At 72.0% G+C, this 57,671-nt stretch carries 40 protein-coding genes and 1 pseudogene (1 of these 41 running past the window's edge); 18 read left to right on the top strand and 23 right to left on the bottom strand.

All coding sequences use genetic code 11. From position 1 onward, the window contains the following. Positions 1–281 carry the beginning of an AraC-like ligand-binding domain-containing protein gene (locus tag ABT070_RS37560; RefSeq protein ID WP_351767395.1) on the bottom strand. The gene continues 718 nt to the left of window position 1, outside the view, so the window shows 281 of its 999 coding nt (coding positions 1–281); the start codon lies at positions 279–281; the stop codon falls past the left edge of the window. A gap of 341 nt (positions 282–622) precedes the next feature. Next, positions 623–2,878, bottom strand: a complete 2,256-nt coding sequence (locus tag ABT070_RS37555) for an ATP-binding protein (protein WP_351767394.1) — start codon at positions 2,876–2,878, stop codon at positions 623–625. 368 nt (positions 2,879–3,246) lie between these two features. Here ABT070_RS37555 and ABT070_RS37550 point away from each other — a divergent pair. From ABT070_RS37550 to ABT070_RS37530, 5 genes and pseudogenes are all read left to right on the top strand, one after another. After that, positions 3,247–3,744, top strand: a pseudogene (locus ABT070_RS37550) (hypothetical protein); the annotation flags it as partial. A gap of 60 nt (positions 3,745–3,804) precedes the next feature. Beyond that, on the top strand, positions 3,805–5,181 hold the full coding sequence (locus ABT070_RS37545; protein ID WP_351767434.1) for a hypothetical protein: 1,377 nt from the start codon (positions 3,805–3,807) through the stop codon (positions 5,179–5,181). Between the two features lie 8 nt (positions 5,182–5,189). Continuing rightward, complete coding sequence (locus ABT070_RS37540) at positions 5,190–6,686, top strand: VWA domain-containing protein (RefSeq protein ID WP_351767393.1); 1,497 nt, start codon at positions 5,190–5,192, stop codon at positions 6,684–6,686. Positions 6,687–6,738: 52 nt separating this feature from the next. After that, on the top strand, positions 6,739–7,863 hold the full coding sequence (locus ABT070_RS37535; protein ID WP_351767392.1) for an ATP-binding protein: 1,125 nt from the start codon (positions 6,739–6,741) through the stop codon (positions 7,861–7,863). Continuing rightward, entirely contained in the window at positions 7,860–10,682 is a 2,823-nt protein-coding gene (locus ABT070_RS37530; protein ID WP_351767391.1) for a hypothetical protein, read from the top strand. Before ABT070_RS37535 ends, ABT070_RS37530 begins: the two co-directional genes overlap by 4 nt. Positions 10,683–10,740: 58 nt before the next feature. Here ABT070_RS37530 and ABT070_RS37525 read toward each other — a convergent pair whose 3' ends face one another. Next, complete coding sequence (locus ABT070_RS37525; protein ID WP_351767390.1) at positions 10,741–15,930, bottom strand: family 43 glycosylhydrolase; 5,190 nt, start codon at positions 15,928–15,930, stop codon at positions 10,741–10,743. A 130-nt stretch (positions 15,931–16,060) separates the two neighbouring features. Further along, positions 16,061–17,212: a helix-turn-helix domain-containing protein gene (locus ABT070_RS37520; RefSeq protein ID WP_351767389.1), complete on the bottom strand. Its 1,152-nt coding sequence runs from the start codon at positions 17,210–17,212 to the stop codon at positions 16,061–16,063. A gap of 229 nt (positions 17,213–17,441) precedes the next feature. Between ABT070_RS37520 and ABT070_RS37515 the strand changes: the two genes are divergently transcribed. After that, positions 17,442–19,223 (top strand): FAD-binding dehydrogenase, encoded by a 1,782-nt coding sequence (locus ABT070_RS37515; protein WP_351767388.1) that lies wholly within the window; start codon positions 17,442–17,444, stop codon positions 19,221–19,223. A gap of 130 nt (positions 19,224–19,353) precedes the next feature. Continuing rightward, complete coding sequence (locus ABT070_RS37510; RefSeq protein ID WP_351767387.1) at positions 19,354–22,728, top strand: pyruvate carboxylase; 3,375 nt, start codon at positions 19,354–19,356, stop codon at positions 22,726–22,728. 19 nt (positions 22,729–22,747) lie between these two features. On the opposite strand, the gene ABT070_RS37505 is transcribed toward ABT070_RS37510, so the two are convergent. Then, positions 22,748–23,719 (bottom strand): STM4015 family protein, encoded by a 972-nt coding sequence (locus tag ABT070_RS37505; protein ID WP_351767385.1) that lies wholly within the window; start codon positions 23,717–23,719, stop codon positions 22,748–22,750. A gap of 235 nt (positions 23,720–23,954) precedes the next feature. Between ABT070_RS37505 and ABT070_RS37500 the strand changes: the two genes are divergently transcribed. After that, a complete protein-coding gene (locus tag ABT070_RS37500; protein WP_351767384.1) occupies positions 23,955–25,154 on the top strand; it encodes a M23 family metallopeptidase in 1,200 nt (399 codons plus the stop codon). A 33-nt stretch (positions 25,155–25,187) separates the two neighbouring features. Here ABT070_RS37500 and ABT070_RS37495 read toward each other — a convergent pair whose 3' ends face one another. Next, on the bottom strand, positions 25,188–27,221 hold the full coding sequence (locus ABT070_RS37495) for a trypsin-like serine peptidase (protein WP_351767383.1): 2,034 nt from the start codon (positions 27,219–27,221) through the stop codon (positions 25,188–25,190). Between the two features lies 1 nt (position 27,222). Continuing rightward, positions 27,223–29,076 (bottom strand): peroxidase family protein, encoded by a 1,854-nt coding sequence (locus ABT070_RS37490; protein ID WP_351767382.1) that lies wholly within the window; start codon positions 29,074–29,076, stop codon positions 27,223–27,225. Between the two features lie 397 nt (positions 29,077–29,473). On the opposite strand from ABT070_RS37490, the gene ABT070_RS37485 reads away from it, so the two are divergent. After that, on the top strand, positions 29,474–30,337 hold the full coding sequence (locus ABT070_RS37485; protein ID WP_351767381.1) for a leishmanolysin-related zinc metalloendopeptidase: 864 nt from the start codon (positions 29,474–29,476) through the stop codon (positions 30,335–30,337). 51 nt (positions 30,338–30,388) lie between these two features. On the opposite strand, the gene ABT070_RS37480 is transcribed toward ABT070_RS37485, so the two are convergent. Further along, the gene (locus ABT070_RS37480) at positions 30,389–31,315 is read right to left on the bottom strand and encodes a GNAT family N-acetyltransferase (protein ID WP_351767380.1); all 927 of its coding nucleotides are present in this window, start codon (positions 31,313–31,315) and stop codon (positions 30,389–30,391) included. A gap of 198 nt (positions 31,316–31,513) precedes the next feature. Between ABT070_RS37480 and ABT070_RS37475 the strand changes: the two genes are divergently transcribed. Next, a complete protein-coding gene (locus tag ABT070_RS37475) occupies positions 31,514–32,236 on the top strand; it encodes an FAD binding domain-containing protein (RefSeq protein WP_351767379.1) in 723 nt (240 codons plus the stop codon). Between the two features lie 24 nt (positions 32,237–32,260). Here ABT070_RS37475 and ABT070_RS37470 read toward each other — a convergent pair whose 3' ends face one another. Then, entirely contained in the window at positions 32,261–33,337 is a 1,077-nt protein-coding gene (locus tag ABT070_RS37470) for a DUF6745 domain-containing protein (RefSeq protein WP_351767378.1), read from the bottom strand. 31 nt (positions 33,338–33,368) lie between these two features. Then, positions 33,369–33,695 (bottom strand): DUF8820 family protein, encoded by a 327-nt coding sequence (locus tag ABT070_RS37465; protein ID WP_351767377.1) that lies wholly within the window; start codon positions 33,693–33,695, stop codon positions 33,369–33,371. A gap of 200 nt (positions 33,696–33,895) precedes the next feature. Between ABT070_RS37465 and ABT070_RS37460 the strand changes: the two genes are divergently transcribed. From ABT070_RS37460 to ABT070_RS37440, 5 genes are read left to right on the top strand one after another with little or no spacing between them, the layout of a single operon-like run. Further along, positions 33,896–34,855 carry an STM4015 family protein gene (locus ABT070_RS37460; protein WP_351767376.1) on the top strand — a complete coding sequence of 320 codons (960 nt, stop codon included), beginning with the start codon at positions 33,896–33,898 and terminating at the stop codon, positions 34,853–34,855. Positions 34,856–34,866: 11 nt separating this feature from the next. After that, positions 34,867–36,027, top strand: coding sequence for an STM4014 family protein (locus ABT070_RS37455; RefSeq protein WP_351767433.1), 1,161 nt, complete (start codon positions 34,867–34,869; stop codon positions 36,025–36,027). 7 nt (positions 36,028–36,034) lie between these two features. Next, positions 36,035–36,877, top strand: coding sequence for an STM4013/SEN3800 family hydrolase (locus ABT070_RS37450; protein ID WP_351767432.1), 843 nt, complete (start codon positions 36,035–36,037; stop codon positions 36,875–36,877). Beyond that, positions 36,874–38,232 carry an STM4012 family radical SAM protein gene (locus ABT070_RS37445; RefSeq protein ID WP_351767375.1) on the top strand — a complete coding sequence of 453 codons (1,359 nt, stop codon included), beginning with the start codon at positions 36,874–36,876 and terminating at the stop codon, positions 38,230–38,232. Before ABT070_RS37450 ends, ABT070_RS37445 begins: the two co-directional genes overlap by 4 nt. A 10-nt stretch (positions 38,233–38,242) precedes the next feature. Further along, positions 38,243–39,145 (top strand): STM4011 family radical SAM protein, encoded by a 903-nt coding sequence (locus tag ABT070_RS37440; RefSeq protein WP_351767374.1) that lies wholly within the window; start codon positions 38,243–38,245, stop codon positions 39,143–39,145. Positions 39,146–39,188: 43 nt separating this feature from the next. Here the strand turns inward: ABT070_RS37440 and ABT070_RS37435 are convergent, their stop codons facing one another. From ABT070_RS37435 to ABT070_RS37415, 5 genes are all read right to left on the bottom strand, one after another. Then, entirely contained in the window at positions 39,189–41,216 is a 2,028-nt protein-coding gene (locus tag ABT070_RS37435; protein ID WP_351767373.1) for an RICIN domain-containing protein, read from the bottom strand. A gap of 124 nt (positions 41,217–41,340) precedes the next feature. Continuing rightward, complete coding sequence (locus tag ABT070_RS37430) at positions 41,341–43,386, bottom strand: beta-galactosidase (RefSeq protein WP_351767372.1); 2,046 nt, start codon at positions 43,384–43,386, stop codon at positions 41,341–41,343. Positions 43,387–43,540: 154 nt separating this feature from the next. Then, positions 43,541–44,878 (bottom strand): ABC transporter substrate-binding protein, encoded by a 1,338-nt coding sequence (locus ABT070_RS37425; protein ID WP_351767371.1) that lies wholly within the window; start codon positions 44,876–44,878, stop codon positions 43,541–43,543. A 92-nt stretch (positions 44,879–44,970) separates the two neighbouring features. Continuing rightward, a complete protein-coding gene (locus tag ABT070_RS37420; RefSeq protein ID WP_351767370.1) occupies positions 44,971–45,894 on the bottom strand; it encodes a carbohydrate ABC transporter permease in 924 nt (307 codons plus the stop codon). Positions 45,895–45,898: 4 nt separating this feature from the next. Continuing rightward, entirely contained in the window at positions 45,899–46,825 is a 927-nt protein-coding gene (locus ABT070_RS37415; protein WP_351767369.1) for a carbohydrate ABC transporter permease, read from the bottom strand. A gap of 293 nt (positions 46,826–47,118) precedes the next feature. Here ABT070_RS37415 and ABT070_RS37410 point away from each other — a divergent pair, with 293 nt between their 5' ends. Next, positions 47,119–48,111: a LacI family DNA-binding transcriptional regulator gene (locus tag ABT070_RS37410; protein ID WP_451101209.1), complete on the top strand. Its 993-nt coding sequence runs from the start codon at positions 47,119–47,121 to the stop codon at positions 48,109–48,111. Between the two features lie 84 nt (positions 48,112–48,195). Here the strand turns inward: ABT070_RS37410 and ABT070_RS37405 are convergent, their stop codons facing one another. The 8 genes from ABT070_RS37405 to ABT070_RS37370 form a co-directional block, all read right to left on the bottom strand. Continuing rightward, positions 48,196–48,849, bottom strand: coding sequence for a lysophospholipid acyltransferase family protein (locus ABT070_RS37405; protein WP_351767367.1), 654 nt, complete (start codon positions 48,847–48,849; stop codon positions 48,196–48,198). A 245-nt stretch (positions 48,850–49,094) separates the two neighbouring features. Then, positions 49,095–49,514, bottom strand: coding sequence for a hypothetical protein (locus ABT070_RS37400; protein ID WP_351767366.1), 420 nt, complete (start codon positions 49,512–49,514; stop codon positions 49,095–49,097). Continuing rightward, entirely contained in the window at positions 49,507–51,012 is a 1,506-nt protein-coding gene (locus ABT070_RS37395; RefSeq protein WP_351767365.1) for a S1 RNA-binding domain-containing protein, read from the bottom strand. The genes ABT070_RS37400 and ABT070_RS37395 overlap by 8 nt, the downstream gene beginning before the upstream one ends. Before the next feature lies 1 nt (position 51,013). Continuing rightward, positions 51,014–51,178: a hypothetical protein gene (locus tag ABT070_RS37390; RefSeq protein WP_351767364.1), complete on the bottom strand. Its 165-nt coding sequence runs from the start codon at positions 51,176–51,178 to the stop codon at positions 51,014–51,016. A gap of 184 nt (positions 51,179–51,362) precedes the next feature. Continuing rightward, complete coding sequence (locus ABT070_RS37385) at positions 51,363–51,491, bottom strand: hypothetical protein (protein WP_351767363.1); 129 nt, start codon at positions 51,489–51,491, stop codon at positions 51,363–51,365. A 220-nt stretch (positions 51,492–51,711) separates the two neighbouring features. Then, positions 51,712–51,891, bottom strand: a complete 180-nt coding sequence (locus ABT070_RS37380; protein WP_451101156.1) for a twin-arginine translocase TatA/TatE family subunit — start codon at positions 51,889–51,891, stop codon at positions 51,712–51,714. Positions 51,892–51,909: 18 nt separating this feature from the next. Continuing rightward, positions 51,910–52,485 (bottom strand): TerD family protein, encoded by a 576-nt coding sequence (locus ABT070_RS37375; RefSeq protein WP_351767362.1) that lies wholly within the window; start codon positions 52,483–52,485, stop codon positions 51,910–51,912. A 264-nt stretch (positions 52,486–52,749) separates the two neighbouring features. Then, positions 52,750–53,592: a DUF4436 family protein gene (locus ABT070_RS37370; RefSeq protein ID WP_351767431.1), complete on the bottom strand. Its 843-nt coding sequence runs from the start codon at positions 53,590–53,592 to the stop codon at positions 52,750–52,752. Positions 53,593–54,401: 809 nt separating this feature from the next. Here ABT070_RS37370 and ABT070_RS37365 point away from each other — a divergent pair. Both ABT070_RS37365 and ABT070_RS37360 read left to right on the top strand, forming a co-directional pair. Then, the gene (locus ABT070_RS37365) at positions 54,402–55,898 is read left to right on the top strand and encodes an alpha/beta hydrolase (RefSeq protein ID WP_351767361.1); all 1,497 of its coding nucleotides are present in this window, start codon (positions 54,402–54,404) and stop codon (positions 55,896–55,898) included. A gap of 14 nt (positions 55,899–55,912) precedes the next feature. Next, positions 55,913–57,538, top strand: coding sequence for an alpha/beta fold hydrolase (locus ABT070_RS37360; protein ID WP_351767360.1), 1,626 nt, complete (start codon positions 55,913–55,915; stop codon positions 57,536–57,538). Positions 57,539–57,671 lie beyond the last annotated feature (133 nt).

Genomic DNA, 57,671 nt, shown 5'->3' with positions numbered 1-57,671 from the left:
ATGACACCGACCGCCACACAGGCCATGGCGACGGCCGGGACAGGGGCCACCGCCGGGGCCGCGGCGGTGAGGTGTGCCGGTGTGCGGCTCACGCGCTGCGCGTCGGCCTCGATCGTGGCGATGCGCAGGTAACCCAGCCGCTCGGTGGAGACCCGGCCCTCGAACGGGCCGTCGTGCCGCGCGGTGACGGCCATCGGTACCAGCGCTCCGCCCAGCGCGTCCCGCCAGTGCGCGAGCCGCTCCCCTTCGGGGACCGAAGCAGTCGTCAGCACCAGGGCCACCTGGCTCTCCTCTCCACCTGTGCGAATCCTGCGGAGAGCGGGCGGACGGCGGCCCGTTCTCCCCGCTGTCATCAGCCAACCAGTGGCCCTCGGCGGGCTCCAGGCAGGAAACAGGCAGAAACACGGACCGCACCGGTACGTGCGCCCGCCGTCCGCCGCCCGCCCAGAGATCATTTGTGCGCCGAGAGAACAGCGCGGTGCACTCCGGGACAAGACACGGGGGAGTCCCCGGGAGCAGGATGGGCGGCACGGCGAGGGGCCTCGCCCGTCGACGGCGCGCGCCGCCTCCGCCCCCGTCCCCGTGTCGCGGCGGACCGGGGACGGGGCGCGAGGGCGCGGGTTCAGGGCGCGTCGAGACGGGCGAGGAGCTCGCGGGCCTCGGCGACCGGCCGTGGGTCGGCATGGACGCCGAGGGAGACACAGCGCGCGAAGGCCTCGCGTGCGTCCGCCGTACGTCCGGCGGACAGTAGCGCGTTGCCGAGGTGGACGAGCTGGCGGCTCTCCAGGGCGGTGTTGTCGCCGGCCCGGCAGATCGTGACGGCGACGGTCAGCTGCTCCACGGCTTCCGGCCAGCGCTCCAGCACGCCGAAGCTGCTGCCCAGGCCCGCGTGCAGCCCGATCCGGGTGATGTCGGCGATATGCGGTTCCAGCCGGTCGCTGACCTGCTCCAGGAAGGCGAGCGTGTCCTGGTAGAACGCGTGCGCCTCCTCGGTCAGGCCCTGCTTCGCCAGGACGATGGCACGCCCGTGCCGGGCCTGGAGGCCACCGTGCAGGTCGTCGACGGTCTCGAACAGGCGGGCGGCGCGCTGCATGTGGTCGGCGGCGGGACCGAGGTCGTCGATCTGCTGAAGCGCCCAGCCCTGGTACATGTGGGCCCAGGCCTGCTGGCCCGCGTCACCCGCCCGCTGCGCCGCGGCGAGGGCCTCGGCGGAGCGCAGCAGACTGTCCTGATGGCGGCGCTCGCACACCAGGAGCGCCCAGGCGTGGTAGTTGAGCTGGGTGGCTTCCAGGGTCGGATCGCCCATCGCCTGCGCGCAGCGGGCGGCCGTGCCGAAGACCTCGGGCCAGTGCCCCCAGAAGATCCACTGGTCGGAGAACCAGTGCAGGGCCTCGGCCACCTCCACCACGGTCGCGTGCTCGCCGGCGGTCTCGGCCGCGCGCAGAGCGGCCAGCCAGTTGTCGCCCTCCGCCTGAAGCCACGCGCGGGCCAGGCCCGCGGTCGACAGATCCACCGTTCCCCGCCAGGTGGACGGCGGAGCCCCGTGGCCCGGCTCGAACCAGCGGCCCGCGACGACCGCGGTCTCCAGCAGCCAGCGGAACAGCTCCGTACGTGCCCGGTCCACGTCCTGCGCGCTCTCCTCGGCGTCCAGCCGGGTACGGGCGTACAGCCGCAGCAGGTCGTGCAGACGGTAGCGGTCCCCGTCCGTCCCCAGCAGCCCGGTCTCGACCAGCTCCTCCAGGGTGTCCTCGGCGTCGAACAGCGGCCGGCCGGTGAGCCGGGCGGCGCCGGGTGCCGCCGTGTCCTGGCCGGGAACCAGGGCGAGTCGCCGGAACAGCCGGGCGGCCGCGGGAGTCAGCTGGCGGTAGGACAGGTCGAACGCGGCGGCCACCCGTACGTCCCCGGCGGCCAGCGCGTCCAGTCGGCGCTCCTCGACGGCGAGCCGGTCCGCGAGCCGGCGGACGCTCCAACCGGTGCGGGTGGCCAGCCAGTTGCCCGCCACCCGCAGGGCGAGCGGCAGATGTCCGCAGCGCTCGGCGACCGCACGCAGCGCGGCCGGATCGGCGGCGGCCCGTTCGGCTCCGACCAGGGAGGTCAACAGCTCGTCCGCCGCCGGAGGGTCCAGTTCACCCAGCGGCAGCCGGTGCACGCTGTCCAGCCCGGTCAGCATGCGACGGCTCGTCACCACCACCATGCCCGTCCCCGCGGCCGGCAGCAGCGGCCGCACCTGCCCCTCGTCACGCGCGTTGTCGAGGACCAGCAGGCAGCGCCGTTCGGCCAACAGCTGCCGGTACAGGGCCGAGTGGCCCTGCGGACCGGCCTGGGCGAGATCCCGATCGGCGACCTGAAGGGCCTTCAGCACACGCAGGACCAGTTCGCCGGGACCGGGCGGATCGTCGTCCGTGCCGCGCAGGTCCAGGACCAGCTGCCCGTGCGGAAACCGGTCGGCGAGACCGCGGGCCGCCTGCAGCGCCAACGTCGTCTTGCCGGTGCCCGGCGGCCCGGACACCGCCACCACCACCGGCTGGGCGCCGGCCTCGTGCTCCGCGAGAGCCGCCAGCCGCGCCAGCTCCGCTGCCCGGCCCACGAAGTCGTCGACGCCACGCGGGAACGCCCGCACCCCCACCGGGCGGTAACCCCCGTGGCGCCCGGCCCGCGCGGCCGTCAGGAGCCGCTCCCGCGGCGCCTCGGCCAGGCCCAGACCGTCCGCGAGCGCGGCGACCGTCCGCCGCTGCGGAGCCGCCCGCCGCCCGCGCTCCAGGTCCCCGATGCCCCGCACGCTCACGCCCGACGCCTCCGCCAGGCCCTCGATGGTCTGCGACGCGGCCAGCCGAAACTCCCGCAGCAGCGCCCCGAACACCGCCCGCTCCCCGCTCAACCCCGCCCCTTCGTACCGACCCACACCTCCATGCCCCTGCCGTCGCCCCCGGGCATGATCATCGGAATTCTAGAAGAGCGGGGACGAGGAGGGCCCGCGCCGACCGCCATACGGACGCGGTCCCGCCGTGGTCACACACGGCGTCCTCCTGTCGTCCTCCCGCCTTCCCCTGCCCTCCTCCTGCCCTCCTCCCGTCCCCTTGCCCTCCTCCCGCCCTCCCGTCCTCCTCCCGTCCTCCCGTCCACGCGGACGGTGTTGTCAGTGGTCGCCGGTAAGTTCGTCGTTGTCGCCGCCGATCCGGTGCGACAACCCCCCTGTGCTGCGCCGATTCGGCGTGCGGAGGCCTGTGCCGCAAAGGAGCTGGTGCGTTGTCCGACTGGGAGAATTCGAGTACGGCCCGGGTGGTGCCGCCCGCGAGGCCCCGCAAGCTCGCCAAGGTCCCCTTCGTCGAACTGGCCGACGGACGCCTCCAGGGCGTGGTCTCCAGCGGCTCGGACATCGAGCGGGTGTACGTCTCGTCCGTCGCCGCCGGCACCTACGCCTTCGCGTGCAGCACCAACAACAACCGTCCCTGCGGCGGCGCGCGGGGCTCGTTCTGCAACCACATCCGCGCGCTGATCACCGAGGCCGTGCTCCAGTACGGCGCCGGCCGCGTCGCCCGCTACCTGCGCGTCGAACCCACGGGCGCGGAGCCCGACGCCGCCGCCCTCACCGCCGCGATGACCGGCACCCACCCGCCACAGGCGGACGGCAAGGCGGCCGCCGCACCCGTCTTCAGCCGGTTCCTGCGCCACTTGGCCTACCTGGAGCTCCCGCCGGTCACCGCACCGCTGCCGGAACTCCAGTGGTTCGCGCCGACCCGGGCGACCGACGCCCCGGAGGCCGCCCGGAGCGAGCGCGGTACGGCCGAGGGGGAGCGCGCGGGCCTGCTCACGGCACCCGTCGAGGGACTGGACGAGGCCCTGGCGGCGGTCGACGCGTTCGACCGCACCCTGGTCGCCGGCCTGCTGCGCCCCCGCCCCGAACGGGTGGACGACCTCACCGTCCTCGCCCGCGCCGTCGCAGGCAGCCCACTGGCCGCCCGGGTCGCCGAGGCCGCCGAAAAGGCCGCGACCGGCGCCGCCGGCGAGGACCACTTCGTCACCCTCGCCGCCGCCCGCACCGCCCTGCTCGGCGCCGTCCACGACGCACTCACGGCCGGCGTGGACGAGGTGACCGGCCGCACGCGCGAGGAGCGCACAGCCGAGGCCCCCGCCGCACGACCGGCGGTGAACCTGCTGGCGGCCGCCCGCACCTGGCTCTCGGACCTCGCGCGCACCGGCTGGCAGGGCATCGACCACGAGCTGGCCGGCGGAGCCGCACCCATCGTCTCCGCGATGCTGCCCGACCCCGGGCTGCGCCGCCTCGCCACCCTGGTCGACGGATTCGCCGCCGAACTCGCCGCCTCCTGCCCCGGCGCGGCCCTGGACAGCATCCCCACGCGCCGCTGGGGCGACCTCTGGTCCCGCGCCCTGCTGCTGACCATGCCCGGCGCAACAGACCGGCCCGCCGTCACGGCCGCCACCGGCCGGCTGCTGCCGCTCGGCCTCGACCTGCACGAACACGCCACCGCCGCGCAGGCCCAGGTCCACGCGGTGTTCGAACCCGCCGACGGCACCGCGCCCCGGCTGGTCCGTGCGAGCGTCTCGGTGCCCAAGCCGGACACCGTCGTCGCGGCGGGCGTCTGGCAGCTGCTGCGGCCGCACCTGTCGCTGCTCACGGCCCTCGGCGAAGGCCGTGCCATGGACCTCGACGCCATGCCCCTCACCGACGAGGGCGACCTCATCTGGGACGACGCCCGGGCCCGTGCGGGCGAGCCCGCCGACGCCCTCGCCACCGCACGGGTCGTCCTGCCGACCGCCACCGCCCTGCCCACCGCACCTCTGGACCGCCACCCCGCGCGCATCGCCGAGCCGGTGTTCCTGGAGGGCTACGACCGAGAACAGGAGGGTGACACGCTCACCTTCACCGTGGCCGGACACGCGCTCCCCGTCGACACCGACCGCATCCCGACCGCGAGCCCGCTCACACCCGAGGCCGTCGCGGCCTCCCGCGCCTGTGTCGGCCTGCTGCGCTGGGACGACGGCGGCTTCCGGCTCCAGCCGCTCGCCGTGGAGACCACCGTGCGCAAGAAGGCCGTCGCCCTCCACGCGGGCGCGTGGGCCGGCGGCACCACCGACAAGACCGGCGTCCGGGCCGAGAAGGCCGCCACCGACGCCGTGACCGTCCTGCGCGAGCGAGCGGGAAGGCTGCTCCGGAAATGAGCGAACCCATGCCCGAAGCCACGTCCGAAGCCACGTCCGAAGCCACGACCGAGGCCGTTCCCGACGACAATCGCCGACAGGTCCTCTACTGGCGGCTGCTGGCCCGTCTGTTCGACCCCGAGGAGCAGGCCGGCCTGGAATCGGCGAGCCTCGCCGTCGTCGAGGACATCGGCCTGCCGCCCGCGCTGCTGGACCCGCAGACCTCCGTGGACTCGATCGTCCAGCGCCACCCGGAACTGGCCGCGGAGTTCGACGGGTTGATGGTCCCCGGCACGGGCACGGGCACGGGCACGGGCACGGACACCGGCTCGGACACGGACTCGGATGCCGACACGGACTCGGATGCCGACACGGACACCGACACCGACACGGACACCGACGCCGGGGCGGATGCCGACGGAGACACACGTGACCGTGCGGCGGAGGTGCGGCGCGCGGCTCTCGTGTCCAAGGTGCTGCTGAACGTCTTCTCCACCGGCTCGGGAGCCGTCAGCGCCGGACAGCTGTCCCGCTGGCAGAGCGACACCGGCTGGCTGGAGCGCGCTCTCGGCAGCCGGCCTGGGGAGTTGCGCGGCGGTCGCGGCACGGGAGCCGAGACCGGCGAGCTCGTCCCCGGTCTCGGCCCGGAACTCGGCGGCATCGAAGCGGACCTCGTCCGGCGCATGCATCTGCGCGAGGTGCTGGCCGACCCCGAGCTCGCCGCGCGGCTCACCCCGAGCATGTCGCTGATCGAGCAGTTGCTGCGCGACAAGAGCAACCTCTCGGGGGTCGCTCTCGCCAACGCCAAGTCGCTGATCCGCCGCTTCGTCGACGAGGTCGCCGAGGTGCTGCGCACCCAGGTGGAGAAGGCCACGGTCGGCGCGATCGACCGTTCCGTCCCGCCCAAACGCGTGTACCGCAACCTCGACCTCGACCGCACGATCTGGAAGAACCTCACCAACTACAGCCCCGAAGAGGAACGCCTCTACGTCGACCGTCTCTACTACCGCCACACCGCCCGCAGGACGACACCTCAGCGGCTCGTCGTGGTGGTGGACCAATCGGGCTCGATGGTCGACTCCATGGTCAACTGCACCATCCTGGCGTCGATCTTCGCCGGACTGCCCAAGGTGGACGTGCACCTCATCGCGTACGACACCCGCGCCATCGACCTCACCCCCTGGGTGAACGAGCCGTTCGAGGTGCTGCTGCGGACCAAGCTGGGCGGCGGCAACGACGGCCCCGTAGCCATGGCCATGGCCCGGCCGAAGATCGCCGAGCCCAAGAACACCGTGCTGGTGTGGATCTCGGACTTCTACGAGTTCGACCGCTCCCAGCCGCTGTTCGAGGGCATCGAGGAGGTCCACCGCTCCGGCGTGAAGTTCATCCCCGTCGGCTCGGTGACCAGCTCCGGCCGACAGGAGGTCAACCCCTGGTTCCGGGAGCGGTTCAAGACCCTCGGCACACCGGTGATCTCCGGTCACATCGACAAGCTCGTCCATGAGCTCAAGACGTTCCTCACCTGATCCACCCGTTCCTCGCGCCCCTCGACACACGCATCTCCTGGAAAGGCCCTCGATGACCGACCTGCTGCGCGCCCCCGCCGAGCTCAAGTACGCCGAGGAACTCGACTGGCTGGAGTCGATCGACGACAACCCCAAGCCGTTCTCCTGGCGGCTGTCCCCGAAGATGGTCCGTCTGTTCGTCCTGGGTTCCGAGCGCGCCGACGGGCTCGACCGGGAGATCGCCCCGAAGTGGTTCGGCGACCGCAGCTTCGTCGAGCGCTCCATCGTCACCCTCGCCTCCGACCGGGGCCTGCTGCTCATCGGCGACCCGGGCACCGGGAAGAGCTGGCTGGCCGAGCTGCTGTCCGCGGCGATCTCCCGCAACTCCACGCTGGTCGTGCAGGGGACGGCGGGCACCACCGAGGACCACATCAAGTACTCGTGGAACGTCTCGATGGTCATCGCGAAGGGCCAGTCGCGCGAGTCGATGATCCCCTCGCCGATCATGACCGCGATGGAGGCCGGCTCGATCGGCCGCTTCGAGGAGCTGACCCGCTCCACCAGCGACGTCCAGGACGCGCTGATCTCGATCCTCTCCGAGAAGTACATCTCGGTCCCCGAGCTGGGCAGCGACCAGGACAGCGACAACATCGTGTTCGCCAAGCCCGGCTTCTCGGTCATCGCCACCGCCAACAGCCGGGACCGGGGCGTCAACGACCTCTCCTCGGCCCTGAAGCGCCGCTTCAACTTCGTGCGCATCCCGGTGGTGACGAACAAGAAGAGCGAGGCGGAGATCGTCCGGTTCCGCACCGAGGAACTGCTGCGCCGCCACCGGATCGAGCTGGACGTCCCGCCGACCCTCCTGGACGTGCTGCTGCGGAGCTTCGCCGACCTGCGGGCCTCCTCGGCCGCCGCCGGCAGCGACGACGAGAAGCTGGAGTCCGCCCTGTCCACGGCCGAGCAGATCGGCGTCCTCGAGGACGCCGTCCTGCACAGCAACTTCTTCGGCGAGCGCGCCCTCACCGCCCACACCCTCGCCTCCTCCCTCGTCGGCACCCTGGCCCGGCGCGCGCCGGAGGACCTCGCCATCCTCAACAAGTACCTGCACGGCGTCGTCGAACCGCGCACCAAGGAAGAAGGCGGCTCCTGGCCGGAGTTCCTCGAGGGCGGCCGCGACGCGATCGCGACCCTGTCGTGAGCGGGACCCCCGAGGGGACGTTCACCGCCCTGCGCACCCAGCTCCAGGACGCCGCCGCCACGTTCGCCGACGGCCCCGCGGCCCTGGAGGGCATCCTGCGGGGCATCGTCGACGACGTCGAACGCGCCGTGAGCGAACCCCTGGAGATCTTCCCGGTCTGCCACCACTCCCCGGCCTCGGCCATCGCGATGGCGCGCCGGCTGCGGGAGAAGCAGCCCAAGGTGGTCTACCTCGAGCTGTGCGAGGACATGGCTCCCCTCCTCACCGAGCTGCGCAACTGCCGTCTGCCGGTGGCGGTCCAGTCCTTCGCGAGCGAGATCGAGGGCTTCCCCGCCGACTGGGCGCCGCTCTCGGTGGTCGCCCCGGTCACCGAGGCCTCCGCCGAGTACCAGGCCATCGCCTACGCGCTCGACACCCCGGGCGTCGAACTCGTCCTCGTCGACCGCTCCTCGGACCATGTCTTCCAGTGGGAGACCGGACCCGACGGCGAGAGCGGATCCGACGGGGAGAGCGACGCCGACGCGCCCGAGGCGGCGGAGCAGACCGCCCTGCACGGCGACGCCGTCGGCGTGGAGATCGGCGACCTGCGCCCGCGCTTCGCCGAACTGGAGGAGCACCTCCTGCGCCACGGCCGGGTACGGCACTGGTCGGAGTGGTGGCACCAGTACGTCGAACTGCCCCTGGGCGACAGCGACCACGACACCTACCGCCAGGTGATGCTGCTCATCGGCAGCCTCTTCCGGCGCCTCGCCCCCGGCGATCCCGGCAAGGTACGGGTCGACGAGGACCGCGAGCGGTACATGTGGACCCGGATGCGCGAGCACCTCGCCGCCACCGGCACCGACCCCGCCGACTCCCTCTACGTCTGCGGCGCCTTCCACGCGGCCAGCCGGGTCGCGGAGTTCGGGGTGCACGGCAGCGACACCTTCACCATCAGCCCGCCGAGCGGCACCGAGTGGCGGCACGGCCTGATCCCGTCCAGCCACGGCGCGATCGAGGCGCAGTTCGGCCTGGCCGCGGGCTCGGTGTCCATCGCGGCGACGGAATGGGCGAAGAACCTCAGGCGCACCGGCGTCCGCCCGTTCCGTCTGGAGGGCCAGGCCGGCGCGAGGAAGACCACGAAGACGAAGAAAGCCCTGGCCCCGGCGCCCCCCTCGTCCTCCGCCCCGGCCGCCGACCGGCTCACCGGCTTCCTTCAGCGGCCGCCCGCCCTGGACGCCCTCGACGAGGCCGAACTGCTCGGCTGGTCCGTGGAGATCGTGCGTGCCGCGCGCCGCAGCGGCTACCTCGCCTCCACCGCCGACGCCATCGCCGTCTTCGAGACGTCGATCCTGCTGGCCGGGATGCGCGACCGCGCCAAGCCGACGCCGTACGACTTCCAGGACGCGGCCGTCACCTGTATCGAGAAGGACGCCGTACCGGGCCGGCGGGATGTGGGCCGCCTGGTCGAGATCATGATGGGCGGCGACCGCGTCGGCCAGGTGGGCTACGACGCGCTGCCGCCGCTGGCCCGCGATGTGCACGACCGGCTCGCGCCGCTGGAGCTGAAGCTGCAGCAGCGCGGAGTGCAGCGCGCGCTGCTGGACATCGCCTCGCGGCCGGAACTCGCGCGCTGCTCCGACCTGCTGTGGATGCTGCGCCGGCTGCTGCCCCAGGGCGCGGCCCGGCCGATCATGGGCGAACGCCGCCTCGGCGAACACCCCATCCAGGAGTCCTGGGACCTGGCCCTGGGCACCCACCAGCGCGCCCTCATCGAGCTGGGGTACGAGGGCGTCAGCATCGAGCAGGTCCTCGAACAGCGGCTGCGGCGCGTCGCGTACGCCCCGCAGGCCACCGCGGCGCAGGTCCTGGAGGCCGTCGAGGACGCCACGCTCTATCTGCGCAGCCGCCGTCTCGCCGACGAGCTCGGCACCCGGGCCCTGGAGGTGCTGGCGAGCGAACGCAGCGTCGACGGCGCGCCGGAGGTGCTGCGCCGGGTCCGCCGGCTGCTGGCCCACTACCGCACCGCCGAACCGGTGCTCCCGCCCTGGATCGAGTCCTTCGTCAAGACGGGCTACGCGCACTACTGCACGCTGCTGCCGACGGCGTTCACCGACGACGACGCGACGGTCCGCCAGGTCGCGGCGATGCTGGGCTTCCTGTTCGGCATGGAGGGCCTGGCGCTGTCCCTGGGCTGCGACCGCACCCAGCTCGAACTCGCCCTCGCCCAGTCCCACCCGACCGAGCCGTCCCGCACCGCGCTGCTGTGGGCGGCGCAGACCCACCTGGGCACCCTGCCGAGGGCCGCGCTGCGGGCGCGCTGCGCGGAACTGCTCGGCAACCCGCTGGTGGTGCCCGCCTATCCGCGCTATCTCAGCGGGTTCGTGCACGCCCTGGAACCGGTCCCGGGCCTGGCCGACTTCGTCGTCGAGGCGGTGTCGAACGCGTTCGCCCGGCTCCCCGACGCGGTGCTGCTGCCGTGGCTGCCGACCCTCATCAGCACCTTGCGGGCCGGCGGCGCCGAACACGCCCCGCTGCTGATCCGCGAGGCCGGCCGGCTCTTCCCCGCCCGGCTCACCGAGCTGGACACCTGGGTACCGCCGTGGCGGCTCCCGGAGCAACCGCGGCGCGTGCCGATGGACTCGGCGGCGAGCACCGGCGGCGGCCTGCGGCTCCTCGCCGCTCACCCGGAGACCTGCGACGCGCTGGCGGATTTGCTGGGCTGCGACGGCACGTGGGAGCCGGGCGAGGTCCTGTCGTCCGTGGCGGCCCTGCTCGCACGTCACCCGGAGACCGCGACGGCTCTGGAGGCGCTGACGACGAACGGGCCCCCTGCGTGAGCAGGAGGCCCGTCCCGTCACCCGATCGTCCGGTATTCAGGACCGGACGGCGGATGGGTCACCGGCGGCGGGGGATGCCGACCGTGATGACGCCGTTGACCTTCGCCGGGGCGCCACTGCCGTAGACCACCTCCCCGCCGGACTTCTTCCAGATCTTGATGAGGAAGGTGTCCGGGCTGTCCGTCGTCGTGAGGCGGAAGGCGTAGCCGCTCTTGCCGGCGACCGTGCCGGAGCCCTGGAGTACGGCTGTGGAGCCGGAGACGACGAGCCAGTCGAGGCCGGTGGAGCGGAACTTCAGGCGGGCCGGCCTGAAGTCGAAGGTGACCCCTCCGGCCGGAGCGGCGGCGCCCGGCAGATAGCCGGCCGTGAGCGAGAAGAACGCCTGGCCCGTCAGCTTCGGCCCGACCTTGGCGGTGACGGTGCCCGCGCCCACCACGGGTCCGGCGGCCCGGTCGTACACGATCAGCTCGGGGAGCGTCGTGGTGGCCGGGGCGCCGTCGTCGTCGGTGACGGTGATCACCGGACGGCGGATGCCCGCGGAGGTGTAGGTGTGCTCGGCCCGGCAGCCGGACGAGGTGACCGTGCCGGTGGCCGGCTTGCCGCCGTCCTTCCAGTCGACGACGCAGGTGTGGGTGTCAGCGGCGCCCGGGTCGGTGAACCGGACGGTGACGGCCGTACCGCGGCCGGCCGGCACCGGGCCCGACGGGCCGGTGGCGGACGTGATGGCCGGAGCCGCGTTGGTCACCGTCACCACGGCCGAGTCGGTGCTGCGGCCGCCGGTCAGGGGGACGGTGTAGGTGCCGTTGTCGGTGCAGGTGACCGTGGTGCGGGCGGCGGCGGGGTCCGCGACCGTGCAGGGCGCGCCCTTCTCGACGGTCCACCGTGCGCCGCCCGCCCCGGAGACCGTGGCGTTCAGGGCGATCGCGGCGCCCTCGACGCCCTGGGCGTCCGGACCGGCGTGGACGATGGTGACCGGGTCGATGCCCGTGAGGGTGGGCACGACCTTCTCGATCAGGCCGTCCGCGTCGAACTCCAGCTTGTCGACGGTGGTTTCGCGGTGGGTGCCGTCACCGCCGGGGATGGCGAAGCGGTGGTAGGCGATGTACCAGTCGTCCGTGCCCGGCACCTGGACGACCGAGTGGTGGCCGGGGCCCTTGATGCCGAGGGAGAGGTCCTTCTCCAGGATCACGCCGCGCTTGGTCCACGGGCCGGTGGGCGAGGGGCCGGTGGCGTAGGCGACGCGGTAGTTCTCGTCCCGGGTGTCGTTCTCCGACCACATGAAGTAGTAGGTGCCCTTGCGCTTCACGACGAAGCTGCCCTCGTTGTAGCCGCTCGGGGTGATGTCGGTGATCTTCGAGGCGTCGAAGGAGACCATGTCGTCGGCGAGCGGGACGACATAGGCGTGGCCGTTGCCCCAGTAGAGGTACGACCGGCCGTCGTCGTCCGTGAAGACCGCCGGGTCGATCATCTGGCCGCTGTACTGGCCGGCCTTGAGCAGCGGCTTGCCCAGGGCGTCCGTGAACGGGCCGGTGGGCGAGTCGGAGACGGCGACCCCGATGTTGGCGTCGGCGCAGAAGTAGAAGTAGTACTTGCCGTTCTTCTCGGCGATCGCCGGCGCCCAGGCCCTGCTGTCGGCCCAGCTGACGTCCGGCCCCAGGTCGAGGATGACGCCGTGGTCGGTCCAGTGCACCAGGTCGGTCGACGAGTACGCCTTGAACTGCGTGCCGCTCCAGCCCTCGAAGCCGTCGGTCGTCGGGTACAGGTAGAAGGTGTCGCCGAAGCGGACGATGTTCGGGTCGGCGTTGAGACCCGGCAGCACCGGGCTCCTCATGACCAGCGCCGACACGGTCCAGGTGCGCTTCGTGCCGTCCGAGCCGGTCACCTCGTACGTCACCGGCTTGCTGAAGTCGTGCACGCTGCCCGAGGCGGGGCTGATCGCCGCGCCGTGGGCGAGGGTGAACTCCGGTGCCAGCGCGGTGAGGTCGGTGCCCTCCTTCAGCGGCAGCGTGACCTTGCTGTTCGCGTTGTCCAGGAGGGCGTCGACCTTGAGCGCGGGGTGCGTCGCCCTGGCGATGCCCGCGGTGTTTCCGCTGAGTTCCATGACCTCCGCGGCCGACAGGGCCCGGCCGTAGACGCGGAAGTCGTCGACCTCGCCGGCGAAGTACGGGTCGGCCGCGTACAGGGAACGCCCGATGTAACCGCTGTAGTCCTTGGCGGAGTTGTACAGCTCGGACGGCTTGACGGTGGTCGTCGTGCGGGCCGCCTCGACTCCGTCGACGTAGAGGACCATCGTGCCGGTGGAGCCGTCGAGGGTGACCGTGACGTGCCGCCACTCGCCGGGGGTGAGCTGCGAGCCGGCCGTCAGCTTCGACTCCGCCGACCAACTGGCCTTCGTGATCGCCGAGTACAGGCTGGACCCGCCGTTGGAGGGGGTGGCGAACAGGTACGTGTCGCTGTCGGGGCCGAGCCCGAACAGCCACTGGAAGGACGAGCCGCCCTGCCACTTGGCGTACGTGGACACGGTGACGCTGTCGGCGTCCTTCAGCACGCCGTTCGGGATCCTGACGTAGGGGGAGGTGGCGGAGTCGCCGGACATCTTGAACGAGCCGCCGTCCACGCCGGTCCCGAACGCGGGCGTGCGGACGTAGGTGCCGTGGTTGCCGTGGCCGCTGGAGTCGACGGCGATGTTGCCGGACGTCTCGTCGAAGCCGTAGTGCAGCAGCAGGTCGGCGGGCACGTCGGCGCCCTCCTCGGAGACCGTCACCCGGGCCCGGACGGGAAGCGCGGCGCCGTCGGGCAGGCTTCCGGTCACCGTGAACGTGCCGGCCTGCGCGTACGCCGAGGCCGGGACGTCGTCCCAGGTCACCGCGACCGGGCGGGCGACACCGTCGGCGTACGTGGCGATCACGGTCGCGGGCAGCACCGGGGCCTGACCGGTCCGTGTCTTCACCGACACGTCCTCGACGCTCTCGACCAGCTGGTCCGGCTGGTAGGCGCGCAGCAGCCGGTCGTACTCGGCCTGGGTGACCGGCAGGACGGTGCCGTGCCGGGGCCGGGCCGGCAGGTCGTAGCCGGTGGACGGGGTCCAGACGCCGGAGGCGAGGTCCGTGGTCTCGAACGGGAGGTAGCCGCGGCCGCCGAACTCGTCGAGGAAGGCGTACCACTTCTCCTCGGTGTTGGACTTGAACACCAGCGGTCCCTCGGCCGCGTTCATCGCGCCCTTGCCGATGCCCTCGGCGACCGCGTCCCAGGAGAGGTTCAGCAGCGAGTCGCTCTTCTCCTCGAAGATGAACTTGCTGTTGGGGGTGGAGGAGGTGTTGTTGCGCTCGTCCTTCGACAGCCGGAAGTACGTGCCGTCGTGCTGGATCACCGTGGAGTCGATGACCGAGTAACCGCGGTCGATCCACACCTTGGGCTCGCTGAACGTGTAGAAGTCGCGGGTCGTGGCGTACATCATCCGGTTGTAGGTGTCGCCGGAGTGCGAGGCGTTGTCGTACAGCTTCGACGCCCAGAAGACCACGTACTCGCCGAGGTCGGTGTCGTAGTACGCCTCGGGCGCCCAGGTGTTGCCGGCGCTGTCGGGGGAGACCTTCACCAGACGCTGGTCCGTCCAGTGGACGAGGTCGGTGGACTCCCAGACCATGATGGACTTGCTGCCGGTGCGCTGGGCGGCGTCCCAGTCGCCGTTGCCGTAGATCCGGAGGTCGGTGGCGATCTGGTAGAACTTGTCGCCCTCGGGGGAGCGGATGATGAACGGGTCGCGCAGGCCCTGCTCGCCGAGGGTGGAGGTCAGGACGGGCTGCTCGTCGTTGAGCTCCCGCCACTTCAGCGGGTCGTTGCCCTTGCTGAGCGCGGCGTAGAGCTGCTCTCCGTCGGACGTGCCCTCGCCGGTGAAGTAGCTGAACATGTAGCCCTTGAGGGCTTCCTTCACGGGGAGTTCGGGGACCTTCGCGGTGAACACGCGGGTCGCCTGCGCCGCGCCCTTGGTGACGGTCGCGGTCAGCTCGACGGTGGCGGCGCCGGTGCCGTGCGCGGGGCGGTGGACCACACCGTCGGCCGAGACGACGTCCGCTCGCGCGGAGGCCCAGGTGACGTCGGTGCCGTAGGAACCGGTGGCCGGGAGGCCGAGGTTCCCGCGGACGTCGTCGAGGTTGTGGACCGTGAGGGCGTCGGCGGCCTGCCGGGCGGCGGTCGCGTCGTCGAACGCGGCGAGGACCGTGACATCGAACGACTTGGTGGCCGTGACCGTGCCCTTCCTGAGGGTCGCCGTGAGCGTGGCGTGGCCGTCCGGCTCGCCCGCGGTGGGGCGGGTCACCTTGCCCGCGTCCGACACCAGGGCGGTGTTGTCGCTGGCCCAGCTGATCGTGGCCCCGCCGGCCGTGCCGGTCTTCGGCAGGTCCAGGTCGGCGATGACGGCGCCGGTGTCCCCGAGGCTCAGTGCGGCCTTGTCGTCGGCGACGCCCTGCGTGGCGACGGGGAGGGCGAGGGCCTCCACGTCGGCGGCGGGCAGCGCGTGGTCGTACACCCGGAAGTCGCGGATGTCGCCCTTGAAGAGCTTGTCGCCGGAGTACACGGACTTGCCGAGGTAGTTGGCGGTGGTGATGCCGGAGCCGATGGCGCCGGGGGTGATGGTGACCGAGGTGTTGCGGGCGACCTCGACGCCGTCCTCGTACAGGACACCGGTGGTGCCGGACTGTGTGTAGGTGAGGTGTTTCCACACCGAGCGGGTCAGGTTGTGGGAGTCGGCGGGTTTGGTGGTCTGCTCCGTCGACCAGTTGCCGGTGGCGATCGAGGTGCGCAGCGAGTTGCCGGTGGTGAACAGGTAGCCGTTGCCGTTGCTGCCGCTGGAGTTGCCGAAACCGTAGAGGAAGTACGGGGTGGACTGGGCGGCGTCGATCCGCACGTCCATGGCGACGCTGATCGCGTCCATGCCCTTCAGCACGTCGTTCGGCACCTTGACGTAGGTGTCGGAGCCGTTGAAGGCGAGGCCCTGGCCGGTGGACGACCAGCCGGCGGTGCCGGCCACCGTGCCGTCGCGGCCGTGGCCGGAGGCGTCGGCGACCGTGGTGCCGGACGTGGCGTCGAGCTTGTACCAGAGGGCCAGACCGGCGGGGACGTCGTCGGCCTCGTCGGCCTGGACGGGGGCCGCCGCCCCCACGAGGCCGACGAGCAGGGACACGGCGGTGAGCGCGGCCAATTGTACGGCCCCCCGTCCAGCCCGGTCGCCGAGTCGATGTCTGTGCGTCATGGGGGACCGCCGTTTCAACCGTGTGACGTGATGTTGCGAGAGTGTCAAACGGTGTACACAGCCGCGTCAAGACTTCTCGAACAATGTCCGACAGGTCGAACATGACGGAGAGGCCCGCAAGGGCCTCTGCTCAGCGCCGTGTTGACGACTCCAGCCATGCGGTGAGGGCCCACCACCAATGCAGCGCGGCCAGCGGGCCGTCGCCGTCCGCGAGGGACGTGGAGGTGATCTGCCGCAGTCGGCCGAGCCGGTAGCGGACGGTGTTGGGGTGGGTGAACAGCGCCGCCGCGGTCTGGTCGAGCCGACGCCCGTTGTCCAGGAACGCCAGTGCGGTGAGGGCGAGTTGATGATGGAAGGCGTCCGCCGGGTCCAGCGAGCCGAGCAGCCGGCGGCTCAGCAGGGTACCCAGCGAGGGCTGTTCGGCCAGCGCGATCCGGGCGGCGAAGTCCGTGACGTCGTACAGCCCGTGCAGACCGTGCCGCCGGCCGAGATCCACGGCGCGCACGCACAGCCGGTACAGCGCGGGCAGCTCCGGCAGGGGAGCGGCGGGCGCGACCACGACGAGCGCCTCGGGATCGACCTCGTCGGCCTCCGGCGGCCGCGGGCACAGTCCGGCCGTGCGGCCGTCGAGCGGCACGGTCACCGTGTGCGGCGAGCGCACCGCCCGCGCGGCCGCGGGCGCGGGGACGGCGACCAGGCAGTGGTAGTGCCCGGCGGTGTCCGCCCGGACCCCGGCGCGCGCCAACTCCTCCTCACGCGGCGGGACTTCGCCGAGCAGCGCCTGGTGCAGCAGCCGGGTGCGGACGGCGCCCGACGTGCGCGGCGACTCGTGCTCGGCGGCGCGGTAGCCGTGGATGACCTGCCGTTCCATCGCCGCGCCGTACTCCTGGAGCCGCAGGACGACCGACAGCAGTGCCCGGTCCGAGACCCCCGCCGAACGGCAGCGGTCCACCACGATCTCCGCCGCCCGGGCCAGCGCCGCCTGCACGCCCCGCAGGACGACCGTCATCGGCACGCCCTGCACGGCACGGTCGGCGCCCAGCAGGAGGGCGGCCGTGAAGTCCTGATCGTCGACCGACCCGGTCCGCTCCGGCGCGGTGAACCAGGGGTCGGCCGCGCGGAGCATCGCCGTCACGTGCGACCGGGTCGCCTCCTCGGTCAGCCGGGACAGTTCGGGGGAGCGGCTGCGGGCGGCGCGCACGAGTTCGACGCACACATCGACGTCGGCGGCCATGTCCCGCAGGACCCTGGCGACCGGCTCCGGTCCGTGGACGACGGTCATGGTCCCCCCTTCGCCCGGACGCTGTCGCCGAGCCACAAGCGAGCGGCGCTCACGTTGACGCCCGCGCACTACCGGAGCCGTGTGACGACCTGGTTTCCTGTTGGGCTACCGACGGTAACAGCGCAGCTGTCGCAGGAACACCCCAAAGTCACGCCACCCATGGACCGGCCAGGGCTTTCCCGAGCACGGTCCAGGTACCGCCCCCGCGAAGCCTCCAGGAGGGCCGCTCATGGACACCCCCGAAGCCGATGGAATCACCCGCCGCCACGCCCTGACCGTGGCGGGCGGAGTCCTCGCGGGCGCGACCCTCGCCGCGCAGGCCTTCCCCGCGTACGGCGCCACGCAGGACGCCGACGCGATCGTCGTCGGCCACGGACTCGCCGGACTCGTCGCCACCGCCGAACTCGTCGCGGCCGGACGCAAGGTGCTCCTCCTCGACCAGGAACCCGAGGCGAGCATCGGCGGCCAGGCGTTCTGGTCCTTCGGCGGACTGTTCTTCGTCAACTCCGACGAACAGCGCCTGATGGGCGTCAAGGACACCTACGACCTCGCCTGGCAGGACTGGCAGGGCACGGCCGGCTTCGACCGGGGCGTCGACGACCCCAAGGGCCAGGACCACTGGGCATACCAGTGGGCCAAGGCGTACGTCGAGTTCGCGTCCGGCGAGAAGCGGTCCTGGCTCTCCGGGCTCGGCGTCCAGTGGTTCCCGATCGTCGGCTGGGCGGAGCGCGGCGGCGGTCTCGCCACCGGACACGGCAATTCCGTACCCCGCTTCCACGTCACCTGGGGCACCGGGCCGGCGGTCGTCGAGCCGTTCGAGAAGAAGGTGCGGGCCGGGGTCGCCGACAACAAGGTGACCTTCAAGTTCCGGCACCGCGTGGACGAGATCGTCACCACCGGGGGAGTCGTCACCGGCGTCCGCGGGGCCGTCCTGGAGCCCAGCAGCGTGGCCCGCGGCAAGCCCAGCTCCCGCACGGTCGTCGGCGACTTCGAGCTGCGCGCCCCGGTCGTCGTCGTCACCTCGGGCGGCATCGGCGCCAACCACGACCTGGTCCGGCAGAACTGGCCCGCCCGGCTGGGGACCCCGCCGAAGTACATGGCCACGGGCGTTCCCGCGCACGTCGACGGCCGCATGCTGGGCATCACCGAGAAGGCCGGCGGGCGCATCGTCAACCCCGACCGCATGTGGCACTACACCGAGGGCCTGCGCAACTACGACCCGATCTGGCCCGGCCACGGCATCCGCATCCTCCCCGGCCCGTCCTCGATGTGGTTCGACGCGACGGGCAAGCGGTTCAACACGCCCGACATCCCCGGCTACGACACCCTGCACACCCTCAAGACCATCACCGACTCGGGCTACGACTACTCCTGGTTCGTCACGACCCAGAAGATCATCGCCAAGGAGTTCGCGCTCTCCGGTTCCGAACAGAACCCCGACCTCACCAACAAGAACGTCTGGCAGCTGCTGTCCCGGATCTGGCAGACCCCGGAGCCGATCGAGAAGTTCAAGAACAAGGGCGAGGACTTCGTCGTCGCCACCACGCTCACCGACCTCGTCGCCGGCATGAACAAGCTGACCGGCACCTCGCTCATCGACCTCGCCGACCTCAAGCGGCAGATCGAGGCCCGGGACCGGGAGATCGACAACGCGTACACCAAGGACGTCCAGGTCATGGGCATCCGCAACGCCCTCAACTACACCGGCGACTCACTCAGCCGGACGGCCGCCATCCACCGGATCCTCGACTCGAGCGCGGGCCCGCTGATCGCCGTACGCCTCAACGTCCTCACCCGCAAGACCCTCGGCGGTCTCCAGACCGACCTCTCCGGCCGGGTCCTGAACGCGGCCGGGAACCCCGTGCCCGGTCTGTACGCGGCCGGAGAGGTCGCCGGCTTCGGCGGCGGCGGAATCCACGGCTACCGCTCCCTGGAGGGCACGTTCCTCGGCGGCTGCCTGTTCTCCGGACGCCAGGCGGGACGGGCCGCCGCGGCGGCGACGGCGACCTGACCGGGCATCGAATGTAGTGGGGCACGGTCCGATCGAGCGAGACATGGGCCGAGTGGCCCGACTCACATGGCCAACCCGGTCACGCACCGACACGATGGTCCTCGTCACCGCCAGGCTGAAGGGGTCCCGGATGTTCCGCAAGGTGCTGGTCGCCAACCGTGGCGAGATCGCGATCCGTGCGTTTCGCGCCGGCTATGAGCTGGGCGCGCGCACGGTCGCGGTCTTCCCCTACGAGGACCGCAACTCACTCCACCGGCAGAAGGCCGACGAGGCCTACGAGATCGGCGAGCAGGGGCACCCGGTGCGCGCCTACCTCTCCGTCGAGGAGATCGTCGGCGCCGCGCGCCGGGCGGGCGCCGACGCCGTCTACCCGGGCTACGGGTTCCTCTCCGAGAACCCCGAACTCGCGCGTGCCTGCGAGGAGGCGGGCATCACGTTCGTCGGCCCCGACGCGCGCATCCTCGAACTGACGGGGAACAAGGCGAGCGCGGTGGCGGCGGCCCGCGCGGCCGGCGTGCCCGTCCTCGGCTCGTCCGAGCCCTCCAACGACATCGACGAACTGGTCCGGGCCGCCGAGGAGATCGGCTTCCCCCTGTTCGTCAAGGCGGTCGCCGGCGGCGGCGGACGGGGCATGCGCCGCGTCGAGGACCCGGCCGTGCTGCGCGAGTCCATCGAGGCGGCGTCCCGCGAGGCCGCGTCCGCGTTCGGCGACCCGACCGTCTTCCTGGAGAAGGCCGTCGTCGACCCGCGCCACATCGAGGTGCAGATCCTCGCCGACGGCGAGGGCGACGTCATCCACCTCTTCGAGCGCGACTGTTCGGTCCAGCGCCGTCACCAGAAGGTGATCGAGCTGGCTCCCGCGCCCAACCTCGACCCCGGGCTGCGCGACCGGATCTGCGCCGACGCCGTGCGCTTCGCCCGCGAGATCGGCTACCGCAACGCCGGTACCGTCGAGTTCCTCCTCGACCCCGCGGGCAACCACGTCTTCATCGAGATGAACCCGCGCATCCAGGTCGAGCACACGGTGACCGAGGAGGTCACCGACGTCGACCTCGTCCAGGCCCAGCTGCGCATCGCCGCCGGCGAGACCCTGGCCGACCTCGGCCTGTCCCAGGACACGGTCACCCTGCACGGCGCCGCCCTCCAGTGCCGGATCACCACCGAGGACCCCGCCAACGGCTTCCGCCCCGACACCGGCCGCATCAGCGCCTACCGCTCGCCCGGCGGGTCCGGCATCCGTCTCGACGGCGGTACCACCCACGCCGGTACGGAGATCAGCGCGCACTTCGACTCGATGCTGGTCAAACTGACCTGCCGGGGCCGGGACTTCGAGACCGCGATCAAGCGGGCCCGGCGTGCCGTGGCCGAGTTCCGCATCCGGGGCGTGTCCACCAACATCCCGTTCCTCCAGGCCGTCCTGGACGACCCGGACTTCCAGGGCGGGCGCGTCACGACGTCGTTCATCGAACAGCGCCCGCACCTGCTCACCGCGCGCTCCTCGGCCGACCGCGGCACCAAGCTGCTGACCTACCTCGCCGACGTCACGGTGAACAAGCCGCACGGTGAGCGGCCCGAGCTGGTCGACCCGGTCACCAAGCTGCCGCCGGTGCCCGACACCGAGCCGCCCGCGGGCTCCCGTCAGCGCCTGGTCCACCTCGGGCCCGAGGGCTTCGCCCGACAGCTGCGCGAGTCGCCGACCATCGGCGTCACCGACACCACCTTCCGCGACGCCCACCAGTCGCTGCTGGCCACCCGCGTCCGCACCAAGGACCTCCTCGCCTCGGCCCCGCTGGTCGCCCGGACCCTGCCCGAGCTGCTGTCCCTGGAGTGCTGGGGCGGCGCCACCTACGACGTCGCCCTGCGCTTCCTCGCCGAGGACCCGTGGGAGCGGCTGGCCGCCCTGCGCGAGGCCGTCCCCAACATCTGCCTCCAGATGCTGCTGCGCGGCCGCAACACCGTCGGCTACACGCCCTACCCGACCGAGGTGACCGACGCCTTCGTCCAGGAGGCCGCCGCCACCGGCATCGACATCTTCCGCATCTTCGACGCGCTCAACGACGTCGGCCAGATGCGGCCCGCCATCGACGCCGTACGGGAGACGGGGACGGCCGTCGCCGAGGTCGCCCTCTGCTACACCTCCGACCTGTCCGACCCGAACGAGCGGCTCTACACCCTCGACTACTACCTCCGGCTGGCCGAGCAGATCGTCGACGCGGGCGCCCATGTGCTGGCCGTCAAGGACATGGCGGGCCTGCTGCGGGCCCCGGCCGCCGCGAAGCTCGTGTCGGCGCTGCGCCGCGAGTTCGACCTGCCGGTGCACCTGCACACCCACGACACCGCGGGCGGCCAGCTCGCCACCTACCTGGCGGCGATCCAGGCCGGCGCGGACGCCGTCGACGGCGCCGTGGCCTCCATGGCGGGCACGACCTCGCAGCCCTCGCTGTCGGCGATCGTCGCCGCGACCGACCACTCCGAGCGGCCCACCGGCCTCGACCTCCAGGCCGTCGGCGACCTGGAGCCTTACTGGGAGGGCGTCCGCAGGATCTACGCCCCCTTCGAGGCGGGCCTGGCCTCCCCGACCGGACGCGTCTACCACCACGAGATCCCCGGCGGACAGCTCTCCAACCTGCGCACCCAGGCCGTCGCGCTCGGCCTCGGGGACCGCTTCGAGGACATCGAGGCGATGTACGCCGCCGCCGACCGCATCCTCGGCCATCTGGTGAAGGTCACCCCGTCCTCCAAGGTGGTCGGCGACCTCGCCCTGCACCTGGTCGGCGCCGGAGTGTCCCCGCACGACTTCGAGGCGTCGCCCGACCGCTACGACATCCCCGACTCCGTCATCGGCTTCCTGCGCGGCGAACTCGGCACCCCGCCCGGCGGCTGGCCCGAGCCGTTCCGCAGCAAGGCGCTGCAGGGCCGCGGGCAGGCCAAGCCCGTCCAGGACCTGACCACCGAGGACCGCGAGGGCCTGGAGAAGTCCCGCCGCAGCACCCTCAACCGGCTGCTCTTCCCCGGCCCGACCCGCGACTTCGAGACGCACCGCCAGGCCTACGGCGACACCAGCGTGCTCGACAGCAAGGACTTCTTCTACGGTCTGCGGCCGAGCAAGGAGTACGCCGTCGACCTCGAGCCGGGCGTCCGGCTCCTGATCGAGCTCCAGGCCGTCGGTGAGGCCGACGAGCGCGGTCTGCGCACCGTGATGTCGTCCCTGAACGGCCAACTGCGGCCCATCCAGGTGCGGGACAACGCGGCGGCCTCCGACGTACCGGTGACCGAGAAGGCCGACCGCGCCAACCCCGGGCATGTCGCCGCGCCGTTCGCGGGCGTGGTCACGCTTGCGGTCGCCGAGGGCGACGAGGTGGAGGCCGGCGCGACGATCGCCACCATCGAGGCCATGAAGATGGAGGCCACGATCACGGCTCCGAAGGCGGGCACGGTGTCGCGGCTGGCCATCAACCGGATCCAGCAGGTGGAGGGCGGCGACCTGCTGGTCGAGGTGGGCTGAGGTCACGGGCCGCGGACGGTCACTCGCCCGCGGCCACGTACCGGTCGTCCGGGCCGTCCGCGTCCTCCCGGCCCGACAGGTCCACCTTCACGCCGTAGGGCTCCAGAGACCGCCGTATCCGCTCCGCCATCGCGTCGGACAGATAGTGGTGGTGCAGGTCCAGCTCCTGGAGATGCACCAGCGGCTGACCGCTCAGCAGTGCAGCGGCACCCGTGTCGGACAGGGTGCCGCGGCCCAGGTGCAGGGCGGTCAGCCGGGCCACCACGGGTGCCGCGGCGACGGCGGCGGCCACCTCGTCCTGGATGTCGCCGTTCTGCAGACCCAGCCGGCGCAGGGCGGGCAGCCCGGAGCCGTCCAGGATCGGCGCGAGGTCGGCCACGGTGGTGGAGCGGCCGTACGACTCCGTGCCCAGCCACAGGTCCAGGTGCTCCAGCGCGGGCAGGTCCGAGGCGGCGAGCCCGTGCACCACCTCGGCGGGCAGCCCGCCGTTCTCGAAGCGCAGGACGCGCAGACCCTCGTGGCGCAACGGCGTGAACTCCAGCCCCGGACCGCCGCCGAAACCACCGCCCGAACCGCGCACGGCGAGCTCCTCCAGCCCGGGGTAGGCGGCGAGGAACGGGCTGACGTCGCCCTGGACGATCCAGGAGAGCTCGCACTCCTCGAACTCGAGGTCGGCGAGGTAGAGCGCCCGCAGGCCGGTCAGCCGGTCCGCCGCCCCGGCGAGGCGCTCCACGACCTCGTCGCAGCAGTCGCCGACGTCCAGCTCGCTGCCGTAGGCGCCCGCCCCGAGGACCAGGGCGCGCACCCGCGAGGGGTCCACGGTGTCCAGGAACCGGGTCCAGCACGCGTCGAAGTCCTCCGGGTCGCCGTCCTGCCGGACGAGCTTCCAGGCCACGGACTCCGCTTCGGGGAGGTCCCGGGCGCTCTCCCCGGGCAGGGGGAAGACGAACACCGGCAGGCCGTGCAGTTCCGAGATGTGCGCCAGCGTCATGGGCGGGTACCTCCGTGAGCGGTGCGTGAGCGGACGGTGGCCGGGAACGCGCCCCGGCCCGTGCGGCGTACTTTCTACCAACTCCCGCCGACAGTCCCGCGCGGGGCGCTGCCCGCGAGGGCAGCGGGTCTGCCCTCGCGTCCGGTGACGTGCGCCGGGTCACCCGCTAGCGTCCGTCCGTGAACAACTGCACTTTCCCGCAGCGGCCGTTGACCCGTCGTCCGGAGTCCGCCGCGTGAGCGACGAGCCCGCTGTCGAGACCCCTCCGCACGAGGCCGCCACCACCTTCGCGGTTCCCACTCCGCGGGCCTCCGTCGCCGAAGCTCCCGACGCCGAAGCCCCAGTCGCCGAAGCCTCCGTCGCCGAAGCGCCGCCCGCGGAAGTACCCGCCCCGCGCCCCCGTCGGCGCGGGCCCGGCCCCTTCACTCTCCTGGTGCTGCCGGGCCTGGTCACCCTCACCACGGTCGCCGGGTTCCTCGCCCTGACCGGCGGACTCCCCGACGACTGGAGCGCCGGGGGGAGCACCTCGCAGGACGACGCCCCCGCCGGTGTCGACGCGAGCTACGGCCCCTGGCTGCGCAAGTCCGCCGACGCCTGCACCGTCGTCACCGCGTCCGCCCTCGCCGCGCAGATCGAGCAGCTCACCGGCTGGAGCAACGACAGCGCCACCACCTCCGGCGCGCAGGGCATCGCCGCCTTCACCGCTGCCGGCTGGAAGACCTGGGGCAAGGACGACGACGGCAACGGCCGCTCCTCACCGGCCGATCCGGCCGACGCCATCATGGCCCTCGGCCGCCAGGACTGTTCCCTTGCCCAGGAGGTCACCGGACTCAGAACCGACGGCACCGTCAACGGGGACCTCGTCGACCTCACCCTCGCCGCCTACGCGGTCGGCACGGACGCCGTGACGAAGGCGGGAGGCGTCCCCGCCTCGGCACAGACCTACCTCAGCGAGGTCAAGGCCCTGTTCGCGAAGTACGAGGCCTTCGACCGGGAGGACACGAGCGGCGGTGGGGTCCTGGCCGACGCGATCCTGGCGCCGCCCGTCACCACCCTCACCATCACCTCCCCCTACGGCTCCCGCCAGCACCCCCTCACCGGCGTCACCAAACTCCACACCGGCGTGGACTTCGGCGCACCGCAGGGCGCCCAGGTCTCCGCCGCCCGCGCGGGCACGGTCGTCTTCGCCGCCATGACCACGGCCTACGGCAACCGGGTCGTCGTCGACCACGGCACGATCGAGGGCAAACGGCTCCAGACGACGTACAGCCACCTGTCCGCCATCGGCGTCACCGTGGGACAGACCGTGCAGACCGGGACCCCGCTGGGGCGGGTCGGCTCCACCGGCCTGTCCACCGGCCCCCATCTGCACTTCGAGGTGATCTACGACGGCTACTACGCCGACCCCCAGCCCTGGCTGGCGCTGAACGGCTGACGGCACCTCACGAGGGCCGGTGCCGCGGCCGGTTCAGAGCGCGAGGCGGCCGGCGACCGACCGGGCGACCTCGGTGTGGGAGAGGTACTCCACGATGCTGTGGGCCCGGTCGCGCGCGTTGACGACGGCGAGGTCGGTCAGGCCGTCCGCCCAGTCGTCGGCCAGCGGGCAACCGATGGAGACCGCGTCGTCGGGGCACCACACGTTGAACCAGTCCGCGACCGTGTCGGGACGCTTGGGCCCGCCCACGAGGAGCCTGCTGTACACACTGTCCAGGCCGAGAGGGCTGCCGGCCGTGGTCAGATGGACGACGCTCACCCCCGGGGGCAGCCGTGTGGCGAGGTCCAGGCCGACGACCGTGCCCAGGCTGTGGCTGACGAGGACCACCTCGCCCGAGTCCGGCACCGCCTCGAGCACACAGTTCAGGACCTCGTCACGGACGGGCCGGGCGTCGTCGAGGTACGCGGCCACGTCACGGAAGATCAGGGCGATGGCCCACGCGTCGAGGTCGCTCCTGGCGGCCAGCCAGCTCAGCCTCTTCTGGAGGGCGCCGACGAGGTCGCCCGGACCGAAGCCCTCGGTGGCCGGTTGCCGCTCCTCGGGCATGTTCCACTTCACGGCCGCCTCGCCGATGATCTCCTCGTACACCGCGCGGGCGGACGGAGCGGAGGGCGCGACCACCTCCGCCGCCGTGGCGGTCGGCGCCTCCACCAGGCGCGGGACGGCCTCGTGCGCGGTGAGGGCCTGCGCCAGCCTGTCGCCGTAGTAGGGGAACCAGACGTCCGCCGGGTCGACGGGAGGAAGCCCGGCCCGCACGAGTCCCTGGCTGAGCCCGGCCGCCCATGCGCGGCGCAGCTTCTCGGGGTCCTTGCCCTCCTGGGAACGACCGTGCAGGAAGACCAGGTGCCGGTCGCCGCCGAACGCGCCGTCCCGGGCCCGCAGGCCCGCCCGCGCGGCGGCCCGCTCGGGAGCCGACGGCGGCGCGGCGACGACGACGGGTGCCGGGGCGGGAGCGGCGGCGGCCCGCCCCTGGGCCAGACCTGCCTCGGTGCCCAGGTCGTCCAGCGGCGACGGCGACGGGGAGGTGCGCGGCAGCGCGGCGAGGTGCTTCAGGATCGAACTGACGCGCACGCCCTCGTTGGCCACCCAGTCGATGGCGTCCTCGCCGTCCCCGGGGCGCCAGACCTGCCCGTCCCGGCGCAGGACGCGGCCCTTGTCGTCCGTCCTGGGCACCCCGCTGTGATGGAGCGCGACGACCTCCCACTGGTCGTTGAAGACCGGGGATCCGGAGTTTCCGGGCTCGGTGTCCGTCATGTAGTGGAGGAAGTCGTCGAGACGCGTCTGGAGCATGTTGTCGCGTACGGCGATCTCCTTCAGGCGGCCCATCGGGTGGCCGATGACGTTGACGGGCTCGCCGATCACCACTTTCCCCGTCTGGGCGCTGAGCCGGTTCCAGCCGAACGTCTCCCCGGGGGGCCGCCCGTCCGGGCCGGAGGCGACGAACACCAGCGCGAAGTCGAGGCGTTCGTCCGCCGTGAAGAAGGCGTCGGGGTCGAGCTCCAGCCGTGTCGGTGCCTGAGGGGTGTTGTCGACGGTGACCTGGGCGTCGAACTCGACGAAGCACTGCCGGGAGGCGTCCGCGTCGGTGAGGACATGATGGTTGGTCATCAGCAGGCTCGGCGAGACGAGGAAGCCGGTGCCGAGCGGCAGTTCACGGCCGTTCTCCCGGACCGAGATCCGGGCGACGGTACGTGCGGCCCGGCTGCCGCGCGGCAGGAAGCTCCAGGCCTGGAGCTCCTTGGACACCCCGAGGATGCGCTCGTACGCCGCGGTCGCGGCCAGCGGCTCCGCGCGGACGGCCTCCACCACCATGGCGGGGGACACCGCGTGCCGTTCGAGCAGCCGGGCCGCGCGGGCCGCGAGTGCCTCCTCGGAGTCGGGGAAGGCGACGCCCGCGTCCTGCTGCCGCTCGACCGCGCGCCGCTCGTCGCCGGCCGCTCCGTACCGTGCGGCGGCCGCCGCCACCTGGCGCTCCCGCTCGCCGCGGGACCTGTCCGTCGCAGCCATGTCAGTCCACCGTCCTTCCGGCGGTGCGCCACGGCACGAACGCGTTCGTCAGGCCCGCGAGCGCCGGCCGCAGCTCCGGGTGGTGGCGCAGCAGCACCGTGATCATGCTGTTGTCGTCGATCCAGGCCATACCGGCCTTGGAGTACACCTCGGGCGTGTAGTACTCGGTGAAGAAGCGATCGCTGTTCAGCCGGCGCGAGGCCATCAGGACGAAGATGCGGAACGCCGTGTCGCTGAAGGCGAATCCGGCCGGCAGCCGCTCCGCGTACAGCCCGACCATGAGATCGACCTTCTCGACGTCCCCGTCGTAGAGCCGCTCGATCTGCTCCGCCCACTGCGGATCGTCCGTCAGCTCCGCGAAGGTCTTCGCCGGCTTCAGCCGCAGCAGGCGCCGGAACTCGTTGTAGCGAGGGACGCCCAGTTCACGGGAGCGCAGGATGTCGGTGGCGGCGAGGTCCTGAAGACGGCCGTCGGGACGCTCGAACTCCTGGAGGAACCGGGGGAAGTTGTGCAGGGTGACCAGTCCGGGATGCAGGGTGCCGAAGCTGTAGAGCAGATCGGCCGTCCCGGTGGTCTCCAGGACCTTCAGCGCACCGGGGCCCGAGATGTCACGGAGGGTGCAGTGCCGCAGGGTGGCGTCGTCGGCGGCGGAGCGCAGGTGCCATTCGTCACGGATCAGCGGGTGCATGCGGTAGACGGCGACGAATTCCTCGGTGAGGGAGTACGGGACGCCGTAGTGGTCCGTCCTGCCCCCGGGGATACCGCTGAGGACCTCGCTGCCGCTGATCCGGCCGAAGAGATCGTGGACGCGTTCGCCCGCGAGGCCCCACCAGTTGGCGCGCAGGGCCGTGACGGTGGTGGGGTGGCTGATCACGGCCGGGGTCCACTCCACGGTGTGGATCTTGGCGAGCAGCGCGGCGTTGACCAGGCGGGCGCGCTGGAACAACTCCTCGTCGCCCCAGGACGGGTAGGCGCCGTGCAGGTGGTCGCAGATCGCGTTGTGCTCCCGGGCGAACAGGTGCTGCATCATCGCCAGACCCAGCCAGAAGCCGGGCACCCGCGAGGGGTCGCGGGAGGGGTCCGAGGGGAACGGGGACTGCTCGTCGTCCCACAGGTGCAGCTTGCCCAGCGCGCCGGTGCGCATCAGGCGTTGCTCGGACGCGTTCGATCCGTAGAGCTGCGAGGCGTCCCACCAGTGGGAGGAGACGTTCACGCGGGTGTCGGGCGTGCCGGCCGGTGCCGCGGGGTCGCGCGTCGGGTCGTCCGGTGTCCGCATGATCCGCATGGGCTGTTCCGGCCACGGGTCGTCGTCCGTGAGGGGGAGTTCCCAGGGCCGCTCCACGGGGCTCGTACCGTGGCTGAACCAGTCGCGGACCATGAACTGGAGCCAGGCGGCGACCAGGGAGTTGACCGACTCCGCCGGAATCAGCCCGTCCCGGGTGAGCAGCGCGCGGCTGACTTCGCGGGGGTTGGGCCGCGCCAGGACGTCCTCGGGTCCGGCCGGGGCGATCCGGTCCAGCGGGATGTTCCGGCCGAAGCGGGTGCCCGCCATGCCCATCCGAGGCTCGCCGAGGTCGTTGTGGCTGCCGTCGGCTGTCCGGTTGACCTTGTGGCTCTCGGACGGCGGCGCCGCACCGGGGAGGTCGACCGAGGGCACGGAGCCGGTGTCGTGGAGATTCCTCTGCCGGAGCCCGACGCGCAGCCCGAGGAGGGTCAGCAGACCGGGCAGGACGGGCAGCCTGTCCCAGCTGACGCGCCGGTCGACGTACTGGGCCCCGCCGGTGACGATCCGCCAGGGCAGGGACGTACGGTATCCGGCCGCGGGACGCCGTGCGGCGCGTCGTCGCTCGCTCATCACGTTGCTCCTGTTCCTGCACGTGGACGGCGCACGCCCTCGCGCGGACGACGGGCGAGGGCGAGAGGCGAGGGGCCAGAGGCGGGGGCGGGGCGGAGAAACGAAGGAGTCGTCGCGGACCGCCGGTCATGTCCGCCAGGCCCGACTCGGGTGATGTGAGCGTCGGTTGCCCGTCCGCCCTCGCCGTACGCCTTCGCGGAGGAGTGCCCGCATCGGGGGAGAGCGGGAGGGCCCGCGGCGGAAGACGGCTATAACGTCAATTGTCCGATGTCCCTCGAGGGCGGGCAACTCGATCACCCGGAATCGGCAAGGGCGTCGACGCGCACCCCCCACCCCGTCGGCCTAGTGTGGGAAGAGGGGTGACTCTTCGTCCGGGCCGACATGGAGGAGAACCGTGATGAGCAAGGTCGCCACCAACACCTTCCAGACGTATCGAGCGGTCGCCAGTTTCGAGCGGGCCAGGGAAATAGCCCGCACATCGTCACCGTTCACCATCGAGATCCGCTTCCTCGGCGGACTGACGGCCAATCAGCAGGACGCCTTCGCCGCGGCGGCCGACCGTTGGGCCAAGGTCATCGTCGGGGACCTGGACACCGCGCTCGTGGGCGGCGACATCATCGACGATCTGCTCATCGAGGCCGAAGGGGTCACCATCGACGGCCCCGGCCGTGTGCTGGGGATGGCCGGTCCCACCGACTTCCGCGACGACTCCGCGCAGTTCGGGGCGTTTCTGCCGGCGAAGGGCGTGATGAGGTTCGACTCCGCCGATCTCAGTCAGATGGAAGCGGACGGCACGCTCGTCGACGTGATCACGCACGAAATGGGACACGTCCTGGGCATCGGCACCCTCTGGACGGCGTTCGGCCTCCTCAAGGGCGCCGGCAGCTCGAACCCCACCTTCGTCGGTGCCCTCGCGACGGCCGAATTCGCCGCGCTCCTCGGCGAGGAGGACCCTGCCCCCGTACCGGTCGCCAACTTCGGCGGACCCGGTACGCAGGACAGCCACTGGCGTGAGGCGGTCTTCGTCAACGAACTCATGTCGCCGTTCATCTCCGGAGCCGGCAACCCACTGAGCCGGATGACCGCGGCGAGCCTCGGAGACCTCGGCTACCAGGTCGACCTCGACGGTGCCGAACCCTACACACTGCCGAACCTGCTCCAGATCGCCAGGGAAGGCGCCCTCGTGCCGCACACGGCGCCACTCGGTGACGGCATGATGCTTCCGGTGGTGCCGACGCGGCTTCCCGCCGCGACACCGTAGGCGGACCGCCCCCGAAGAGGCCGTCCGGGTGCGGACCGGGGCCGCGCGGTCTCACCGCAGGACGGCCTCCCAGGTGTCCACGGCGTAGTGCAGGACCATTCCGTGACGCGCGTACAGCCCGGGCGCGCCGGTCGCGTTGGAGGTGTCCACACCGAGCCCGACGGTGTCCCGGCCCCGGGCGGCGAAGGCCGCGAAGGCGTGCCGCAGCAGCAGCCCGGCCAGCCCGCGGCCCCGGGCCTCGCGCAGCACACCGATGCTGCGGATCCACCCCATCGCCGCACGGTCGTCGCGGGCCATAAGGAACCCGGCGTCCCCGAACTCGTCCGTGCCCGCGATCCACACGAGGGACCAGTCGAGCCCCGCCGCGTCGACGTCGTGCAGCCACTGCTCGTAGCCGCGCGGCTGGAAGTCGAAGTGCTCGGCGAAGGCGGACCGGTAGAGCTCGTGGACGCGGGCCCGGTCCGCCTCGGTGGCGCAGGACCGCAGCCGCACCCCGGCGGGCGGCGCCGGCGGCCGGTCCCCGGCCCGGTCCACGGGCCGGCGCAGCACGTGGTACCGCCGGACGACGGACCAGCCGCGGGCCCGGAGCAGCGCGAGGTCGAGCGTGGGCGCCGCGTTGAGATGCAGATGCACCACGGCCCGCCCGGCCCCGTTCTCCCGTGCCTTCTCCAGCGCCCGGGCCTCCATCGCGGCCAGGACGAGCTGCCCCGCCTCCTGCCGGTCGGGCAGGACGTAGTGGTCGATGTCGACGCGCTCGCCGCCCGACTCGTCCCACAGCAGCCCGTAGGCGACCAGCCGGTCGCCGTCGAAGGCGAGCCAGGAATCCCGCTCCAGATCCGTCTCGGGATGCTTCAGATCGGCCTCGACGGTGTGCAGGTCCGTCTCGGGCCGGCCGATCTCGACGAGGTCGATCTCGTTGAGCAGACCGGTGACGGCCGGCGCGTCGGCGAGGGCGGCGGGACGCAGGAGAGAGGACATGGCGCCAGGGTCCGGGGGACGTGGCGTGGCCGCAACGCAATTACACGTTGCGAAAGGTGCAGCCATGAGCCCTGTATGCGCCCCCGCGCGCCTGGGCAGAATCCGTTCTGCCATTGATCATGCGGGTGAGTGCCACGGGGACACACGATGACACCGTGTCACGCACCACGAACTTCCAGGGAAGGCAGGTCGGTTGTCGTGCAGTTGCGTCTTCCCTCCTCCATATCCGAAGCCCAGCGGTGTCTGGCCGAGGGAGCGGTACCGATAGGAGGCGCCACGCTCGTGTGGGCGGGCTGGCAGCGGGACGGCTTCCCCGAGCAGGCCGTGTCGCTGCGCAACGTGCCGGAGGCCGGCACGGTCGGCCCCGAGGAACTCGGCGGGGCCGTGCTGCTCAGCCAGGTCGACGCGACGGTGCCCGAGGCGCTGCACCGGGCGGCCTCCGGCGTGGGCACGGGCGCGGTGCGCCGGGCCGCCACGGTCGGCGGCAACATCGTCGGCAGTACCCTGCGCTGTCTGCTCCCGGCGGCCCTGGCCCTCGACGCCCGGGCCACCGTCCTGGGAGCCGACAGCGTGTACGACACCGATCTGACCGAGCTGCTGGTGAAGCGTCACGTGCTGCTCGCCCTGCGCTGGCGCGCACCCCTGGTCAGCGGCTACCGCAAGCTGGCGGGAGAGGCGGGCGGCCCGCCGCCCCTCGTCGTCGCCGCCGCGGTGCACGCCGACGGCGACACCCCCCGTGACCTGCGGGTGGCCGTACGCGACGGCTACGAGGTGTTCAGCGAGAGCACGCCGTACGACCCGGACCTCGAACAGGTCCTGCACGCCCTGGCGGGCACCGACCTGGGCGCCCTCCCCACCGCCGCCCGGGACGCGGTCCGCTCCCAGATCACCGACGTACTGGTCCGCGCCGCCGAAGGCTGAGGCCCGGCCGCGCGGCTCTCCGGCTCACGTCTCCCGCTCGGGCGCGTACACCTCCGCCGCCAGGCCGAAGGTCCAGGCGACCCCCTCCCGCGCCGTACGGGTCGCCGGCGGCACCCGCAGCCAGTAGGTGCGTCGCGTCCCGTCCGGCTCCGGTGTGGAGTTCAGGACCTCCACCATGACGACGGGCTCGTCGTCCGGCAGGTCTATGCGCCACAGGGTGCCCGTCTCGTCGCGGTGGACGTGACGCGCCCCGGAGTCCGCTAGATAGCGGTCGTAGCCGTAGTACTCCAGCATCACCCGGCGCAGTTCGGCGTTCTCCTCGGACCTGATCCGGTCCGGGGTGAGCGCCGGCAGTCCGGCGAGGAACTCGGCCGGGACCGGCATGCCGCGCCAGGCGTGCAGGGCGAAGCCGTCGGGGTACGCCAGTGCCGGACCGTCCCCGTGGTCGAGCCGGCCCGCCTCGTCGCGGTGCAGGGCCACGGGACGCTCGCACACCACCGCCACCCGCGCGAACGGCCACCACCAGCCGGCGTGGCGGCTCACCGCGGCCAGCCCCGCGAGCGGGCCCCGGTCCGTCGGGAACGCGGCGAGCCACGGCGCGTCGTGCTGACCGAGCACGGCGTCCAGCAGTACGAGCCGGATCTCCGCGGCCTCCTTCCCCGTGTCCCCGCCGGCCAGCTCCTCCAGCACCCCGGCGCGGATCCGGTCGACGAGGGCCTGCGTCGGCTCCCACAGGAGCCCACCGGTCGCCGCCCAGTGCGCCGCCCAGCCCGCCGCGCCCAACCGCGTGTGGAGCCGCTGCCGTTCGCCGGCCCATGGAGCGCTGCGGACCGCCTCGCGCACACCCGCGCCCTTGTCCGCCAGCTCCCGGACCAGCGTGACGGCCGCCCGCGGCGAAGCGGCCCACACCACGCGTTCCGGTTCCGGTAGACCGGCCTGCCGGTAGGCCCGGCGCACGCCGTCCTCGGCGGCCGCGCGGTCGGCGGGCACGGCCGCCGCGGCACAGGCGCGCCAGCCACGCACGTCCTCGAAGGACGTCCCCTCCACCGCCGTGTCCGCTTCCGCCCCGGGCACTGCCCCGGCGAGATCCGTCGTCGTCATCCGCCCCTCCGTCACCTCGGTCACCTTCCGCTCAGTCCGCGACGATCCGCACGGATCCGGGCACGTACTCCCGCTGCCGGATCACCCGGTACCAGCCCTTCGGCAACGCGATCGCCGCGTGCTCCTCGTGGACCACCCGGCCGCCCTGGGGAAGGTGCAGCAGCAGCGGACCGAACGGCCCGGGCTCCCGCACCAGATCCCCCGGGCCCACCACCGCGTGGGCGTGCCCGGTGACCTCGCCCAGCGCCAGCACGAGCCGGCCCCGCGCGTCCCGCCGTTCCTTCGGCGCGACCGCCACGTGCGGCGGCACCGCGGCCTCCGCGACGGGCACGATCAGCACGTCTCCCTGCCGGTACATGGCTCTCCCCTTCCCGCCGGACGCTTCGCGCACCGGCCTCATGCCGAAGACGGTACGGACCACCACTGACAACGCCCCGCGCCGATGTCCCGGGCCGGTGCTCCGAACCGAGGCCCCGCCTACAGGTGTTGTCAGTGCCTGTTGGTAGAACTGCGGACACATCACGGACCGCGCATCTTTTTTCCCCGGGGAGCAGCCGCATGACCGTCACCGACCACCTGAACGCGCTGTACCGGCTGCCCGCCCACACCTTCCCGGGCCCGGGCGGCAGGACCGACGACCTGCCCGACCCGGAGGCCTTCGCCTGGCGCGTCACCAGCGACGTCTACGACGCCGACGAGGACTGGACCAAGGCGTTCGCCCGCTTCTGCTCCGCCGTCGACACCACCCGCGTGCGGGCCCTGATCGTCGGCGCCTGGCAGGAGGCGTACGACACGGACGCCTCCGACGTCATCGAGGCGCTGGTGGCCGCCCGGGACCGCTTCCCCGCGCTGCGGGCGGTGTTCCTCGGCGACATGGTGGGGGAGGAGTGCGAGATCTCCTGGATCAACCAGACCGATGTCACCCCGGTCCTGGCCGCGTTCCCCGCGCTGGAGGAGCTCGGCGTGCGCGGCGGGTCCGGGCTGGTCTTCCCCGCGGTGAGCCACCGCGCGCTGCGCAGGCTCGTGATCGAGACGGGCGGACTGCCCGCGGAGGTCGTGCGCGGGGTCGGCGGCAGCGACCTGCCCGAGCTGGTCCACCTCGACCTGTGGCTCGGCACCCCCGAGTACGGCGGCGACAGCGAGATCGCCGACCTGGAGCCGATCCTGTCCGGCGCCCGGCTGCCGAACCTGCGTCACCTCGCCCTGCGCAACAGCGAGATCCAGGACGCCGTGGCCGCGGCCGTGGCGTCCGCGCCCGTGGTGGCCCGTCTGGAGGTGCTGGACCTCTCCATGGGCGTGCTGACCGACGAGGGCGCGGCCGCCCTGCTCGGCGGCCAGCCGCTCACCCACCTCAAGAAGCTCGACCTGCACTACCACTACCTGAGCGAGGCCCTCCAGGAGCGCGTCCGGCGGACCGTGGAGACCGCGGGCGTCGAGGTGGACCTCGACCGCGACGACGCCGAGGAGGACTCGGACGACGACGGCACGCCGTGGCGCTATGTCGCCGTCGGGGAGTGAGCACAGCACTCATGGGTCACCGTCCCTCCTCCCTCGACGAGCCGCGCCCGGAGCGCGCGTCCGCGCCGCGCCTGGCGGTGGTCGGCAACCCGGAGAACCGTCGGGTCGCCCTCTTCGAGGACGCGGTACGCGCGGCCGGCCTGCCGGCCCCGCGTGTCGTGCCGTGGGCGGACGTACTGCGCGACGGCGGCGCCGACTTCGCCGCCGAGGAGATCGTCCGCCTGGACTCACCCGGCGAGAACCCCGAGGTCGACCGACTGCTGCGCGGTGCCGGCGACCCGACGCGGGTCGAGGGCTCGGGCCGCTGGTACGCCCGCTTCACCACCGCGGTACGCGGCCTGCGCGGCGGCGTCCGCCTCGACGACCCGGACGAGCTCGCGGTGCTGTTCGACAAGCGGCTCTGCCATGCCGTCCTCGAAGCGGCGGGCGTCCCGGTGCCCGCCTCTCCCACCTCGGGCCCGCGGGGCGCGCCGGTACGGGGCTGGGACGACGTACGCGCGGCGATGCGCGAGCACCGGATGCCCCGGCTCTTCGTGAAACCCGCGCACGGATCGTCCGCCTCGGGCGTCCTCGCCGTCGAGTCGGGCGGCGGCGGCCGGATCAGGGCCACCACCTCCGTGGAACTCGCCGCCGACGGCCGGCTGTACAACTCCCTCAGGGTGCGCCGCTACGAGCGCGAGCAGGACATCGCGGCCGTCGTCGACGCGCTCGCCCCGGACGGACTGCACCTCGAGCGCTGGCTGCCGAAGGCCGCCCAGGACGGCCGGGCCGCCGACCTCCGGGTCGTCGTCGTGGCCGGTCGCGCCACCCACGCGGTGGTCCGCACCAGCCGCTCGCCCCTGACCAACCTCCATCTCGGCGGCCGTCGGGGCGACCTGGACTCGGTCCGGGCGGCCGTCGAGGCGGCGGGCGCCCGCTGGAGCGACCTGCTGGACGTGTGCGAGCGGGCCGCGGCCTGCTTCCCGCGCACCCTGTGCGTCGGTGTCGACCTGCTGCCGGCCGTCGGCTGGGGCCGGGCCGCGATCGGCGAGGTCAACGCCTTCGGCGACCTGCTGCCCCGGCTCACCGGCCTGCCCGGCAGCGGCGCGGAGGGCCTCGACACCTACGCGGCCCAGGTGGCCGCCGCCCGGGGCGACCTCGCCCGGTACAGAACAGGAACACCACATGCCTGAGCCCGACATGAACGAGGTGGTGGGCAGCCACGACCTGCTGCTCGTCACCCTCGACACCCTGCGCCACGACGTCGCCGCCGAGCTGGCGGCCGCGGGCCGCATCCCTCATCTGGCCCGCCACCTCCCCGGCGGCCGCTGGGAGGAGCGGCACGCGCCGGGCAGCTTCACCTACGCCTCCCACCAGGCGATCTTCGCGGGCTTCCTGCCGACCCCGGCCGCCCCCGGACCGCATCCGCGCCTGTTCGCGGCGAGCTTCGCGGGCAGCGAGACCACCGCGGGCGGAACCTACGTCTACGACACCCCCGACCTCGTCGCGGGCCTCGCCGAGGACGGGTACCACACCGTGTGCATCGGGGGAGTGGGCTTCTTCAACAAGCAGGGCCCGCTGGGCTCGGTGCTGCCCGGCCTGTTCCACGAGTCCCACTGGGCACCGGAGTTCGGCGTCACCTCACCCGAGTCCTTCGAGAACCAGGTCGCCCGCGCCGAGGACGTCGTACGCGGACTGCCGCACGAGCAGCGGCTGTTCCTCTTCGTCAACGTGTCCGCCCTGCACCAGCCGAACTGGTTCCACCTGCCCGGCGCGACCCGCGAGACCGGCGACAGCCGGGAGACGCACGCCGCCGCCCTGGAGTACGTGGACCGGCACATCGGGCGGCTGTTCGCCGCCGCGAGCAGCAGGCGCCGCTGCTTCGCGATCGTCTGTTCCGACCACGGCACCGCCTACGGCGACGACGGCTACACCGGCCACCGCCTCGGCCACGAGTCCGTGTGGACGGTGCCGTACGCACACTTCTTCCTCGACCCCGCACCCCGTGACCCGTCAACCCGTCCGACGGAGGCCGGCCGATGACCACCGCAGAGCCGGTCACCCGCACCAGCCCGTACCAGCACTACGTCTACGCGTACCCGCACAAGACGGCCTACCGTCCACTGCCCGACCGCCCGTCCCTGAAAGCCCTCTGGGCGGCCGAACCCAAGGACACGCTCTCCCTCTACCTGCACATACCGTTCTGCGAGGTCCGCTGCGGCTTCTGCAACCTCTTCACCCGCATCGGCGCCCCCGACGGACTGACCGGCGCCTACCTCGACGCCCTGGAACGGCAGGCGAGAGCCGTACGGGAGGCGCTGGGGGACACGGACGAGATCCGCTTCGCCACGGCCGCCTTCGGCGGCGGCACCCCCACCTTCCTCACCGCCGCCGAACTGGACCGGCTCTGCGACATCGCCGAGCACCGCATGGGCGCCGACCTCCGCGCGGTCCCGCTGTCGGTGGAGGCCTCGCCCGCCACGGCCACCGCCGACCGCCTCGCCGTCCTGGCCGGCCGCGGCGCCACCCGACTGAGCCTGGGCGTCCAGAGCTTCGTCGACTCCGAGGCCAGGGCCGCCGTACGCCCGCAGCGCCGCGCCGACGTCGAGACGGCCCTCGCCCGCGTCCGCGACACCGTCATCCCGGTCCTCAACATCGACCTCATCTACGGCATCGACGGCCAGACCGAGCGGACCTGGCGGCACTCCCTGGACGCGGCCCTGGCCTGGCGGCCCGAGGAGCTCTACCTCTACCCGCTCTACGTCCGTCCCCTGACCGGCCTCGACCGCCGCGGGCCCGGCCGGACCGCGGGACCCGACCCGGCCTGGGACGAGCAGCGGCTGCGGCTGTACCGCGCGGGCCGCGACCACCTCCTCGCGCACGGCTACACCCAGCAGTCCATGCGCATGTTCCGCCGCACCGACGCCCCGCCGCAGGGCACGGACGACTACGCCTGCCAGACCGACGGCATGATCGGCCTCGGCTGCGGCGCCCGCTCCTACACGGCAGGACTGCACTACTCCTTCGACTACGCCGTCGGCATGCACCAGATCCGGGGCATCATCGACGACTACGTCGCCACCGAGGCGTCCGACTTCGCCCACGCCGGGGTCGGCCACCCCATGGACCCCCACGAGGCGCGCCGCCGCCACCTCCTCCAGTCGCTCCTCCAGGCCGAGGGCCTGCGCCTCGACGACTACCGGGCCCGCTTCGGCGGCACGCCCGCCGACGACTTCGGCCCCGAGCTCGAACGCTTCGCCGACCGCGGCTGGCTGACCGACACGGACCCGACGACCCTCAGGCTCACCCCCGAGGGGCTCGCCCACTCCGACGCCATCGGCCCGGAGCTGTTCTCCCCGGCGGTGCGGGCCGCCATGACCGCCTACGAGCGGAAGTGAGCCGGCCGCCATGGATCTGACCCTGCTCTACCGCGGGCCGCTCGCCTCCTGCGACTACGACTGCCCCTACTGCCCGTTCGCCAAGCGACGCGACAGCACGGAACAACTGCGCGCCGACCGCGCCGCCCTCGAACGGTTCGCGAAGTGGGCCGCGGACCGCACCGACGACCGGCTCTCGCTGCTCTTCACGCCCTGGGGAGAGGGCCTGGTCCGCTCCTGGTACCGGCGCACCCTCGCCGACCTCTCCCGCCTCCCGCACATCCGCCGGGTCGCCATCCAGACCAACCTCAGCTGCCGCACCGACTGGCTCGCCGAGGCCGACCCCGACACGCTGGCCCTGTGGTGCACCTACCACCCGGGCCAGACACCGTACGACCGCTTCCTCACCAAGTGCCGCGACCTGTCGGAGCGGGGCATCCGCTTCAGCGTCGGCGTCGTCGGACTGCCCGAGCACCTCGACGCCGCCCGGCGGCTGCGCGCCGACCTGCCCGCGCACGTCTACCTGTGGATCAACGCCGCCGAGGGCCGCACCTACGAGGACGCCGAGGCCGACCGGTGGACCGCCCTCGACCCGCTCTTCCCGTACAGCCGCCACCCGCACACCAGCGCCGGCCTGCCCTGCCGCACCGGCGAATCGGTGATCTCGGTCGACGGCGAGGGCACCGTCCGGCGCTGCCACTTCGTCCCCGCCGAACTCGGCAACCTCTACGACGGCTCGTACCGCGCCGCCCTGCGCCCCCGCCCCTGCCCACTCGCCGTCTGCGACTGCCACATCGGCTATGTCCACCTCGAGACCCTGCCGCTGTACGACGTCTTCGCGGGCGGGGTCCTGGAGCGGATCCCGGCACCCGCCCCCGCACAGCGCTCCGCCCGCATCACGACGATCGCGATGCGGGCGGAAACCGCTGACTGACGGGACCGACGGGACCGATCAGGACCGGCGGGCCGGGCAGGGCTTACGGGGTCACGTCGGTGACCCTCCAGCGCTGGTTGGAACCGGAGTTGGCCTGCCAGGTCGTGACGGCCGCGCCCTCGTTGGTCGCCTGGCCGCCGACCTCGAGGAGGCGTCCGGTGGCCACGTTGACCAGGGTCCACGTCCCGTCGCCGGTGGTCGACATGATCCATTCGGTGGCCGGGTCACGCGTGCCGGTGTCGGGTTCCACCACCGGCACGTTGTCGCGGACGGCGAGGCGCTTGCCCTCGGCCGGGTTGGCGAAGACGTAGTGCTGGCGGGCGCCCGTCTTGCCGTACCGGGCGTCCAGCTGCCAGTCCTGCGCGGCGGTGCCGTTGGCCGAGCCGATGACCAGGTTCGTGCCGTTGGCCCCGACGGTCACCGCCTTGCCGCTCTGCACGCCGGTCAGCGTGTAGGAGTGGCCCTTGCTGAACAGGCCCGCGTTCTTCGCGACGCCGGAGACGCCCTTGACCGCGAAGGAGGTCACGGACTGGGCGGGGACGGTGTACGTGGCCCTGCCGTCGACGACCTCGACCGGGGCCTGCCGCTTGAGCTTGCCGTCGGCGCTGGTCACCGTGGGGGTGACGGTCGCGCTGCCCTTGATGGTGCGGAACCTGGACAGGTCGATGGTGACCGTGCGGGCCGCGGTGGTGCTGTTGACGTGGACGACCGAGGCGCCCTTGCCGTCCTTGGTCACGGCGGCGGCGCTCGAGGTGTCGTCCACCTTGATCAGCTTGTCGCCGGGCTTGATGAAGTGCGTGAAGTTCCTGGCCGTGTCGAACTTGGTGTTGGTGTAGATCGGGCAGGACTCGAGGGTGTCCGTGGCGGTGCAGCTGAACGGGAGCTGGATGGAGCCCCAGTTGCCGCCCTTCGCGGACTCGCCGCCCGGCTTCATGTTGTCGTAGTCCTCGACCGGCTGCCAGAACACCCAGGCGGTGGGCTCCAGTTCCCGCAGGTCGTTCACCATCTGCTGGGCGAGCCCGAGGCCCGGACGCATGTCCGTGAAGCTCTGCCCGTCGCCCCAGTCGCCCTCGACCTCGCTCATCCAGAGCGGCTTGTCGGCGGCCTTGGCGAGATCCCGCACGGTGGTGCGCTGACCGGTGCCGTAGGTGTGGACGTTCATCTGGTCGACGAGGTCCTTGGAGGCCTGCGAGTAGGCGTTCCAGTTCGTCGCGAAGATGGACGGGTTGGTCTCGTCCATCGCCGAGATCTCGGCCTTGACCTTGGCCTTCTTCAAGGCGGGCGCCAGCGAGGCGAGCACCTTCTGCTGGAGCTCGGGGCCGATGTGGGCGCCCTCCTGGCGGCCGCCGACGGGCCGGCCGTTCGCGTCCAGCCGGGTGCCCCAGTAGCCGGTGTTGGGCTCGTTGAACGGGTCGACGGTGTCGACCTTGATGCCCTCGGCCTTCTCCAGACGCTTGGTCGCGCCCGCCACATAGGCGGCGAAGTCGTCGACGGAGTCGGTCTTGAGCTGGTCGGTGTTGGCGTTGAAGCCGCCGGACACGTACCCGCTCTCGGTCATGAACCACGGAGGGGAGTTGCTGAACGTCTCCCAGTGGGTGATGTCCTTCTTGATGCGGTCCACCCACCAGCGCTGGGTGGCGTCGGCGTCCTTGTTCCAGTCGGCGGGGTCGTCCGCGCTCCACCAGTCGGTGTCCTCGCGGGTGGTGCCCGCGGGCGCCTTCCACCAGCCCTCGACGGCACCGCCGGCCCGCAGATAGTCCGTGACGTCCGGGGCGTTGCCGCCGCCTATGTTGTACCGGGCGATGTTCAGCGCGAGACCGTCGTCGCCGAAGAGCAGCTTGGCGAGCTTCTCGCGGATCGCCGGGGGATAGTCCCCGGTGGCGTTGGCGAACCAGACCAGGCTGGTGCCCCAGCCCTCGAACTTCTGCTGTTGGTACGACGGATCCGGCGTCACGGTGACGGCGGCCTCGGCGTGCGCCTGCACGGGGACGCTGAGGAGGGCGGCCCCGGTGGCCAGCGCGGTGAGTGCGGCGGCCCCGAGGTTACGTCTGCTGCGGGTACGGCGTGCCATCTGTGCTCCCAACTGCGGTGCGGTCGCTGTGGTGGGCCCCTCCCGCCGCGCGGGCAGGAGGGGATGGCCCTCGGCGCGGGTGCGTACCGTGCCGAGGAGTCGTAAGGGGTGCGGGTGCGTGTCGTCAGTTGCCGGGCCGGCGCAGGACGGCGACCTCCCGCGGCCCGAGGACGAGGGCGCCCTCGGCGTCGCTGGTGCCGACCAGCACCTCGCCGTCCAGCCCGGTCACCGGCACCGTGCCGTCGGTCCGGTTGACCAGGAACAGGAACCGTCCCTCGGCGCCCCGCCGGACGGTCAGCTCGACCGACCCGCGGACGTCCGCCGGGAGTTCGCTGCTGACGCCGGCCAGCTCCAGCAGCTGGGGCAGCAGCGAGGTGAGCCCGTCGACACCGAGGCGGGTGGAGACGTAGGAGGCCGAACCGCCGCCGGTCGTGCGCCGGGTGACGGCGGGGCGTCCGGCGTGCACACCCGTGCGGTAGTGCGCCAGGGCCTCGGTGTCGCCGTCGGTGACGGTGATCCGGTCGGTCCACAGGCTGCCCGAGGTGGCGTCGTCCAGTTCCACGGACTCCCCGGCGAGCAGCGGGCCGAACTCCTCGATGCGGATGCCGAGCAGGTCGCGCAGGGCGCCCGGGTATCCGCCGAGCCAGACGTGGTCGTTCTCGTCGACCACGCCGGAGAAGTACGTGGTGACGAGGTGGCCGCCCTGCTCGGCGTAGCGCGTGAGGTCCTTGGCCAGTTCGGCCGGCACCACGTGCAGCACGGGCGCGATCAGCACCTGGTGCCGGGAGAGGTCGGCGCGGGTGGTGACGAGGTCGGCGCGGACGCCCAGGGCGAGCAGCGCCGAATACCAGTCGAGCGCCTCCTGCCGGTAGTCCAGCAGAGCGGTCGGGTGGGAGTCCTGCTCACTGGCCCACCACGAATCCCAGTCGTAGAGGATGCCGACGGCCGCCGGCTCCCGCTCCGAACCCGCCACCGGGGCGAGGGTCTTCAGCGTGGCGCCGAGCTCGGCCACCGCGCGGAACAGGTCGCTGTCCGGGCCGGCGTGCGGCACCATCGCCGAGTGGTACTTCTCGGCGCCGGCCGCCGACTGCCGCCACTGGAAGAAGCACACCGCGTCCGCGCCGTGCGCCACGTGCAGCAGCGAGTCGCGGGCCAGGTCGCCGGGCCGCTTCGCCACGTTGACGGGCTGCCAGTTGACGGCGCTGGTGGAGTGCTCCATCAGGAACCACGGCCGGCCGGCCGCGATGCCGCTGGTGAGGTTCGCGGAGAAGGACAGCTCGTCGCGGTCCTGCGGGCCGGGGTGGACGTAGTGGTCGTTGGAGACGAAGTCGATCTCGCCCGCCCAGTCCGGGTAGTTCATGCCCTTGGTGTTGCCCATCACCATGAAGTTCGTGGTGACCGGGACGTCCGGCGTGATCCCCTTGAGGATCTCCCGCTCGGCGATCAGGTGGTCCTTCAGGGCGTCCGAGGAGAACCGCTTGAAGTCCAGCTGCTGGGTCGGGTTGGGGTGCGAGGCGGCCAGCCGCGGCGGCAGGATCTGCTCCCAGTCGCTGTAGCGCTGCGACCAGAACGCGGTGCCCCAGGCGTGGTTGAGGGCGTCGAGCGAGCCGTAGCGGGCACGCAGCCAGACCCGGAAGGCGCGGGCCGCGTCGTCCGAGTGGTCGTAGACGTTGTGGCAGCCCAGTTCGTTGGAGACGTGCCAGGCGACGAGGGCCGGGTGGTCCTTGTAGCGGTCGGCCATCTTCCGGACCAGACGCAGGGCGTACTCACGGAAGACGGGGGAGGTGGGCCGCCAGTGCTGGCGGGCGCCCGGCCAGAGCGTCTCGCCGTTCGCCGTGACCGGCAGGATCTCCGGGTGGGCCGTGGTCAGCCACGGCGGCGGGGAGGCGGTGGCGGTGGCCAGGTCGACACCGATCCCGCCCGCGTGCAGCAGGTCCATGACCTCGTCGAGCCAGCCGAAGTCCCAGGTGTCCGGACCCGGCTGGATACGGGCCCAGGAGAAGATCCCCACGGAGACGACGGTGACGCCGGCCTCCCGCATCAGCCGCACGTCCTCCTCCCACACGTCCCGGGGCCACTGCTCGGGGTTGTAGTCGGCGCCGTACGCCAGACGCGGAGCGGGGTCACCGTCCGCCCCGCGCAGCATGCGGGACTGGAGGGTGGAGATCATGGCGGTCCTTCCGAAAGTGGTGCACGGGGGCGGCGCGGCCCGGGTGCCGCGCCGCCCGGCGCTTCTTGCTTGTCGAGCTTGTCGAGCTTGTCGAGTGCTCGTCGAGTGCCTGTGTCGAGTAGGTGTGTCGGACTGCTTGCCGACTGCTTCTCGACTACTTCTCGACGGTGAAGCCCTGCTCCTCGCCGTACTTGATCGAGGCGTCCTGCCAGGTCTTCAGAGCGTCCGCCAGCTTGGTGCCGGAGACGTAGGCCTTGCCGACGGTGTCGTTGAAGATCGAGTTCGCGTACGGCTGGAAGGGGAGGTACGACCAGTCGCTCGCCACGTTCGCGGCGGAGTCGGCGAAGATCTTGTTGGCTTCCTGACCGCCGAAGTAGTCGAACTTCTTGCTCTGGAAAGCGGCCGACTCCAGCTCCGCCTTGGTGGCGGGGAAGGCGCCCTCGCTGACGCGGGTGGCGACACCGTCACCGGCGTTGGCGTACTCGGTGAAGGCGTACGCGAGTTCCTTGTTCTTGCTCAGCGCCGGAACCGCCAGCGAGCTGCCGCCGTTCTCCGCGCTGGCCTTGTCGCCCGCGGTCCAGGCCGGCATCGCCGCAGCGCGCCACTGGCCCGTGGCGTTCGGGACGCCGGACACGAAGTTGGCGGGCATCCAGGCGCCGGTGGCCAGGGTGGCGATGGTGCCGTCGCCGAGGCCCTTGTACCAGTCGTCGGTCCAGCCGGTGACCGGGGCGAGCAGCTTCTCGTCGATCAGCTTCTGCCAGACCGTCTCGAACTTCTTGGCGCCCGCGTCGTCGAAGTTGATGGCGACGTTGGTGCCGTCGACCTTGTAGGGGCGCGAACCGGCCTGCCACAGCAGGGAGGTGGTGAGGCCCGCGTCACCGGTGTCGTTGGCGATGTAGGCCTTCGGGTCGGCCTTGTGGAGCTTGCGGGCCGCGTCCAGGTACTCGTCCCAGGTGGTCGGGACGGCGATCTTGTACTTGTCGAAGACCTTCTTGTTGTAGAACAGCGCCATCGGGCCCGAGTCCATCGGCAGGCCGTAGACCTTGTCGCCTTCGCTGACCGCGTTCCACGGGCCGGGCGTGTACTTCGAGGCGAGCTTGTCGGCGCCGTAGGAGGCCAGGTCGGTCAGGCCCTTGGTCAGGGAGTACTGACCGAGCGCGAAGTACTCGACCTGGGCGACGTCCGGGACACCCTTGCCGGCCGAGATCGCGTTGGACAGCGCGGTGTAGTGCTTGTCGCCGGAGCGCTCGCTGACCAGGTTGACCTTGACCTTCGGGTACTTCTTCTGGAAGTCGGCGGCCACGGTCTTCAGGGTGGGCTCCCAGGCCCAGACCGTGATGTCGCCGCCCTTGTCCAGGGCGGCCTGGATGTCGCCGGCGGAGACGGCCTTCGTGTCGGAGTCGTCGTCCGAGCCGCCGCAGGCGGTGACGCCCAGGGCGAGGGTGGAGACGAGGGCGATGCCGCGCAGGATGCGGCTCGTTGTTCTGCGCATGGGGCTGCTTCCACTTCTTCGTGGGTGGGACAGGTGAGGGTGGGGGTGGTGCGGGTGGTGCTCAAATGTGGGGCTTGGGGGCGCGGCCCACGTCACTCCTTGACACTTCCGGCGGCGAGGCCGGACTGCCAGTACTTCTGGAGGAACAGGAAGGCAGCGATCAGGGGAATGATCGTGAGCAGGGATCCCGTGATCACCAGGTTGAAGATCACGTCGCCGCCGATGGTCTGTGCCTGGGAGCTCCAGGCGCTCAGACCCAGCGTCAACGGGTACCAGTTCGGGTCCTTCAGCATGATCAGCGGGAGGAAGTAGTTGTTCCAGGTGGCGACCGTGGTGAACAGCAGCACGGTCACGATCCCGGGGGCCAGCAGCGGCAGCGCGACCTGGAAGAAGGTCCGCACCTCGCTCGCCCCGTCCATCCGGGCCGCCTCCAGCAGCTCGGTCGGGATCGCCTCCGCGGCGAACACCCACATCAGATAGAGGCCGAACGGCGACACCAGCGAGGGGATGATCACGGCCCAGGGGGTGTCGGTCAGCCCCATCTTGCTGAACATCAGGAAGGTCGGCACGGCCAGCGCCGTAGCCGGCACGGCGACCGCGCCGATCACCACGGCGAAGATCGCACGCTTGCCGGGGAACTGGAACTTCGCCAGTGCGTACCCACCCAGCACGGCCAGCAGTGTCGCGCCGCCCGCACCGAGCACCACGTACAGCAGGGTGTTCAGCAGCCAGCGGCCGAAGATGCCGTCGTGGTAGGTGAAGGTGGTCCGGATGTTGTCCCACAGGGCGAAGTCGTGGGCGAACCACAGGCCGTTGGAGTCGGCCAGGCCCGACTGGGTCTTCGTCGAGTTGATGACCAGCCAGATCAGCGGCACCACGGTGTAGAGGACCATCAGGGCCATCAGCACCGTCAGCAGCACATTGCGCTTCGGCTTGCTCGGGTCGTGCTTCTTACGGGGGGTCCGCAGTCTGGGGGCGGTGTTCTTCGCGGGGGAGGAGGTGACAGAGGTGCTCATCGGGTCACGCTCCCTTGCGCATGCCGCGCAGCTGGACGGCGTAGGCGACGATCATCGTGATGACGCCCATGATGATGGCGACCGTCGCGGAGTAGTTGTGCTGCTGGCCGTTGAAGGACAGCGAGTACGTGTAGAAGTTCGGCGTGTAGTCCGTGGTGATGGCGTTCAGCGCCAGCGGACGCAGGATGCTCGGCTCGTTGAAGAGCTGGAAGCTGCCGATGATCGAGAAGATCGTCGCGATGACGATCGCGCCCCGGATCGCGGGCAGCTTGATCGAGCTGATGATCCGCCACTGACCGGCGCCGTCGATCTCCGCCGCCTCGTACAGCGAGGTCGGGATGACCCGCAGCGCCGAGTAGAAGATCAGCATGTTGTACCCGACGAACTCCCAGGTCACGATGTTGCCGATGGAGGCGAGCACCCAGCTGGGGGAGAGTAGGTCGGGCAGCGTGACACCGAACGCGGAGTTGATGTCGCCCACCAGGCCGTACTTGGTGCCGTACATGAAGCCCCACATCAGGGTGGCGACCACGGCGGGCACGGCGTACGGCAGGAAGATCGTGATCCGGAAGAAGCTCTTGCCGTAGAGCCGGCCGCTGTCCAGCGCCAGCGCCACCAGCAGGGCGATACCCAGCATGATCGGCACCTGGATCGCCAGGAACAGCGCCACCCGGCCGACTGCCGACCAGAACGCGTCGTCCTGCAGCGCCCGCGTGTAGTTGTCCAGCCCGACGAACTGGTTGCCGCCGATCAGCTGGTCACGGAAGAGGCTCAGGTAGATCGAATACATGATCGGGGCCAGGAAGACCAGGGTGAAAACGGCCACGAAGGGACCGATGAAACCCCACCCCGTCCAGGAGCGGCGGTCCCCTTTCGCCGGGGGAGGTGCCGGCCGCGGCTCGGCGGCCACCGGCGGTTGCAGCGTCGTCATGTCGTTCCTCGCTCGTCCAGTCCTGGAACCGGGGCGGTGTTGCGCGGAGATTTCCGAACGCCCCACCGCCACCATGATGTTTACGTAAACATCAGCCACGCAAGAGGCTGCGTGAGCTGTTATGTTTACGTAAACATCTGATGGCGGCATGTCTACACTGCCCCGATAACGATGGTCAAGGGTCCTCCGGTGAGACCGTGGCACCTGCGCCGACAGAGAGGTGGGCACACCGAGTGGACATGGCTGAAAGATCACCGGCCAAAGTGCCGGGACGCGCCCGGGCCACGGCCTCCATGGCGGACGTCGCTCGGCTCGCCGGGGTGTCCTCGCAGACCGTCTCCCGCGTCTCCAACGGTTACGCCGGTGTGAACGAGGAGACCCGGCAGCAGGTCCTCGAGGCCATGAAGGAACTCGGCTACCGGCCCAACAGCGCCGCCCGCGCCCTCAAGCGCGGTGAGTTCCGCACGATCGGTGTCATCACGTTCACGCTGTCCACGACCGGCAATGTGCGCACCCTGGAGGCGATCGCGACCTCGGCGGCCGCCGAGGGCTACGCGGTGACCCTGCTCCCGGTGGCCGTCCCCACCAGCGACGAGGTGCGCGGCGCGTTCTCCCGGCTGGAGGAGCTGGCCGTCGACGCGGTCATCGTCATCATGGAGGTCCACCTGCTGGACGCGGCCACCGTGAAACTCCCACCGCACGTCCAGGTCGTGGTCGTGGACTCCGACGCCGGCGACCACTACACCGTCGTGGACACCGACCAGGCGGGCGGCACCAAGACCGCCGTCCAGCATCTCCTCGACCTGGGCCATCGGACCGTCTGGCATCTCGGCGGACCCGAGGGCTCGTTCGCGGCGCAGCGCCGCGCGGACGCCTGGCGGGCGGCCCTCACCGAGGCGGGCCGCACCGCGCCGCCCCTGGTCAGGGGCGACTGGTCGGCGGAGTCCGGCTACCTGGCCGGCCGCGAACTGGCCGCCCGCGAGGACTGCACCGCCGTCTTCGCGGCCAACGACCAGATGGCCCTGGGCCTGCTGCGCGCCCTGCACGAGGGCGGGCGCCGGGTGCCCGAGGACGTCAGTGTGATCGGCTTTGACGACATCCCCGAGGCGAGTTCCTTCCTGCCCCCGCTCACCACCCTGCACCAGGACTTCGCCGAGGTCGGCCGCCTCTGCGTCCAGGCCGTGCTGCGCAAGATGCGTCCGGACGGTTCGGAACACGGAACGACGCTCGTACCGACGCGGCTGGTGCTGCGGCAGAGCACGGCGCCACCGCCCGCGGAGCACTGACGGCCGTGGTGGACCGGCCCCGGGGATCGCTTCACCGAGTGGACACCCGAGGCAGTCACAGGGCGCCCCGGGGTTCGCCTGTGACTACCTCGGGTGTTCGCCCACGGCGCGGGCCGCGGTGCGCCAGGCCGCGGTGACGGCGAGCCGGGCGGCCGCCGTGCCGCGCTCGGTCTCCGCGGGCAGCCGCAGCGGCGCGCCGAGGTGGACATGGCAGTGCGGACGCCGGACCGGCGCCGTCAACGTGCCCGCCAGCTGCTTCGCGGCAGACCCCGAGGCGATCCGGCGGGCGCCCGCGTGGCCCACCGGCACCACCAGCGCGCCGGTCGCCTGCGCCAGACGGGCGAGCCCGGTGCGGAACGGCTCGGGAGCGGTGGCCGCCGCGTCCCTGCGGCGCGGCAGTCGGCCCTCGCCGTACAGGAGCACGTGCCGGCCACCGGCCAGCGCCTCGGCGGCGGCGTCGAGAGCCAGCGCCGCGTGCGCCGTACGGCGGTGGACCGGGATGTGACCGTCACGGCTCAGCGCTCTGCCGAGCAGCGGTATGTGCCACAGTCCCGCGGTCGCCATCACCACCGGCTCGAGCTCCAGCCGCCGCAGCGCGGTCATGACGACGGCGGGGTCGGCCATGGAGTCGTGGTTGGCCACGAAGAGGGTCCCCGCGGGCAGGCGCAACTTGATCTCACTGGTGACGGTGAGCCGCCCGAAGAAGGGTGTCAGGGCGATGACGGCACGGCTGAACACGGGGAACCTCCGGTAAGGGCGATCGGAGCCCCAGTGTCGTCTCCCGGGCGAGAAGAGCGCCTGAGTACGGATACTCAACAAGCACGCCGAACCCGGCCGCGCCGGAGAAGAGTTCGGCTGGGAAGAGGCCGGCTGGGGTCGTGCGTGGCGCCTCACCGTCCTGTCGGGCTCACCAGTCCCGTCCGGCAGGCGACGGTCAGGGTGCCGGCGCCGCGGCCGGGCCGGTCGCTCGCCCCCGGTCGCCTTCAGTCGCCGGTGACGAAGTCCTCCGGTCGGTCCTGCCGCAGGCGGATGCAGCGGTTGTTCAGCAGGTCGAGCGCATCGGGAATACCGCCGCCGAACTCGTCGCGAATCCTCTGGAGGGCTTGGATCCTGCGCCCCTCCAGGATCAGGTAGTCGATCTTCGACCAGCGTTGGTCCGTACCGTCGCCGGGTTGCTTGAGGGCATCGATCTCGGCTCGCAGGTGAGCGACCGCGGCGACGATCTCCTGGTCGGCCGCGACGCTCAGGAGGGTCGGTTCCTCGGGTCCCGGTTCCCGGCGCAGGATTCCAAGCTCCTGGCAGAGCCGCGCACGCAGCTCGCGAAGCTCGCGCCGAACCGCGTCGCGCTGCGCGAGCGCCTCGTCCAGCTCGGCCCGCATCGGATTCGTCTCGTCGTCAGACATGCGGCTCGTCCTCCGTACCGGCGGCGAGGGCCCGGACACGCGACAGGGCGATGCGACGGCGCGCGAGATCGACATCGGTGATCTTCACGGTGAGGGTGTCACCGACCTCGATGACGTCCTCGGGCGATCCGTCCAGCTCGCTGGTGCGCACCAGCCCCTGGAAGCCGTCCTGTCGGTCTTCGATGCGCACGAAGGCGCCGAAGGGCACGATCTTGGTGACCGGCCCGGTGATCACCTCTCCGACTCGCCGCGCCACCTGCGGCCACGGGTCTTCCTGTACAGCTCGCAGCGACAGCGGCACGCGTTCCCGGATCATGTCGACGTCGAGGACCTCGGCCGTGATCTCCTGCCCGACGCTGACGACGTCGGACGGGTGGTCGATCGGACGCCAGGACAGCTCCGGGATGTTGATCATCGCGGTGAAGCCGCCGATGTCCACGAAGGTGACGCCGAAGCCGGCGATGGTCGTCACCGTGCCGGTGACGACCTGGCCGCGCCGCAGGGTCTTGAGGAAGGCCCAGGCACGGTCGCTGGGCGTGGGCTCGGTCTGCCAGCGCGCGCGGAGAACACCGTCGCTGTCGGGCAGTACGGCGGTGAACAGTGGGTGCCGCTCATCGGTGTACAGGGACACGACGCCGGCGGAGGACGCGTCGGCGAGCTGGGAGGCGACCGTGTCGAACCGGGAATCGTCCACGATGCTGCCGGTGATCCGCCCGTCCTCGTCCTCCCGGACGATTTCCACCAGGCCCTCCTCGGGCAGAGCGGCCACTGCCGCGGCGACGTCGGTGAGCAGGTCCGGCCAGACCGCCAGCTGGGCGCGAGGTGCCAGCCGGGAGCGCACCGCCTCGATGTTGTCGCGGGTGAGGCGGTGCCATCGGGAGGCGTTCGCGGCGTAGGTCTCCTCCAGGAACGTGGCGCGGTGGGCGCTGACCGTCCAGCGCAGACGGGCCCAGAAGTCGGCGTCGGCCGGGCGCTGCACGTGCTGTGGGTCGCCGGGGGCGAAGTCGTACGGCGATGCGTCCAGGCGTTCCGGGAACAGGCCGAGCGAGCGGGTGCGGGCCAGCGCGGCATCGCAGGGGTGGGTGCTGCCGATGTAGAGGTACTGGTCCCATCCGACGTGCACGGCGAATGCTTCCTCCGCCTCCAGGCGGCACCAGGCGCCGTTGTCGCGGAGCATGGCCCGGACGAGTTCCTGGGCGACGGCGATCGGCACCAGCGCACCGTCGTGGAATCCGGCGAGGCCGGCCGGGAACAGCTCGGCCAGGCCGTGGCCGTCGACCGGTGGCTCCAGGCCGAAGTGGACGAAGCCGCCGAGCTGCGGCTCGCGGACGGCCAGCTTGTCGACGCCGGTGTCCTCGGCGAAGGCGGCAACGGCGTGCAGGTAGGCGGCTTCGACCGGTCCGTGGTCGCTGGTCGAGGGCTCGGCGCCGGTGTAGTGGCCGTGCTGATCGCGGTCGGCGGGGTCGTACCGGGTGACCCGGTGGACGTAGGGCAGCATGTCACCGCCCGCCGGAGGTCGAAGGCGCCGTTGCGTTCCCGTGGCGTTCGAGGACGTGGAGACGGATCCGGTCCTCCGGTACCCCCGGGCCGAGGAGGAAGTCACGCTGGGCGGCGAGGTCTTGCTCGTCCGGACCGGATCTCGCACAGCCGACGCGTTCACTCATGCCCGGAGCGTACGGTAAGCCCCCCGCGCGGCGCACAGATCGCCGGACACCCCAGGTGAGACGCCGTCAGCGCAGGCCGATCCTCCAGGTCGAGCAGGATCACGTCGGCGAGGGCCCCGCACCGACGCGTCCGGACGTGCCCGGACGGGCCCGGACGATCTCGCGGGCGAATGCCCAACAGGAGTCAGGAACCAGGCACGTTGACGAAGTGCTCGCGGGACTCCCCGCGCATGGAGCGCGCCAACTCGGCGACGTGCCCTGCCTGGACGGCGGAGAGGCGCCGCGCCTCCCACCGCAGAACCGCGGCGTCCACCGCCTCCGGGGCCGGGGGCGGTGGCGCCGCGTGCGGACGGCCGGGTTCCGTCGGGCCGAGCTGCGGACAGCGTGGTGGGCGTAGCCGGCGAGCCTCGGACAGGACGCCGGCCCGAGGCCGTCCGCACGCGGGAGCGTCAGGGGTGCCGGACGGCCGGCGCGTCCGCACCGGCCGCGTTCGTCCGATACCGCGCGACCGGGCGGCCTGCCCCTTCAGCGGATCAGCCGGAGTACCGGCCCTCCCCGGCGGGCGACTGCTCCTCCTCCTTCGCCGCCCGCGCCTCCGCCTTCAGGATGCGCGCCGACTTGCCGGCCGAACGCGCCAGTTCGGGCAGCTTCCTGGCGGCCAGGACGGCGATGACGACGACGAGGATGATGACGAGTTCGCTCAGTCCGAACATGACGAGAGAGCGCCCCGGTCAGACGTTGACGCCGAAGTCGGCGGCGATCCCGGCCAACCCGGAGGCGTAACCCTGGCCCACGGCCCGGAACTTCCACTCCGCGCCGTTGCGGTACAGCTCGCCGAAGACCATCGCGGTCTCGGTGGAGGCGTCCTCGCTCAGGTCGTACCGTGCGATCTCCTGGCCGCCCGCCTGGTTGACGACGCGGATGAACGCGTTGCGGACCTGGCCGAAGCTCTGGCCGCGGTTCTCGGCGTCGTGGATGGAGACCGGGAAGACGATCTTGTCGATGTCGGCGGGCACGGCGGCGAGGTTCACCTTGACCGACTCGTCGTCGCCCTCGCCCTCACCGGTGAGGTTGTCACCGGTGTGCTCGACCGAACCGTCCGGGCTCTTCAGGTTGTTGTAGAAGACGAAGTGCTGGTCGGACAGGACCTTGCCGGACGCGTCCAGGAGCAGGGCGGAGGCGTCGAGGTCGTAGTCGGTGCCGGTGGTGGTACGCACGTCCCAGCCCAGACCGACCAGGACCGCGGTCAGGCCCGGCGCCGCCTTGCTCAGGGATACGTTGCCACCCTTGGACAGGGAAACTCCCACTGTCTTCCTCCTGGTTGAGACTGGTTGGGACTCGTCGAGATGGTACGCGCGGTTGCGCCCGAATCGAATCTACAGGACTGTAGAAATGATGGGGACGGTGCCCTGGCGGACTCCGGGTGCCCGGCGTGCTCAGAGGGACCCGGCAGGACCACCGTCGGAGCTCGGGGGCGGCCCCCGACTGAGGACCCCGAAGCCCCCTCAGATCCTGGCATGCCGCCAGATGCGCATGACCGTGGGCGTGGACCGCCCGGTGCGGCGGAGCGACTACGTCGGCGGCGCGGGCGGCGCGTCCTGGCGGAGGGCCTTGTTGACGCCGGTGACGACCACGGTGACCAGACACAGGGCGATGACGGTCTCGGCCCACAGGAAGGCGAACCAGTCCAGCACGCAGCCGATCGGGGGTGTGCCGGGGGCGGTGTTGCGGAACGCGGCGAGGGCGAACAGGGTGGCGGCCATCCAGGCGAGGCCGGGCCAGACCAGGCCTTCACTGCCGGTCGTCAGGTACCAGGCCCCGATGAGCACGGACGCCGCCAGCGCCCACATCACCACCATCATGAAGACGGCGAACACGAGCAGGCTGCCCGAGCGCGTCAGCCCCAGCGCCACCACGGCCTCCTGCCGGGAGGGCGCAGGTTCCGCGGAGATCGAGAAGAGCGTGTCGTTGTTGGAGAACAGCATCCGTACCGGCACCTGCTCGCCGCCCAGCCGCGCCCGGAACGCGATGTCGGTCTCGTAGGTGTCGAACGGGTAGTCACTGATCGATCCGCCGGTGAGCGCGACCTGCACATCTCTCGTCGCGAGCCGCTCATGCGCCCCGAACTCCAGGTCGCTGAGGGTCGCCCCCGACGTCTGTAGGCTGAGATCGGCCACCGGGGCCGCCCCGTCCGCCTCGCCGAGGGTCCCGCGAGGGGTCACCCAGACCCGCAGCACCAGCTCTCTGCCCACGGCGTCGACGCTTTGCACGACGGCCTCCACGTCGACCCGGTCGGCGGCCGAGGAGCCGACGGTGTGCACGGTGTCGACCGCCTGCCGCTCGGTGAACTGGAGCCACGAGCCGACGGCCACCGCCACCACGATCAGGATCGCGATGGGGATGAGCACGCGCAGGACGGATCTCCCGGTCCGTCGTGGGCGGGGCGAGGCGGCAGATGCCGGACGGCCCTGACGCATCACTCGGTCCAGAGACCGGAGCAGGACAGGCCCGTAACCGGCGGATCCTGTGGCGAGGTCATCCGGCTCACGGACACCACCTGCTTTCGCCACCTGGAACGAGATCGGCTCCGTGCCATCGCGCACTTCGGAGGTTTCGGAGGGCTGAGGTCTTCAAGTCCACCGGGGGTGCGCCGAGTTGCCGGACGGATCAGCACGCATCGCCGGGCGGCGCCCCGACTCGGAAGCCGCGTTCCGCCAGGTGATCCCGTTCCCCTGCCGCCGGCCACGGGGCCTCCCGGGCGACGCCTGCGCGGTGTGGGCGTCACGCACGTGATCCACGCTACGGGGTGGCCCGAGGACGTGCATGCGGACGACGTGGCGGCAGCGAGGCGCGCCGCCCGCCTCGGGCCCGCGGAGGAGTGACCACCCTCGGAGCGGGGGTGGCTCAGCCCCCGGCCGTCCGGGTACCTGGGACAGCCCCCGGTCCGCGGTGGGGCTGCTCCAACTGGAGGCGACGAGTGGTGGAAGCCCCTGCCCGAACGCAGGCTGGCGTACGCGCCCTGCCCGGTCATGCGGCGGGGCGCAGCCATGCCAACCCCGTCCCCCGACCGCAATGGCCAGGGACGTGAGAGAGACGAGAACACATGGCGGAACACGACACCGGTCCCGGGCCCCTGCCCTCCTTGTCCGCGACCGGGACGCCCGAACGGAACCGTGCTCGACACACCCGTCCACGGCTCGGCCGGAGGGCGCGTACGCAGGCGGTGCTCCTCGCCGCATGTCTGGGCGCCCTCGGTGCGGTCGGGACCGCGCCGAGCAGCGCCCAGTCGCCGCCGTCGGGGCATCCGGCGCGGTTCGTGCCGGGCCCCTGTCCACGGACGCCCGAGCCGGTTCCGGGGCGGTGCGGCTTCCTGGAGGTCCCCGAGAACCGCGAGCGCCCCACGCGACGGACCGTCCGGCTGGCCGTCGCCATCATCCCGGCGGCGTCGAAGAAGCCGGCCGCGGACCCCGTGGTGTTCATGGAAGGGGGGCCCGGCGGAGACGCCTTCGGAGCCATCCCCTTCCTGATCGGCTCCGGCGTGAACCGCGACCGCGATCTGATCGTCGTGGCCCAGCGCGGCACCCTCCACTCACAGCCGAGCCTCGCCTGCCCGGAGATGGACCGGTTCAACGCGACCGCCGTGGGCCTGCCCTACGACGCGCCGTCCACCGGACAGGGGCTGGTACGCGCGGCCAAGAAGTGCCGGGACCGCCTGACGGCCGAGGGCAACGATCTCTCGGCCTACAACACCACCGAGAACGCCGCGGACTTCGCCGCCCTCCGCAAGGCCCTGGTCATCAAGAAGTGGAACGTCTACGGCTACTCCTACGGCACCGACCTCGGCCTCACCTACCTGCGCCGACACCCCCAGGGCATCCGTTCGCTGGCGATCGACTCGGTCGTGCCGCCACAGATCGTGAGCCTGCCGTGGGCCTGGGACAGCGCACAGGAGGGGATCAACGCGATCTTCGCGGCGTGCGCGGCCCAGCCCGCCTGCAAGTCCCGCTACCCGGCCCTCTCCCGCACGCTCACGGAGCAGGTCCGGCGGCTGGAGGCGCACCCCCTGAGGCTGACCGCGGCGCCGCCCGGTGGCGGAACCCCGGTGAAGGTCGTCCTCGACGGCGGCACCCTGGTGAACCTGCTGGTCACCAACGGGCAGCTGGTACCCGCCGCCGACGTTCCCGCGGCGCTCTACGAACTCGCCGCCGGCAACCCGGAGCGCCTCGCGCGGGCCCAGGCCGCCGGCGCGACGCCCGCCATCGGCGAGTTCGCCCACGGGCTGACGCACTCGGTGGCCTGCGCCGAGTGGGCCCCGGGCTTCTCGAAGCGCGACGTGCTGAAGGCGGGTCGCCGGGCCTTCCCCGGCTGGCCCGACTCGGTGCTGGCCCACGCACCGCAGCTGCCCTTCGAGCACGACCTGTGCCGCGTCTGGAACGTCCCGGACCGCACCGCGGTCCAGCGGGTGGCCACCCGCAGCAACGTGCCCGCGCTCATCATCACCGGAACCTTCGACGCGAAGACCGGGGCGAGCTGGGGGCCGTTCACCGGCCGCACGCTGCCCCGCTCGACCGCCGTGGTGATTCCCGGGATCACCCACTGGGTGGTGCCGCAGAACCCCTGCGCCGCGTCGGTCCTGCGCTCCTTCCTGGCACGGCCGACCGCGCCCGACACCGGCTGCGTGCCGGGAGTGAGACCCAAGCCGTTCACCATCGTCCCCTGACCGGAGTACGCCCGATGTCCCCTGGTAAGAACCCCGGCCGGCGCCCCGCGCGACGGCTCCCCGCAACGCTGGCCGGAGCCACGGCCGGCGCCCTCGTCGTCTGCCTCGCCGCGCTGCCCGCACACGCCGGGTCCGGCACCCGCGGCCCGATCGGCACGGTCGCCCGTACGGTGGGCGACGCCCGCTTCGAACCGGGCCCCTGTCCCAGGACGGCGGATCCGATCCCCGATCTCGCCCGTGCCCGCTGCGGCACCCTCACCGTGCCCGAGAAGCGTTCCAGGGCCCAGGGGTCCAAGAAGCCCCAGGGGTACGGGGGCGACGACGGACGCGAGATCACCCTCGCTGTCGCGATCATGCCCGCGGAGAGCAGCAGCCCCGCGTCCGACCCGATCGTGTGGTTCGCGGGCGGCCCCGGCGACGACGCGGTCTCCGAGATCCCGATGGCGCTCGCCGGCAACCTCGACCGCGACCGCGACGTGATCTTCATGTCCCAGCGCGGCACCTACTCGGCCGACCCGGAACTCACCTGCCCGAACATCGACCGGTTCAACGCCCGCGCCCTCGGCCTCGTCTCCAACGCGCCGTCCACCGGGCGCCTGCACGTCGACGCGACCCGGGCCTGCCGCGACCGCGTGGACGCCAAGGGCGCCGACCGCAGCACCTACAACGACATCGAGAGCTCGGCCGACTACGACGACCTGCGCAAGACGCTGGGCGTCAAGAAGTGGAACGTCTTCGGGATCTCCTACGGCACCCACCTGGCGCTCAACTACATGCGCCTGCACCCGAAGGGCATCCGCTCGGTCGGCATCGACGGCGTCCTGCCGCCGTCCATCGCCGGCGGGGCCGTGACCTGGAAGGCCGCACGCGAAGGCTTCGACGGCCTGTTCAAGGCCTGCGCGCAGCAGCCCGCCTGCAACACCCGCTACCCGAACCTGAAGGCCACCTTCCTCCGCCTCGTCAGTGAGCTGGAGGCCCACCCGATCACCACCACCGTGACGGTCCCGGTCCACCCGGATCCGGTGAAGGTCGTGCTGGACGGGAGCAACCTGGTCACCTGGCTGACCTCGGCCACCCATGTGGCGGCCGGGGTACCGCGGTCCCTCGACGAACTGGCCCACGGCAACCCGCAGCGGATCGCCGAGCAGCTCGCGGGCGGCAAGTACAGCCCGCAGGCCATCGGAAGGGTCGCCCACGGGCTGGTCTACGGCGTCTTCTGCAGCCAGTGGACCCCGTACGAGAGCCGGGCCGACATCATCCGGGGCGGACACCGCGCGTTCCCGTCGTTCCCCCGGTCGATGCTGGCCAACGCCCCGCAGCTCGCCTGGCTCCACGACGACTGCCGTGCCTGGGACGTCCCCCCGGCGCCCCCGTCGGTCCGGGACGTGACCCGCAGCGACATCCCGACCCTCGCCCTGTCCGGCGGGTTCGACGCCCAGACGGCGCCGAGCAACGGGGCGTACGTCGCCCGTACGCTGAGTCGCTCCACCGCCGTCACGGTCCCCTACGTCGCCCACGTGGTGTTCGCCGACTCGCAGTGCGCGCAGACGATCACCACGTCGTTCTTCGCCCGCCCGACCGCGCCGGACACCAGCTGCCTCGCGGGACTCCAGCCGCCGCAGTTCGAGATCGCACCGTAGGGCGCCTTCCGGCGACCGCCGCCGGAACCACCGGGGCCCGGGGGGGCGCCGGGCGGGGGGGGGGGGGCCCCCCCCCCCGCGGGCCCCCCCCCCCCCCCCGGCGCGGGGGTGGGGGGGGGGGGGGGGTGCCCCC

The sequence above is a fragment of the Streptomyces sp. NPDC002884 genome (assembly GCF_040295245.1).
Classification (GTDB): domain Bacteria; phylum Actinomycetota; class Actinomycetes; order Streptomycetales; family Streptomycetaceae; genus Streptomyces.
This window is presented reverse-complemented; position numbering and strand designations above follow the sequence as displayed.

Excerpts from the sequence above, each read along its gene's own strand:
- ABT070_RS37540 (WP_351767393.1), top strand. The coding sequence starts at position 5,190 with ATGCCCGAAGCCACGTCCGAAGCCACGTCCGAAGCCACGACCGAGGCC.
- ABT070_RS37535 (WP_351767392.1), top strand. The coding sequence starts at position 6,739 with ATGACCGACCTGCTGCGCGCCCCCGCCGAGCTCAAGTACGCCGAGGAA.
- ABT070_RS37525 (WP_351767390.1), bottom strand. The coding sequence starts at position 15,930 with ATGACGCACAGACATCGACTCGGCGACCGGGCTGGACGGGGGGCCGTA.
- ABT070_RS37520 (WP_351767389.1), bottom strand. The coding sequence starts at position 17,212 with ATGACCGTCGTCCACGGACCGGAGCCGGTCGCCAGGGTCCTGCGGGAC.
- ABT070_RS37515 (WP_351767388.1), top strand. The coding sequence starts at position 17,442 with ATGGACACCCCCGAAGCCGATGGAATCACCCGCCGCCACGCCCTGACC.
- ABT070_RS37510 (WP_351767387.1), top strand. The coding sequence starts at position 19,354 with ATGTTCCGCAAGGTGCTGGTCGCCAACCGTGGCGAGATCGCGATCCGT.
- ABT070_RS37505 (WP_351767385.1), bottom strand. The coding sequence starts at position 23,719 with ATGACGCTGGCGCACATCTCGGAACTGCACGGCCTGCCGGTGTTCGTC.
- ABT070_RS37495 (WP_351767383.1), bottom strand. The coding sequence starts at position 27,221 with ATGGCTGCGACGGACAGGTCCCGCGGCGAGCGGGAGCGCCAGGTGGCG.
- ABT070_RS37490 (WP_351767382.1), bottom strand. The coding sequence starts at position 29,076 with ATGAGCGAGCGACGACGCGCCGCACGGCGTCCCGCGGCCGGATACCGT.
- ABT070_RS37485 (WP_351767381.1), top strand. The coding sequence starts at position 29,474 with ATGAGCAAGGTCGCCACCAACACCTTCCAGACGTATCGAGCGGTCGCC.
- ABT070_RS37480 (WP_351767380.1), bottom strand. The coding sequence starts at position 31,315 with ATGTCCTCTCTCCTGCGTCCCGCCGCCCTCGCCGACGCGCCGGCCGTC.
- ABT070_RS37470 (WP_351767378.1), bottom strand. The coding sequence starts at position 33,337 with ATGACGACGACGGATCTCGCCGGGGCAGTGCCCGGGGCGGAAGCGGAC.
- ABT070_RS37465 (WP_351767377.1), bottom strand. The coding sequence starts at position 33,695 with ATGTACCGGCAGGGAGACGTGCTGATCGTGCCCGTCGCGGAGGCCGCG.
- ABT070_RS37460 (WP_351767376.1), top strand. The coding sequence starts at position 33,896 with ATGACCGTCACCGACCACCTGAACGCGCTGTACCGGCTGCCCGCCCAC.
- ABT070_RS37455 (WP_351767433.1), top strand. The coding sequence starts at position 34,867 with ATGGGTCACCGTCCCTCCTCCCTCGACGAGCCGCGCCCGGAGCGCGCG.
- ABT070_RS37450 (WP_351767432.1), top strand. The coding sequence starts at position 36,035 with ATGAACGAGGTGGTGGGCAGCCACGACCTGCTGCTCGTCACCCTCGAC.
- ABT070_RS37445 (WP_351767375.1), top strand. The coding sequence starts at position 36,874 with ATGACCACCGCAGAGCCGGTCACCCGCACCAGCCCGTACCAGCACTAC.
- ABT070_RS37440 (WP_351767374.1), top strand. The coding sequence starts at position 38,243 with ATGGATCTGACCCTGCTCTACCGCGGGCCGCTCGCCTCCTGCGACTAC.
- ABT070_RS37435 (WP_351767373.1), bottom strand. The coding sequence starts at position 41,216 with ATGGCACGCCGTACCCGCAGCAGACGTAACCTCGGGGCCGCCGCACTC.
- ABT070_RS37430 (WP_351767372.1), bottom strand. The coding sequence starts at position 43,386 with ATGATCTCCACCCTCCAGTCCCGCATGCTGCGCGGGGCGGACGGTGAC.
- ABT070_RS37425 (WP_351767371.1), bottom strand. The coding sequence starts at position 44,878 with ATGCGCAGAACAACGAGCCGCATCCTGCGCGGCATCGCCCTCGTCTCC.
- ABT070_RS37420 (WP_351767370.1), bottom strand. The coding sequence starts at position 45,894 with ATGAGCACCTCTGTCACCTCCTCCCCCGCGAAGAACACCGCCCCCAGA.
- ABT070_RS37415 (WP_351767369.1), bottom strand. The coding sequence starts at position 46,825 with ATGACGACGCTGCAACCGCCGGTGGCCGCCGAGCCGCGGCCGGCACCT.
- ABT070_RS37410 (WP_451101209.1), top strand. The coding sequence starts at position 47,119 with ATGGCGGACGTCGCTCGGCTCGCCGGGGTGTCCTCGCAGACCGTCTCC.
- ABT070_RS37400 (WP_351767366.1), bottom strand. The coding sequence starts at position 49,514 with ATGTCTGACGACGAGACGAATCCGATGCGGGCCGAGCTGGACGAGGCG.
- ABT070_RS37395 (WP_351767365.1), bottom strand. The coding sequence starts at position 51,012 with ATGCTGCCCTACGTCCACCGGGTCACCCGGTACGACCCCGCCGACCGC.
- ABT070_RS37390 (WP_351767364.1), bottom strand. The coding sequence starts at position 51,178 with ATGAGTGAACGCGTCGGCTGTGCGAGATCCGGTCCGGACGAGCAAGAC.
- ABT070_RS37380 (WP_451101156.1), bottom strand. The coding sequence starts at position 51,891 with ATGTTCGGACTGAGCGAACTCGTCATCATCCTCGTCGTCGTCATCGCC.
- ABT070_RS37360 (WP_351767360.1), top strand. The coding sequence starts at position 55,913 with ATGTCCCCTGGTAAGAACCCCGGCCGGCGCCCCGCGCGACGGCTCCCC.